At 67.7% G+C, this 56,856-nt stretch carries 54 protein-coding genes and 1 riboswitch (2 of these 55 only partly in view); of the genes, 33 read left to right on the top strand and 21 right to left on the bottom strand.

The features are described 5' to 3' along the window. Positions 1–36 carry the 5' end (the start) of a hypothetical protein gene (locus ACSU1G_RS05070; RefSeq protein WP_439278832.1) on the bottom strand. 423 nt of this gene lie to the left of the window's left edge, so 36 of the gene's 459 nt are visible here — the first part of the coding sequence; its start codon is at positions 34–36; its stop codon lies off the left edge, out of view. A 131-nt stretch (positions 37–167) separates the two neighbouring features. Further along, a complete protein-coding gene (locus ACSU1G_RS05065; protein WP_439278831.1) occupies positions 168–1,232 on the bottom strand; it encodes a 4-oxalomesaconate tautomerase in 1,065 nt (354 codons plus the stop codon). 96 nt (positions 1,233–1,328) lie between these two features. Between ACSU1G_RS05065 and ACSU1G_RS05060 the strand changes: the two genes are divergently transcribed. Beyond that, a complete protein-coding gene (locus ACSU1G_RS05060) occupies positions 1,329–1,994 on the top strand; it encodes a GntR family transcriptional regulator (RefSeq protein ID WP_439278830.1) in 666 nt (221 codons plus the stop codon). A 7-nt stretch (positions 1,995–2,001) separates the two neighbouring features. Here ACSU1G_RS05060 and ACSU1G_RS05055 read toward each other — a convergent pair whose 3' ends face one another. Next, positions 2,002–3,351, bottom strand: a complete 1,350-nt coding sequence (locus tag ACSU1G_RS05055; protein WP_439278829.1) for an MFS transporter — start codon at positions 3,349–3,351, stop codon at positions 2,002–2,004. A 219-nt stretch (positions 3,352–3,570) separates the two neighbouring features. Between ACSU1G_RS05055 and ACSU1G_RS05050 the strand changes: the two genes are divergently transcribed. The 3 genes from ACSU1G_RS05050 to ACSU1G_RS05040 all read left to right on the top strand — a co-directional run bounded on the left by ACSU1G_RS05050 (position 3,571) and on the right by ACSU1G_RS05040 (position 4,572). Next, positions 3,571–3,888: a hypothetical protein gene (locus ACSU1G_RS05050; RefSeq protein WP_439278828.1), complete on the top strand. Its 318-nt coding sequence runs from the start codon at positions 3,571–3,573 to the stop codon at positions 3,886–3,888. A gap of 36 nt (positions 3,889–3,924) precedes the next feature. Beyond that, complete coding sequence (locus tag ACSU1G_RS05045; RefSeq protein WP_439278827.1) at positions 3,925–4,068, top strand: hypothetical protein; 144 nt, start codon at positions 3,925–3,927, stop codon at positions 4,066–4,068. A gap of 234 nt (positions 4,069–4,302) precedes the next feature. Next, positions 4,303–4,572 (top strand): hypothetical protein, encoded by a 270-nt coding sequence (locus ACSU1G_RS05040; RefSeq protein ID WP_439278826.1) that lies wholly within the window; start codon positions 4,303–4,305, stop codon positions 4,570–4,572. Positions 4,573–4,654: 82 nt separating this feature from the next. Here ACSU1G_RS05040 and ACSU1G_RS05035 read toward each other — a convergent pair whose 3' ends face one another. The 5 genes from ACSU1G_RS05035 to ACSU1G_RS05015 form a co-directional block, all read right to left on the bottom strand. After that, on the bottom strand, positions 4,655–5,497 hold the full coding sequence (locus ACSU1G_RS05035) for an IclR family transcriptional regulator (RefSeq protein WP_439278825.1): 843 nt from the start codon (positions 5,495–5,497) through the stop codon (positions 4,655–4,657). 104 nt (positions 5,498–5,601) lie between these two features. Next, positions 5,602–6,846: an aminopeptidase P family protein gene (locus ACSU1G_RS05030; protein ID WP_439278824.1), complete on the bottom strand. Its 1,245-nt coding sequence runs from the start codon at positions 6,844–6,846 to the stop codon at positions 5,602–5,604. Between the two features lie 115 nt (positions 6,847–6,961). Beyond that, the gene (locus ACSU1G_RS05025; protein ID WP_439278823.1) at positions 6,962–7,768 is read right to left on the bottom strand and encodes a creatininase; all 807 of its coding nucleotides are present in this window, start codon (positions 7,766–7,768) and stop codon (positions 6,962–6,964) included. Continuing rightward, entirely contained in the window at positions 7,765–9,534 is a 1,770-nt protein-coding gene (locus ACSU1G_RS05020; RefSeq protein WP_439278822.1) for a BCCT family transporter, read from the bottom strand. The genes ACSU1G_RS05025 and ACSU1G_RS05020 overlap by 4 nt, the downstream gene beginning before the upstream one ends. 214 nt (positions 9,535–9,748) lie before the next feature. Further along, positions 9,749–10,432 (bottom strand): GntR family transcriptional regulator, encoded by a 684-nt coding sequence (locus ACSU1G_RS05015; protein WP_439278821.1) that lies wholly within the window; start codon positions 10,430–10,432, stop codon positions 9,749–9,751. A gap of 125 nt (positions 10,433–10,557) precedes the next feature. Here ACSU1G_RS05015 and glyA point away from each other — a divergent pair, with 125 nt between their 5' ends. From glyA to ligM, 8 genes are all read left to right on the top strand, one after another. Further along, the gene (gene glyA, locus ACSU1G_RS05010) at positions 10,558–11,967 is read left to right on the top strand and encodes a serine hydroxymethyltransferase (RefSeq protein WP_439278820.1); all 1,410 of its coding nucleotides are present in this window, start codon (positions 10,558–10,560) and stop codon (positions 11,965–11,967) included. Between the two features lies 1 nt (position 11,968). Then, positions 11,969–13,186, top strand: coding sequence for a sarcosine oxidase subunit beta family protein (locus ACSU1G_RS05005; RefSeq protein WP_439278819.1), 1,218 nt, complete (start codon positions 11,969–11,971; stop codon positions 13,184–13,186). Between the two features lie 23 nt (positions 13,187–13,209). After that, complete coding sequence (locus tag ACSU1G_RS05000) at positions 13,210–13,575, top strand: sarcosine oxidase subunit delta (protein WP_439278818.1); 366 nt, start codon at positions 13,210–13,212, stop codon at positions 13,573–13,575. Further along, a complete protein-coding gene (locus tag ACSU1G_RS04995; protein WP_439278817.1) occupies positions 13,572–16,526 on the top strand; it encodes a 2Fe-2S iron-sulfur cluster-binding protein in 2,955 nt (984 codons plus the stop codon). Before ACSU1G_RS05000 ends, ACSU1G_RS04995 begins: the two co-directional genes overlap by 4 nt. Next, a complete protein-coding gene (locus tag ACSU1G_RS04990) occupies positions 16,519–17,139 on the top strand; it encodes a sarcosine oxidase subunit gamma (protein WP_439278816.1) in 621 nt (206 codons plus the stop codon). Before ACSU1G_RS04995 ends, ACSU1G_RS04990 begins: the two co-directional genes overlap by 8 nt. Then, on the top strand, positions 17,136–18,578 hold the full coding sequence (locus ACSU1G_RS04985; protein ID WP_439278815.1) for an L-serine ammonia-lyase: 1,443 nt from the start codon (positions 17,136–17,138) through the stop codon (positions 18,576–18,578). The genes ACSU1G_RS04990 and ACSU1G_RS04985 overlap by 4 nt, the downstream gene beginning before the upstream one ends. A 96-nt stretch (positions 18,579–18,674) precedes the next feature. Next, positions 18,675–19,511, top strand: a complete 837-nt coding sequence (locus tag ACSU1G_RS04980) for an SDR family NAD(P)-dependent oxidoreductase (protein ID WP_439278814.1) — start codon at positions 18,675–18,677, stop codon at positions 19,509–19,511. 96 nt (positions 19,512–19,607) lie between these two features. Next, positions 19,608–21,020 (top strand): vanillate/3-O-methylgallate O-demethylase, encoded by a 1,413-nt coding sequence (gene ligM, locus ACSU1G_RS04975; protein WP_439278813.1) that lies wholly within the window; start codon positions 19,608–19,610, stop codon positions 21,018–21,020. Positions 21,021–21,130: 110 nt separating this feature from the next. On the opposite strand, the gene ACSU1G_RS04970 is transcribed toward ligM, so the two are convergent. The 5 genes from ACSU1G_RS04970 to ACSU1G_RS04950 form a co-directional block, all read right to left on the bottom strand. Next, complete coding sequence (locus ACSU1G_RS04970) at positions 21,131–21,658, bottom strand: flavin reductase family protein (RefSeq protein WP_439278812.1); 528 nt, start codon at positions 21,656–21,658, stop codon at positions 21,131–21,133. Positions 21,659–21,864: 206 nt separating this feature from the next. Continuing rightward, positions 21,865–22,368, bottom strand: a complete 504-nt coding sequence (locus tag ACSU1G_RS04965) for a MarR family winged helix-turn-helix transcriptional regulator (protein WP_439278811.1) — start codon at positions 22,366–22,368, stop codon at positions 21,865–21,867. A gap of 98 nt (positions 22,369–22,466) precedes the next feature. After that, the gene (locus ACSU1G_RS04960) at positions 22,467–23,255 is read right to left on the bottom strand and encodes an IclR family transcriptional regulator (RefSeq protein ID WP_439278810.1); all 789 of its coding nucleotides are present in this window, start codon (positions 23,253–23,255) and stop codon (positions 22,467–22,469) included. A 117-nt stretch (positions 23,256–23,372) separates the two neighbouring features. Beyond that, a complete protein-coding gene (gene mftG / locus ACSU1G_RS04955) occupies positions 23,373–24,947 on the bottom strand; it encodes a mycofactocin dehydrogenase MftG (RefSeq protein ID WP_439278809.1) in 1,575 nt (524 codons plus the stop codon). Next, positions 24,944–25,810: an IclR family transcriptional regulator gene (locus tag ACSU1G_RS04950; protein WP_439278808.1), complete on the bottom strand. Its 867-nt coding sequence runs from the start codon at positions 25,808–25,810 to the stop codon at positions 24,944–24,946. Before ACSU1G_RS04950 ends, mftG begins: the two co-directional genes overlap by 4 nt. A 212-nt stretch (positions 25,811–26,022) precedes the next feature. Here ACSU1G_RS04950 and ACSU1G_RS04945 point away from each other — a divergent pair, with 212 nt between their 5' ends. Next, positions 26,023–26,907 (top strand): SDR family NAD(P)-dependent oxidoreductase, encoded by an 885-nt coding sequence (locus ACSU1G_RS04945; protein ID WP_439278807.1) that lies wholly within the window; start codon positions 26,023–26,025, stop codon positions 26,905–26,907. 72 nt (positions 26,908–26,979) lie between these two features. On the opposite strand, the gene ACSU1G_RS04940 is transcribed toward ACSU1G_RS04945, so the two are convergent. Genes ACSU1G_RS04940 through ACSU1G_RS04925 form a run of 4 tightly spaced genes read right to left on the bottom strand, consistent with a single transcriptional unit; the run spans position 26,980 to position 30,286 of the window. Further along, on the bottom strand, positions 26,980–27,891 hold the full coding sequence (locus ACSU1G_RS04940) for an SDR family oxidoreductase (protein WP_439278806.1): 912 nt from the start codon (positions 27,889–27,891) through the stop codon (positions 26,980–26,982). 2 nt (positions 27,892–27,893) lie between these two features. Further along, a complete protein-coding gene (locus tag ACSU1G_RS04935; protein WP_439278805.1) occupies positions 27,894–28,862 on the bottom strand; it encodes an amidohydrolase family protein in 969 nt (322 codons plus the stop codon). Then, positions 28,859–29,530, bottom strand: a complete 672-nt coding sequence (locus tag ACSU1G_RS04930) for a 3-oxoacid CoA-transferase subunit B (RefSeq protein WP_439278804.1) — start codon at positions 29,528–29,530, stop codon at positions 28,859–28,861. Before ACSU1G_RS04930 ends, ACSU1G_RS04935 begins: the two co-directional genes overlap by 4 nt. A 3-nt stretch (positions 29,531–29,533) precedes the next feature. Beyond that, positions 29,534–30,286 (bottom strand): CoA transferase subunit A, encoded by a 753-nt coding sequence (locus tag ACSU1G_RS04925; protein ID WP_439279398.1) that lies wholly within the window; start codon positions 30,284–30,286, stop codon positions 29,534–29,536. A 292-nt stretch (positions 30,287–30,578) separates the two neighbouring features. Between ACSU1G_RS04925 and ACSU1G_RS04920 the strand changes: the two genes are divergently transcribed. The 13 genes from ACSU1G_RS04920 (at position 30,579) to ACSU1G_RS04860 (ending at position 47,105) form a co-directional block, all read left to right on the top strand. After that, on the top strand, positions 30,579–31,688 hold the full coding sequence (locus ACSU1G_RS04920; RefSeq protein ID WP_439278803.1) for an NDMA-dependent alcohol dehydrogenase: 1,110 nt from the start codon (positions 30,579–30,581) through the stop codon (positions 31,686–31,688). Positions 31,689–31,724: 36 nt separating this feature from the next. Next, a complete protein-coding gene (locus ACSU1G_RS04915) occupies positions 31,725–33,215 on the top strand; it encodes an aldehyde dehydrogenase family protein (RefSeq protein WP_439278802.1) in 1,491 nt (496 codons plus the stop codon). A 21-nt stretch (positions 33,216–33,236) separates the two neighbouring features. Next, the gene (locus tag ACSU1G_RS04910; RefSeq protein WP_439278801.1) at positions 33,237–34,415 is read left to right on the top strand and encodes an NDMA-dependent alcohol dehydrogenase; all 1,179 of its coding nucleotides are present in this window, start codon (positions 33,237–33,239) and stop codon (positions 34,413–34,415) included. A gap of 27 nt (positions 34,416–34,442) precedes the next feature. Next, positions 34,443–34,985 carry a UGSC family (seleno)protein gene (locus tag ACSU1G_RS04905; protein ID WP_439278800.1) on the top strand — a complete coding sequence of 181 codons (543 nt, stop codon included), beginning with the start codon at positions 34,443–34,445 and terminating at the stop codon, positions 34,983–34,985. After that, positions 34,982–36,043 (top strand): hypothetical protein, encoded by a 1,062-nt coding sequence (locus ACSU1G_RS04900; protein ID WP_439278799.1) that lies wholly within the window; start codon positions 34,982–34,984, stop codon positions 36,041–36,043. The genes ACSU1G_RS04905 and ACSU1G_RS04900 overlap by 4 nt, the downstream gene beginning before the upstream one ends. Beyond that, entirely contained in the window at positions 36,044–37,234 is a 1,191-nt protein-coding gene (locus ACSU1G_RS04895; RefSeq protein WP_439278798.1) for a zinc-dependent alcohol dehydrogenase, read from the top strand. A gap of 45 nt (positions 37,235–37,279) precedes the next feature. Then, positions 37,280–38,275, top strand: coding sequence for an amidohydrolase family protein (locus tag ACSU1G_RS04890; RefSeq protein WP_439278797.1), 996 nt, complete (start codon positions 37,280–37,282; stop codon positions 38,273–38,275). 255 nt (positions 38,276–38,530) lie between these two features. Then, on the top strand, positions 38,531–39,544 hold the full coding sequence (locus ACSU1G_RS04885; protein ID WP_439279397.1) for an ABC transporter permease: 1,014 nt from the start codon (positions 38,531–38,533) through the stop codon (positions 39,542–39,544). Then, a complete protein-coding gene (locus ACSU1G_RS04880) occupies positions 39,541–40,440 on the top strand; it encodes an ABC transporter permease (RefSeq protein ID WP_439278796.1) in 900 nt (299 codons plus the stop codon). Before ACSU1G_RS04885 ends, ACSU1G_RS04880 begins: the two co-directional genes overlap by 4 nt. Before the next feature lie 29 nt (positions 40,441–40,469). After that, on the top strand, positions 40,470–42,470 hold the full coding sequence (locus tag ACSU1G_RS04875; RefSeq protein ID WP_439278795.1) for a dipeptide ABC transporter ATP-binding protein: 2,001 nt from the start codon (positions 40,470–40,472) through the stop codon (positions 42,468–42,470). A gap of 154 nt (positions 42,471–42,624) precedes the next feature. Continuing rightward, positions 42,625–43,941, top strand: coding sequence for an NtaA/DmoA family FMN-dependent monooxygenase (locus ACSU1G_RS04870; protein ID WP_439278794.1), 1,317 nt, complete (start codon positions 42,625–42,627; stop codon positions 43,939–43,941). A 21-nt stretch (positions 43,942–43,962) separates the two neighbouring features. After that, complete coding sequence (locus ACSU1G_RS04865; RefSeq protein WP_439278793.1) at positions 43,963–45,312, top strand: NtaA/DmoA family FMN-dependent monooxygenase; 1,350 nt, start codon at positions 43,963–43,965, stop codon at positions 45,310–45,312. A 179-nt stretch (positions 45,313–45,491) separates the two neighbouring features. Then, positions 45,492–47,105, top strand: coding sequence for an ABC transporter substrate-binding protein (locus tag ACSU1G_RS04860; protein WP_439278792.1), 1,614 nt, complete (start codon positions 45,492–45,494; stop codon positions 47,103–47,105). Positions 47,106–47,421: 316 nt separating this feature from the next. Here ACSU1G_RS04860 and ACSU1G_RS04855 read toward each other — a convergent pair whose 3' ends face one another. After that, positions 47,422–47,664 carry a hypothetical protein gene (locus ACSU1G_RS04855; RefSeq protein WP_439278791.1) on the bottom strand — a complete coding sequence of 81 codons (243 nt, stop codon included), beginning with the start codon at positions 47,662–47,664 and terminating at the stop codon, positions 47,422–47,424. Positions 47,665–47,771: 107 nt separating this feature from the next. Further along, positions 47,772–49,124, bottom strand: a complete 1,353-nt coding sequence (locus ACSU1G_RS04850; protein WP_439278790.1) for an MFS transporter — start codon at positions 49,122–49,124, stop codon at positions 47,772–47,774. Positions 49,125–49,265: 141 nt separating this feature from the next. Here ACSU1G_RS04850 and ACSU1G_RS04845 point away from each other — a divergent pair, with 141 nt between their 5' ends. The 3 genes from ACSU1G_RS04845 to ACSU1G_RS04835 are packed head-to-tail and all read left to right on the top strand — an operon-like array spanning position 49,266 to position 51,613. Beyond that, positions 49,266–50,225: a DUF6282 family protein gene (locus ACSU1G_RS04845; RefSeq protein WP_439278789.1), complete on the top strand. Its 960-nt coding sequence runs from the start codon at positions 49,266–49,268 to the stop codon at positions 50,223–50,225. Between the two features lie 39 nt (positions 50,226–50,264). After that, positions 50,265–51,005 carry a PIG-L deacetylase family protein gene (locus tag ACSU1G_RS04840; protein ID WP_439278788.1) on the top strand — a complete coding sequence of 247 codons (741 nt, stop codon included), beginning with the start codon at positions 50,265–50,267 and terminating at the stop codon, positions 51,003–51,005. Further along, positions 51,002–51,613 (top strand): RraA family protein, encoded by a 612-nt coding sequence (locus tag ACSU1G_RS04835; protein WP_439278787.1) that lies wholly within the window; start codon positions 51,002–51,004, stop codon positions 51,611–51,613. Before ACSU1G_RS04840 ends, ACSU1G_RS04835 begins: the two co-directional genes overlap by 4 nt. Before the next feature lie 98 nt (positions 51,614–51,711). On the opposite strand, the gene ACSU1G_RS04830 is transcribed toward ACSU1G_RS04835, so the two are convergent. Together ACSU1G_RS04830 and ACSU1G_RS04825 are read right to left on the bottom strand one after the other, a co-directional pair. Next, positions 51,712–52,632: a hypothetical protein gene (locus ACSU1G_RS04830; RefSeq protein ID WP_439278786.1), complete on the bottom strand. Its 921-nt coding sequence runs from the start codon at positions 52,630–52,632 to the stop codon at positions 51,712–51,714. A 109-nt stretch (positions 52,633–52,741) separates the two neighbouring features. After that, positions 52,742–53,734 carry a VOC family protein gene (locus ACSU1G_RS04825; RefSeq protein WP_439278785.1) on the bottom strand — a complete coding sequence of 331 codons (993 nt, stop codon included), beginning with the start codon at positions 53,732–53,734 and terminating at the stop codon, positions 52,742–52,744. Positions 53,735–53,916: 182 nt separating this feature from the next. Between ACSU1G_RS04825 and ACSU1G_RS04820 the strand changes: the two genes are divergently transcribed. The 4 genes from ACSU1G_RS04820 to ACSU1G_RS04805 all read left to right on the top strand — a co-directional run. After that, complete coding sequence (locus ACSU1G_RS04820) at positions 53,917–54,915, top strand: ABC transporter substrate-binding protein (protein WP_439278784.1); 999 nt, start codon at positions 53,917–53,919, stop codon at positions 54,913–54,915. A gap of 96 nt (positions 54,916–55,011) precedes the next feature. Next, positions 55,012–55,692: a queuosine precursor transporter gene (locus ACSU1G_RS04815; protein ID WP_439278783.1), complete on the top strand. Its 681-nt coding sequence runs from the start codon at positions 55,012–55,014 to the stop codon at positions 55,690–55,692. 33 nt (positions 55,693–55,725) lie between these two features. Then, positions 55,726–56,244: an MmcQ/YjbR family DNA-binding protein gene (locus ACSU1G_RS04810; RefSeq protein WP_439278782.1), complete on the top strand. Its 519-nt coding sequence runs from the start codon at positions 55,726–55,728 to the stop codon at positions 56,242–56,244. A gap of 160 nt (positions 56,245–56,404) precedes the next feature. After that, positions 56,405–56,519: riboswitch (SAM riboswitch) on the top strand. Positions 56,520–56,611: 92 nt separating this feature from the next. Continuing rightward, positions 56,612–56,856: the 5' end (the start) of an acyl-CoA dehydrogenase family protein gene (locus ACSU1G_RS04805; protein WP_439278781.1), read on the top strand. 1,165 nt of this gene lie beyond the right edge of the window; 245 of the gene's 1,410 nt are visible here — the first part of the coding sequence; it begins with the start codon at positions 56,612–56,614; its stop codon lies beyond the right edge, outside the window.

The following is a 56,856-nucleotide window of genomic DNA, read 5'->3' as shown; positions in this document are numbered from 1 at the left end:
GCGGCGGCTGGGCTTGACCGGGATGGGCGTGGTCATGGGTGGGCTCCAGAAGTGGCGGTGGCTCGAGGGCCGTGCCAGTCTACCGGTGGTGGCTCGCCCGCCGGGTCTTCGGCCGCCGCAGGGACCGGCTGATGAGCAGCGAGGACCGCTACTTCTCCGCCTAGACGCTATGAGGTGAAGGCCGTGCCGTCCATCAGCTTGCGGGCGGTGCGGACGCTTCCGGTGAGGAGCACGGTGCCGTCCTCGACCTCGAGGACCAGGTCGGTGTGCCCCGTGGGGTGCTCCACCCGGACCTCGCGGGAGGCGTGATCGCCGTCGAGGTCCGCCACGACCGTGCCCGGGACCTGCCAGGCCACTGCGGCCGACGCCGCTGCGAAGACCCCGATCGCCTCATGCACGCGCTTCGGGATGAAACAGCGGGTGTTGAACATGCCGCCGTGCCGGGCCGGGGAGACCAGGCACACCTTGGGGACGGTGGCATCCGTGACATCCCCGAGCCCCATGGCGGCACCGGCCTCGAGGCGGAGGGACTCCACCGCGGCACACAGCTGGGCATCGGCCTCCAGCGCGGCCGGGTCCTCGGTTCCGTCCACCCCCAGGTCAACGGCGCGGACCACGACGACGGGCATCCCGTTGTCCACACAGGTCACCTCGACGCCGGCGAGGGTATCGCTGCGATTCCCCGTGGGGAAGAGGGCGCCGCAGCTGGAGCCGGCCGTGCCGCGGTAGTCCAGCACCACCGGCGCCGCGGTTCCGGGGACGCCGGCGATCTCCGTGTCACCGGCGTACGAGACGCGGCCGGCCGGCGTCGTGACGATGGCCCGGGCCACCGAACCGGTGTTGACCATGTGGATGACCACCTCGGTGGTGCCGTCCCGGGCGGGGACGAGTCCGCGTTCGATGGCGAACGGGCCCACCCCGACCAGGATATTGCCGCAGTTCTGCTGGTCGGAGACCACGGCTCGGTCCACGGACACCTGGAGGAAGAGGTAGTCGACCCCGCCGTCGGGGCGGACTGAGACCACCGCGACCTTGCTGGTGAGCGGGTGGGCGCCGCCGAGCCCGTCGATCTGCCGCGGATCAGGGGAGCCCATGAGTCGCAGCAGCAGGGCGTCCCGCGCGGCGGGATCGGCCGGCAGGTCCTCGGCGAGGAAGTACAGACCCTTCGAGGTGCCACCGCGCATCAGCATGCACCGGATCTCCGTGGTGGGTACGGCGGCTGCAGCGCACATGGGGCCTCTCTTCTCCGGGACTCCCGGCTGGGCTACTTCTGTGACAATATTGTTCACAATCACATCCATCATGGCGGACGAGCGGGGGAGATTCCAGTGCCTACAGCAACACGTGCCGGTGCCGCGGTGAAGGCGACCGCGGTGGCGGACCAGATCCGGTCCGCCATCTTCGCCGGCGAGCTGGTGCCGAACCAGCGGCTCGTGGAGGCGGACCTGGCCGAGATGTACGGGGCTAGCCGTGGACATGTGCGCACGGCCCTGTCCGAGCTGACCGTCGAGGGCGTGGTGGAGCGGATCCAGAACCGTGGCGCCCGCGTGCGATCCGTACCCCTCGAGGAGGCCCTCGAGATCGTGGAGGTCCGTGCCGCCCTCGAGGCCTTGTGCGCCGCCCGCGCGGCCCGCCGCCTCACGGACGAGGAAGCCCTGGTGCTCCGGCGGATCGGCAGTGACATGGAGGCCGCCGTGGAGGCCGGTGACCAGGCCGCCTATGCCCAGGGCAACACGGAGCTGCACTCCACGCTCATCCGGCTGTCCGGGCAGAAGACGGCGGCCGCCACCATCGACCGGCTCCGGGCCCAGGCCGTCCGGTTCCAGTACCGGCTGTTCGCGAAGCCGGGGCGCTCGCAGGAGTCCCTGCCCGAGCACCTGGCCATCATCGAGGCCGTCTGCGCCCGAGAGCCGCAGGCCGCCGCCCGGGCCATGCGCGAACACCTGATGTCTGTGGGCCAGGCGATCGAGGAGTCGGCCGGCTCCGCCGGCTGACACCCGCTCACTCGGTCTGCAAGGGGTCCTTGCTGGTCTCTCGGGACAGGGCCACTGCCACGAGGGACACCGCCGCGGCGGCCATCAGGTACCAGCCCGGGGCCACGTCATTGCCGCTCGTGGCGATCAGCCAGGTGGCCACCAGCGGCGCCGTGCCACCGAACAGGGCGTTGGAGAGGTTGAAGCTGACGGCGAAGCCCGTGTACCGCACCTTGGTGGGGAACATCTCGGCCAGGAAGCTCGGCAGGGTCCCGTCATTGAGGGCGAGCATGCCGCCGAGCAGGATCTGCAGCAGCAGGACGACCACGAAGCTGTCCGTGCCCAGCAGGTAGAACGCCGGCACGGTGAACAGGATGAATGCCACCGAGGCACTCATCAGCAGCCGTTTGCGCCCGAAGCGATCGGACAGGGACCCGGTGACGAAGATGAAGCCGATATAGGTGAGCAGGGCGACCGTGGTAGCGAGATAGGACGAGGTGCTGTCGAGACCGAGCTCCTCGGAGAGGTAGGTCGGCATGTAGGACAGGATGACGTAGAAGCCCACGGCGTTCAGCAGTACGGCCCCGGAGGCCTGCAGGAGCCGGCCCCAGTGCTGGCGGAACAGCTCGCTGACCGGTGCCTTGACGGCTTCGTCCTTGGTGGCCATCTCCCGGAAGGCCGGGGTGTCCTCCAGCTTGGAGCGGATGTACCGGCCGATCAGGCCCATGGGCGCGGCCAGCAGGAAGGGCAGGCGCCAACCCCAGTCGATCATCTGCTGGTCGTCGAGGGTGGCCGTCAGCACGGTGGCGATGAGCGAGCCGAGCAGCAGCCCGGTGGCGGTGCTGGCCGGGACCACGGCGGCGTAGATCCCCCGCTTGCGCGGCGGGGCGTACTCCACCAGGAAGGCGGAGGCCCCGGCGTACTCGCCGGAGGCCGAGAAACCTTGGACGAGGCGCATGGCCAGCAGCGCGAGGGGGGCCCAGATGCCGATCGTGGCGTAGCCCGGGATCAGGGCGATCAGGAAGGTGGCCAGGGACATGATGAGGATGGACCAGGACAGGGCGATGCGTCGGCCGAAGCGGTCCCCGATATGGCCCCAGAAGAAGCCGCCCAGGGGGCGTACGAGGAAGGAGACCGCGAAGAGCGAAAACGTCAACATGAGCCCGGTGGCCGGGTCGGAGTCCGGGAAGAACACCGCGGAGATGGTCACCGCCAGGTATCCGTACATGGCGTAGTCGAACCACTCCACGAAGTTGCCGATGAAGCTGGCCCCGATGACGCGGCGACGCGTCGCGGCATCCACGGGGGTGTGGGTCTGTCCGCTCAGGGTGGGTCGGGTGGCGGGCGGCGCCGTGGCGCGAGTGTGGTCGGGGATCATGGGGACCTCATCTTGTGAGTTGCAGTGAGTGCAATCGAGTTGCATGAAAAGATGTCCAGATCAGTCTGGACTGTGGCACACGTCACGTCAAGGGGGCGACGAGACTCAGATGCTGACAGGGACGTGTTGATGACGACCCGCATCGAAGTGGCCCAGTAGTACGCCAAGGCCTATCTGACGGCGACGAAGAAGCAGAAAACCGCGATCCTCGACACGGTCGTGCCGATCACCGGCTGGAACCGAGACCACGCCCTCCAGAAGCTGCGCCGCCGCGCCGCCCAGCCGCCGGGGCGGGCCACTGCGACGGTCGCGGTGCTGGATCGGCGCAAGACCAAGCCCCGCAAGTACTCTTACGGCGCCATGGTGGTGCTACGGCGGATCTGGGCCGCCTCCGGCGGGTTCTGCGGGAAGTACCTGGCCGCCTCGATGTCAGAGTGGATCGAAGCGATGGAGAGCCACGGCGCACTGGTCGAGGAGGGGAAGACCGGTACTGCCGACAGGTGCGGGCCGAGTTGCTGGCGACGAGTCCGGCCATGATCGACCGGTACATGGCGCCGACCCGGGCCAAGGACCGTGCACAACGGCTCGGTGTTCACCCGCGCGATCCGCAACACCGCCAGCGTGCACGTGCTCGCTGCCCTGCAGTCCGGTGTCGAGGCGACCCCGTACCTCGTCAGCGGCCTGGACTTCGACAACGGATCCGAGTTCATCGACTAGGACGTGATCGGCTGGGCCGCTGACAGGGACATCTCCTTCACCCGGGGAGGCCCTACAAGAAGAACAACCAGGCCACCATCGAGTCCAAGAACGGGCACCTGGTGCGCCGCTACGGGTTCTACTACCGGTACGACACCCCGGAAGAGCTGGTGTTGCTGAACTGGCTCTGGCCCCTGGTCAACGACCGGCTGAACGACCTCACCCCGACGAAGAAGCCCACCGGCTGGATCACCGATGCAGTGGGGCGGCGCAAGCACCGCCCCGAAGCCCCCGTACCGTCGGTTGCGGGCCGCCGGAATCCTCAGCGACGCCCAGCGGGCCGAGCTGAAAGCCCGCCACGACAGTCTGGACCCGGTGGCCATCGCCACCGAGATCGACCGGAGTCAACAGAAACTGATCCGCTTGGCCGCCGCGACGGCCCGCGAGCTCGAAAGGGAGGCCCATGCCGCCACCGCCCCACCCGACCCCTCGGGCATCAAAATCCACCACCGACAGGCCAGCTAGATTTCCCGGGGACGTTGACTTGAGGCACCACGGAGGTGAGGGGTCTCGCGCTCGGGCCCATCTGGCGCGGGTGGCTGCAGGCCTATGGAAGGATGGCCCCGAGGCGCAGGGAGATGCGCTGGGCGGCGCCACCGCAGGCGGCGGACAGCTGCTCGACCGCCTCCTGCGGGACGCGGTAGAAGGGGGCCGCCACCAACACGCTGGCTACCACCTGTCCCCGATGGTCGTAGACCGGTGCGGCGATGCCGACCTCGTCCTGCGAGGTCTCGGTGTAGTTGACCGCGTAGCCGAGGCGGCGGACCTCGGCCACCCGCCGGAGGTAGTCCTCGGGCCCCGGGGGGTCCGTGAACTGGAGCGTCCCGTCCTGCAGGAGCTGCCGGACGGCATCAGGGTGTTCGTGGGCGAGATAGACCTGCACACTCGCGCTGTATCCGGTGGCATAGCGGCTGCCCAGCACGGAGGTGTGCTTGACCTGCTGGCGGCTGGGGACCTGCTCGACCGTGACGGCGGCGGCGCCGTCCCAGATGTTCAGCGCGGCGGTCTCCCCGGTGGACTCGGAGAGCTCCCGCAGGTCGTCCATGGCCACGCGGCGCACGTCCAGGTTGGCCAGCAGCGGACCGGCCACGACAATCAGTCCCAGACCCAGCCGGTACTTACGGGAGGTCTCGTCCCGTTCCACGACCTGCTCCTGTTCGAGGGTGGCGAGGATCCGAGACACGCTGGACTTGTGCAGGCCCACCTGGGCGGCGATCTCGGTGACGCCCACGAGGGGCTCCTCCACCGTGAAGCAGCGGATGACCTGCAGGACGTTGACGATCACGGAGGCGCCGCGCGCCCCGCCGGTGCCCCTCCCGGCCACGGCGGGACCGGAGGCCGCGCCGGAACCGGTGCGGCCGGCGTCGTGCTCGGTGCTGGTGGTGCTCATGGTGGTCCTCCCGGAACTCGGCGCTGATGCGCAACCTGGCTTCAGAATGCCATGGCCTGAGGCCCCGGCAGGGGACCTCAGGCCATGGCTGGAAGCGGCGCCCGTCAGGCGTCGATGATGTTGTTCTCCGGGCCGAAGCCGAACTTGGTGATGTTCTCGACCCCGCCGTCCTCGCCGATCACGAGGATGTCGTGCTCGCGGTAGCCGCCGGCGCCCGGCTCCCCGTCCATGATGGTGATCATCGGTTCCATGGAGACCACCATGCCCGGCTCGAGCACGGTGTCGATGTCCTCACGCAGCTCCAGGCCGGCTTCACGCCCGTAGTAGTGGGAGAGCACGCCGAAGGAGTGGCCGTAGCCGAAGGTGCGGTTGGGCAGCAGGCCGTGGCCGATGAAGATCTCGTTCAGCTCGTGGGCGATGTCCTTGCAGACCGCGCCGGGCTTGATCAGCTCGAGGCCGGCACGGTGCACCTCCACGTTGGCGTTCCACACCTGAAGGCTGCGCTCGTCCGGCTGGCCGAGGAACAGGGTGCGCTCCAGGGCGGTGTAGTAGCCCGAGGTCATGGGGAAGCAGTTCAGGGACAGGATGTCCCCGCGCTGCAGTCGGCGGGTGGTGGCCCAGTTGTGGGCGCCGTCCGTGTTGATGCCGGACTGGAACCAGACCCAGGTGTCCCGGACCTCGCGGTGCGGGAAGGTCTTGGCGATCTCGTGGACCATGGCCTCGGTGCCAATCAGGGCGACCTCGTACTCGGTGATGCCCTCACGGATGGCGGCCTTGATGGCCTCACCGCCGATATCGCCGATGCGGGCGCCGTGCTTGATGACCTCGATCTCCTCGGGGGACTTGATCATGCGCTGGCGCATGGCGTCCTGGGAGACGTCCAGCAGCTCGGCACCTTCGAAGGTGTCCTGGATGCGCTGGCGGGTCAGCCCCGGCAGGAAGTCGTCCTCGACGCCCAGGCGGGAGGCCTTCACGCCGTCCCGCTTCAGGGCCTCCTGCAGGCCGTAGAAGAAGTTGTCCCGCCTCCAGTCCGTGTACACGATGTTCTCGCCGTAACTGGTGCGCCAGGGCATGCCGGCGTCGATGTTCGCCGTCACCGTGGTCGAGTTGGTGGCGGTGACCACCAGCGCGTAGTTGCGCCCGAAGGTGGTGTAGAGGAAGTCCGAGTAGTACTTGATGCCGTGGTAGCTGGTCAGGATGACCGCGTCCAGGGACTTCTGGGCCATGATCTGGCGCAGTCCGGACAGGCGGCGCTCGAACTCGGCGTCCGAGAAGGTCAGCTGCTGCTTGGAGCCGTTGTGCAGGGTCTTCAGGCGCTCGAGGTCCGAGATGGCGTTCGCAGTGGACATGGGGTTCTCCTTGATAGGCCGTGGGTGAGTTGCATTAGGTGCAACGGCGTTGCATTGATTGTGCACCTGTGGTCCGCGTCACGTCAAGAGCTCGGGCGAATCCACGGGGCGGATGTCAGGCGGGGCCGGCCGCTAGGCCAAGTTCCGCCACGAGGTCTGCCGAGAGGTCGGCCACGACCTGCTCGAACATGAGCCGGCCCTTGCCGGCATCCGAGCCGGTCGGAGCTGACAGGCAGCCGGTCTCGGGGGTGCGGCCCGCCACCACGGGGAGCCGGTCGAAGCGCGGCAGCTGGGCCGGCGGGTGGTCCACGGCGCGCTCCAGCTGCACCAGCCCGGGTTCCAGGTGGAGCATCAGCGAGGTCTCCAGGACGCCGCCGTGCTCGATGTCCCAGCCGGGGAAGCCGTCCGGGTACACGGCCCCGAGGGTCTGCTCGGAGACGTAGTCCCAATAGGAGAGCAGCACCACGGACGGCCCGTCCTCGGCGGACAGCCCGAGGTCTCCGAGCGCCAGGTCCACCCCCTCATAGAGGAACTGGTAGTTCTCGTAATGCCCGTTGAGCAGCACCACATGCCGGACGCCCTGCGCCAGCAGGCTGGACACCAGGCACCGGGTGACCCCGATGAGGGTGACGGCGTCCAGGCTGACCGTGCCGGGCAGGTGGTTGCCGCCGCCCGACTTCTGCTGGGACTTGTAACCGTAGGTGAGGGGTTGGGCCACCCGGGCTCCGGTCTGCCGTGCCACGGCCTCGGCGATGGCGGTGGACAGCAGGCCATCCGTGCCCAGGGGTAGATGGGGGCCGTGCTGCTCGAAGGCGCCCACCGGGACCAGCGCCGTGGCCTGGCCGGTGGCCAGCCAGTCCCGGAAGGTGAAGGCGTCCGTGTGGGAGAGCCGGACCTCGGGGTGGATGCCTGGCCCGGTCATGAGATGTCCTGCGGATCGACGTAGGTGCCGGCGCCCACCCCGCGGCGGGGGTCGTGCCGCGGGATGCCGTCCTCGTCACACAGCTCGTCCTCCGCACGGTGGCCCGGATCGTTGATGTCCTTCTCGAGCTGACGGGTGGCGGCGGTGCGGGACCGCAGCCGCCGGATGAGGTTGATGATCATCAGCACGATCACGAAGGAGAACGGGAAGCCGCCGATGATGGTGCCGGTCTGGACCGTGTCCACAGCGTCCACCCCGCCGATGGACAGCAGCACCAGGGCCACGGTGGCGATGGAGGCCACCAGGATCACCCGGAACCAGGGGCCGGACTTCTTCGGGGCGGAGACGAACTCCGCCAGGGCGTAGGTGCCGGAGTCCAGCGAGGTGACGTAGTAGGTGGCCACCAGGATGGTCGCCACCATGATCAGCGCCGTGCCGATCCACGGCACCATCTCCAGCATGGAGAACAGGGCGGAGGAGGTGTCTTCGGCCGCGTCGGCCGAGATCTGACCCGTCTCGTTGTCGTAGTGGATGCCGGCGGAGCCGATGACGCCCACCCAGACCATGACGATCAACGACGGGATGATCGTCACGCCCAACACGAACTGGCGGATGGTGCGGCCGCGGGAGATGCGGGCGATGAAGCCGGCCACGAAGGGGGAGAAGGCGATGACCCAGCACCAGATGAACACGGTCCACCAGCCGTTCCAGCTGTCGGTCCAGTCCGCCAGCGGTGCCCCGCTGGTCTCGGCCCCGGCGAAGAAGCTCATGGGGATGAAGTGCTGGAAGAAGGAGCCGAACGTCTGGGACAGGTTGGAGAGCAGGTAGACGGTGGGGCCGAAGACGAACACGGCCACGACCAGCACGATGGACAGGATCGAGTTCGTCTCGCTGATGCGCTTCATCCCCTTGTTGACGCCCAGGAAGGCCGAGATGGCGGTCAGGATGCCGAAGGCCAGGATGACGATGATCCACACCAGGGTGCTGCTCTCGATCGGCAGCACCTTGGTGGCGCCGGAGGTGAACTGCATGGCGGCGAAGCCGAAGGAGGTGGCGAGGCCGAGCACGGTGGCGATGATGGCCAGCAGTTCGATCACGACGCCGGCCGGCCGCTGGGCGCGCTCCGGCAGGATGTCCACGGTCGCCTCGCGGAACGTGAGCGTCTTGCCCAGGTTGTGGTGCGAGTACGCCAGGCAGATGGCGACGACGCAGTACATGGCCCAGGCGGTCAGTCCCCAGTGGAAGTAGGTCCACACGATGCCGCCCTCGCCCGGGTTCGCACCGGTGGGGATGACGGGGGTCTCCTCCCGCAGCATGATGGGCTCCGCCACGGACCAGAAGATCAGGCCGATGCCCTGCCCGCAGGCGAAGAGCATGGAGTACCAGGAGAAGTTGCTGTGCTCGGGACGTGCTGTGGGCCCGCCGAGGCGGACCCTGCCGATCCGGCTGATGCACAACCAGGCGCAGACGCCGACGGCGAGGAGCGAGTAGAGCACGAACCACCAGGTGAAGCCGCCGGTGACGAAGGTCCGCAGCCGGCCGATCAGGGCGGCGGCGCCTTCGGGGTTGACCGTCACGGCCACCACGGCGGCGATGATCAGCAGCGGGGGCAGGACCATGATGATGGCCCGGTCCAGGGTCGGGATGATGCGGCCGCGGAATCGCGGCAGGGTGACGGTCCGGGTGTCGGCGGCCGCGGGGCTGTCCTCGGTGGCCGTGGCGGACACGCCTCCGGGATCCGGATCGTGGTTCTCAGGGGTGGACATGTCGACTTCCTCCAAGGGGTGCAGTCGCGGGGCGGCCCTTCGGGGCAGGGCCGGAACCGGGGGGTGATGACGGTTCGCGGATCGGAAGGGTCTGGATGTTGCAGTAAAGGCAACACTGTTGCGCTAAATAGTGACAGTGGCTCAGGTCACGGTCAACCCCTGGTCGGACATGCCGGGTCCGGAAGGTCCGAAAGCTCCAGGGTGCCTGGCGGGTTCAGATGGCGCTGCGGACCGCCGCGTCGAAGTGGCGCACATGCTCGGCGGCAATCGACTCCGCCCGGTCCTGGTCGCCGCCCAGGATCGCGTCCAGCAGGCCGAGGTGCTCCCGGATGTGGCCGGCCACCTCCGGGAGGCGGTCCACCACGACGCACCAGATCCGGGTGGCCAGGTTGTCCAGGCGGATCAAGGACTCCTCGAGGTGCTGGTTCCCGGCCGTGCGGTAGACCAGCCGGTGGACGGCCAGGTCCACAGCCATGACGTCCCGCCAGGGGGAGTCCTGCGAGAGTCGGGCGATGTCCTCCCGGGCCCGGATCAGTGCGGCACGGGTGTCCGGGTCCACGTTGCCGGCCGCCTTGCGTGCGGCGAGGGGTTCGAGGAGCTGGCGCACCTCGGAGACGGTGGCCAGTTCGGTGATGTCCACGCGGGTGGCGAAGGTCCCCCGGCGCGGGTAGGAGACCACCAGGTGATCCGTCTCCAGGCGTTTCATGGCCTCGCGCAGGGGGGTGCGTCCGTAGCCGAGCTCGGTCACCAGTTGCCCCTCGTGCAGGGGTTCTCCCGGGGCGATGTCCAGCATGATCAGTCGGTCACGGAGGGCGCGGTAGGCCTGCTCGGCGAGGGAGAGTCCCTGAGGGGCCTGCTGATCGAGGTCCTGGTGGCCGAGGTCCGTTGCGGTGGTCATGGGGTTCCTTCGGGTGTGCTGCCGATGCGGCGTGGGCCGGGGTCTTGACGAGCTGTGATCCCCATCATACTCTTGGTCGCAGCTTGATATATCAATTGTCTTTCAGCGTCGCCACAGGAGGCACCGTGACCCAGACCCAAGAGTCAGCCCAGACCGTACCCGCCGAACTGACCGCGACCCTGGCGGACCTGGATCCGGAGATCGCCGGTCACATCGACGCCGAGTTGCACCGCCAGCGCGAAGGCCTCGAGATGATCGCCTCAGAGAACCACACCGCCGCCGCCGTCATGCAGGCCCAGGGCTCAGTGCTGACCAACAAGTACGCGGAAGGCTATCCCGGGCGCCGCTACTACGGTGGCTGCGAGCACGTGGACGCCGTGGAGACACTGGCCATCGAGCGGGTCAAGAAGCTGTTCGGCTCGGCCTACGCCAATGTCCAGCCCCACTCCGGTGCCCAGGCCAACGCCTCCGTCATGCATGCGCTGATCCGCCCCGGGGACACCGTGCTCGGCCTGAACCTGGCGCACGGCGGCCACCTCACCCACGGGATGAAGATCAACTTCTCCGGCCGGCTGTACAACATCGTGGCCTACGGCGTGGACGAATCCACCCACCAGGTGGACATGGACGAGGTCGCCCGCCTGGCCCGTGAGAGCAACCCGAAGCTCATCATCGCCGGCTGGTCCGCCTACCCCCGCCAGCTCGACTTCGCCCGCTTCCGCGAGATCGCGGACGAGGTGGGTGCCTACCTGATGGTGGACATGGCCCACTTCGCCGGGCTCGTGGCCACCGGGCTGCATCCCTCCCCGGTGCCGCACGCCCACGTGGTCACCTCCACCACCCACAAGACCCTGGCCGGCCCGCGCGGCGGCATCATCCTGACCAATGACGCTGACATCGCCAAGAAGGTCAACTCCGCCGTCTTCCCGGGCCAGCAGGGCGGACCGCTCGAGCACGTGATCGCCGGCAAGGCCGTGGCCTTCAAGATCGCCGCCTCTGACGGCTTCAAGGACCGTCAGGAGCGGACCCTGACCGGCGCGCGCCTGCTCGCCGAGCGGCTCACCCGCCCGGACGTGGCCGAGCACGGGATCACCGTGCTGACCGGTGGCACGGACGTGCACTTGGTCCTCGTGGACCTGCGGGACTCCCCGCTGGACGGCCAGCAGGGCGAGGACCTGCTCGCCGCCGTGGACATCACCATCAACCGCAACGCCGTGCCGTTCGACCCGCGTCCGCCGATGACCACCTCCGGCCTGCGCATCGGCACCCCGGCGCTGGCCACCCGCGGCTTCGGAGAGGACGCCTTCCGCGAGGTCGCGGACATCATCGCGGAGACCCTCAAGGCCGGCGCCGCCGGTGCCGCTGCCCGCACCGAGGCAGGAGGCGACGCCGGCCCGGAAGGTGCCGCGGCCGGCGTCGTCCCCGGGGTGCCCGCCGAGGTACCCGCCGAGGTGCTCTCCGGCCTGCGCGAGCGCGCCCGCGCGCTGGCCGCCGCCCACCCGCTCTACCCCAACCTGACACCGATGGGAGCCTGACATGGCCGATCTGCTACCCGAGCACCCAGATTTCCTGTGGCGCAACCCGGACCCCAAGCCGAGCTATGACGCCGTGATCGTCGGCGGCGGCGGCCACGGCCTGGCCACCGCCTACTACCTGGCCTCACAGCACGGGATGACCAACATCGCCATCCTCGAGCGAGGCTGGCTGGCCGGCGGCAACATGGCCCGCAACACCACGATCATCCGCTCGAACTACCTGTGGGACGAGTCGGCCGCGATCTACGAGCACTCCCTCAAACTGTGGGAGGGCCTGCCGGAGGAGCTGGAGTACGACTTCCTGTTCTCCCAGCGTGGCGTGATGAACCTGGCCCACACCCTGCAGGACGTGCGCGAGTCCAAGCGCCGCGTGAACGCCAACGTGCTCAACGGCGTGGACGCCGAGTGGCTGGACCCGCAGCAGGTCAAGGAACTCTGCCCGATCATCAACACCGGTGACGACATCCGCTACCCGGTCATGGGGGCCACGTACCAGCCGCGCGCCGGGATCGCCAAGCACGACCACGTGGCCTGGGCCTTCGCCCGCAAGTGCGACGAGATGGGCGTGGACATCATCCAGAACTGCGAGGTCACCGGCTTCGTCAAGGACGGCAACCGGGTGGTGGGCGTGGAGACGTCCCGCGGCCGGATCAACGCCGGCAAGGTGGCACTGGCGGCCGCCGGACACTCCTCGGTGCTGGCCGACCTGGCCGGGTTCCGGCTGCCGATCCAGTCCCATCCCCTGCAGGCCCTGGTCTCGGAACTGTTCGAGCCGGTACACCCCACCGTGGTGATGTCCAACCACATCCACGTCTATGTCTCCCAGGCGCACAAGGGCGAGCTGGTCATGGGGGCGGGGCTCGACGCCTACAACGGCTACGGCCAGCGCGGCGCCTTCCACGTGGTGGAGGAGCAGCTGGCCGCGGCGTGCGAGCTGTTCCCCATCTTCTCCCGGGCGCATCTGCTGCGGACGTGGGGAGGGATCGTGGACACCACCTTCGACGCCTCACCCATCATCTCCACCACGCCGATCGACGAGCTCTACGTCAACTGCGGCTGGGGCACGGGCGGCTTCAAGGGCACCCCGGCCTCGGGCTACACCTTCGCGCACACCATCGCCACCGGCGAGGCCCACCCGCTGAACGCCCCGTTCGCGCTGGACCGCTTCGAGACCGGACACCTCATCGACGAGCACGGCGCCGCCGCCGTGGCCCACTAGGAAGGTACAGGCAGGAGAGAACCATGCTACTGATCGACTGCCCGCACTGCGGGCCGCGCAACGAGACCGAATTCCACTACGGGGGCCAGGCCCACATCGCCTATCCCGAAGACCCGCACTCCGTGGACGACCGCGGCTGGGCCGAGTACCTGTTCTACCGGGACAACCCCAAGGGGATGTTCGCCGAACGCTGGCAACACGGTGCCGGTTGCCGCAAGTGGTTCAACGCCCTGCGGGACACCCGGACCTATGAGTTCACGGCCACCTATCCGGCCGGGACGCCCCGCCCCGACACCGATGAGCTGAAGGACCCGGGTCATAGCAACTCCACCCGGACCACCCCCTCCAGCCCCGTCAACCCTTCCACCGATCACGGAGGCCACCAGTGAGCACCGCCAACACCTCCCGTCTTGAGGCCGGACGCGCCCCCGGACACGGGATCGACCGCAGCCGTGAGATCGCCTTCACGGTGGACGGCACCGACTACGCCGGCCACCCCGGTGACACGCTGGCCAGCGCCCTCGTGGCCGCCGGGCGTGTGGACTGTGGGCCCTCCCTGTACCTGCGCCGTCCCCGCGGCATCCTGTCCGCCGGGGTGGAGGAGGCCAACGCCCTGGTGACCGTGGCCGCCCGCTTCACCGGCCACGTGGACGAGTCCATGCTGCCGGCCACCACGGTCGGCCTGACCGAGGGGATGCGCGCCGGGTACCTCTCCGGACTCGGCGTGATGGACCCGACGAAGGACGAGGCGGTCTACGACCACAAGTTCGTCCATGCCGACGTGCTCGTGGTCGGGGCGGGACCGGCCGGACTGGCCGCGGCCCGCGAGGCCGCGAAATCCGGTGCCCGCACCATCCTGATGGACGACCAGCCCGCCCCGGGTGGTTCACTGCTCTCCGGCCGTGCCGGTGACGGCGAGGACACCATCGACGAGATGGACGCCCGGGACTGGGCCGCCGCGACCCTCGACCGCCTCGCCGCCGCCGAGGACTTCACCTACCTGCCCCGCACCACCGCCTTCGGCAGCTACGACGAGAACTTCGTGGTGGCCGTACAGCACCGTACCGACCATCTGCCGCCGCGCGAGCGGCCCGGGGTGTCCCGCCAGCGGATCTGGCACGTGCGCGCCAGCCAGGTGGTACTGGCCACCGGCAGCCACGAGCGCCCGATCGTGTTCGCCAACAACGACCGCCCCGGCATCATGCTGGCCGGGGCCGTGCGTACCTACCTGAACCGGTACGCCGCGCTCGCCGGCGAGCGGATCGCGGTGGCCACCACCAACGACTCCGCCTACTCACTCGTGGCGGACCTGCACGCCGCCGGCGCCACCGTGGTGGCCGTCGTCGACTCCCGGCCGGAGGCCTCCGCCACCGCGCGTCAGGTGCTCGAGTCCACGGACGTGCGCGGCATCTTCGGTGCCGCCGTGGCGGACACCGCCGGTGACGGACCCGCCGGGCGGATCAGCGGCATCACCGTCTCCGCGGTGGATGAGACCGGCGCTCTGACGGGGGATCCGGAGCGGTTGGACGTGGACCTGCTCGCCGTCTCCGGCGGGCACTCCCCGGTGGTCCACCTGCACAGCCAGCGCCAGGGCGCCCTGCGCTGGGATGAGGCGATCGCCGCGTTCGTGCCGTCCGCCGCCGTGAAGAACCAGCAGACGGTGGGTGCCATGACCGGCGCCGGAACCCTGCGCGAAGCCTTGGCGCAGGGCGCCGAGGCGGGCCATTGGGCGGCGCAGTCCACCGGCTCCGCCGCACCGCTGCTGATCCCGGACGCGCCGGCCCCCGCCGCCGCACCGGGTGCCATCCGCCCGCTGTGGCTGGTGCCGGCCCTGGCCGGCGAGCCGGTGGACTGGGACACCCATTTCGTGGACTTCCAGCGGGACCAGACCGTGGCCGATGTCCTGCGGGCCACCGGGGCCGGGATGCGCTCGGTGGAGCACGTCAAGCGCTACACCTCGATCTCCACCGCCAACGACCAGGGCAAGACCTCCGGGGTCAACGCGATCGGCGTGATCGCCGCGGCGCTGAATGAGGGCGACCTCGGCGAGATCGGCACCACCACCTTCCGCGCGCCGTTCACCCCGGTGGCCTTCGCCGCCGTGGCCGGCCGCCGCCGCGGGACGCTGTTCGATCCGGCGCGCGTCACCTCGATCCACCCCTGGCACGAGGCGGCCGGGGCCGAGTTCGAGGACGTGGGCCAGTGGAAGCGCCCCTGGTACTACCCGCAGGCGGGGGAGGACCTGGACGCCGCCGTCTACCGCGAGTGTGCCGCCGTGCGTGACTCCGTGGGTTTCATGGACGCCTCCACCCTCGGCAAGATCGAGATCCGCGGAGCCGATTCGGCCGAGTTCCTCAACCGCATCTACACCAACGCGTTCCTCAAGCTGAAGGTGGGGATGGGCCGCTACGGGCTGATGTGCTCCGCGGACGGCATGCTCTTCGACGACGGCGTGACCATGCGCCTGGCCGAGGACCGGTTCTTCATGACCACCACCACCGGCGGGGCCGCCAAGGTCCTGGACTGGCTGGAGGAGTGGCATCAGACCGAGTGGCCGGAGCTGGACGTGGTGTTCACCTCGGTGACCGAGCAGTGGAACACGATCGCCGTCGTCGGGCCGAAGTCCCGCGCGGTGGTGGCGAAGCTGGCCCCGGACCTGGATGTCTCCAACGAGGCCTTCCCGTTCATGGCCTTCCGTGAGACCACCCTGGCCAACGGGACCCGCGCCCGGATCTGCCGGATCTCCTTCTCCGGAGAGCTCGCGTTCGAGATCAACGTCGAGGCCTTCTCCGGGCTGTCCACCTGGGAGGCCGCGGCGGAGGCCGGTGCCGAGTTCGGGATCACCCCGTACGGCACCGAGACCATGCACGTGCTGCGCGCCGAGAAGGGCCTCATCATCATCGGCCAGGACACGGATGGCACCGTGACCCCGCAGGACGCCGGGATGGACTGGGCCGTGTCGAAGAAGAAGGACTTCGTGGGCAACCGCTCCTTCTCCCGGGCGCACACCGCCCGGCCGGACCGCCGTCATCTGGTCGGCGTGCTCCCCGTGGACCGCACCACGCGGCTCGCGGAGGGTGCCCAGCTGGTGATGGCCGGGACCCCCCTGACTCCCGACGCCGGCCCGGTCCCGATGATCGGCCACGTCACCTCCTCCTACAACTCGCCCGCCCTGGGCCGGACCTTCGGTCTGGCCCTCGTGGACAACGGCCGGAACCGCATCGGCGAGATCGTGCATTCACCGCTGGGCGCCGGTGGCCCGAACGGCGATGAATACGTCGAGGTGGAGATCACCTCGTCCAACCTCTACGACCCCGAAGGGACCCGCCGTGATGGCTGAGAACCTGACCACCCGACCACTCCGCACCTCCCCGGCGGCCCACCTGGCCGAGCTCATGGAGGCGGCCGAGGTGACCGGCGCCCGCGCCGTGTCCCTGCGTGAGCTGCCCTTCACCGTCCAGGTCGGCTTGCGGGCCACCCCGGGCAGCGCGTCCGCCCGGGCCCTGGAAGCCACACTGGGCGTGCCGTTGCCGACCGGTCACGGCCAGAGCACCGGGAACGCCTCCGGACAGCACGTACTGTGGCTGGCCCCGGACGAGTTCCTGGCCGTGGACGTCTCCCGGGAGCAGTCCACGGGAGACGCAGACGGCCTCGAGGCGGCCCTCGAGGGGCTGCCGGGCCAGGTGCTGGACCTCTCCGCCAACCGCACCATCCTCGAGCTGGCCGGCCCCTCGGCCCGGGAGGTCCTGGAGAAGGGGTGCCAGGCGGACCTGCACCCGCGCTCCTTCCCCGTCGGTCAGGCGATCGTGACGGCAGTGGGAGTGGTCCCGGTGCTGCTGCACCGCTCCGGGGAACAGGAATACCGCGTCTACCCCCGTGCATCCTTCGCCGAGTTCCTCGTACGCTGGTTGGTGGACGCCATGTCGGAGTTCCGTCAGGAGGACGTACTGTGACCTTGAGTGTGCTGGACCTGTTCTCGATCGGCCTGGGACCTTCGTCATCCCACACCGTGGGCCCCATGCGGGCCGCCCGCCTCTTCTCCCGATCCCTGGCCGAATCCGGCCGACTGGGAGAGGTGGTGGGGATCAAGGCCGTGCTGTTCGGCTCCCTCGGCGCCACAGGTCGGGGCCACGGCTCGGACGACGCCGTGATCCTCGGCCTGGCCGGGTTGGACCCGGAGACGATCGGTGCTGATGAGGCCCCCGTGGTGGTGGCGGAGGCCGCGGACTCCGGACGGTTGAGGCTGGACGGCACGCACGAGGTGGCCTTCTCCGCGCAGGATGACGTGGTGCTCAACGGCTGGGAGTCCTTACCCGGCCACCCCAATGGGATGCGCCTGACCGCCTACTCCACCGAGGAGGCTGCTGCAGCAGCTGGGACCGGAGTCGAAGACCGTGCCGAGGGGGCCGGCGTCGTGTCCACCCAGGAGTACTACTCCGTGGGCGGCGGATTCGTGGTCACGGCGGAGGACATGACGAATCCGGCGGATGCCGAGCCCGACGTCCCCGAGCCGTACCCGTTCGTCAGCGGGGACGAGCTGCTGCAACGCTGCCGCGAGTCAGGGCTGTCCATCGCGCAGGTCATGCACGCCAATGAACTCACCCGGCACACGGCCGAGGAGATCCGCAGCTCACTGCTGCAGGTGTGGGCCGTCATGCAGGAGTGCGTGGAGAATGGCTGCACCCGCACCGAGGAGGTGTTGCCGGGCGTCCTGCTGGCCAAGCGGCGCGCACCCGGACTGCGGCGCCGGCTGCGCGAGCAAGAGGCGAAGGGAGATACGAAGGACGCCCTGTGGGCCATGGAGTGGGTCAACCTCTTCGCCCTGGCTGTCAATGAGGAGAACGCCTCTGGCGGCCGCGTGGTCACCGCCCCGACCAACGGGGCCGCGGGGATCATCCCGGCCGTGCTGCACTACTTCGACATGTTCCGCGAGTGCAATGACGACAAGGTGGAGGAGTTCTTGCTGACGGCCGGCGCCATCGGCACCCTGTTCAAGCGCAATGCCTCCATCTCCGGCGCCGAGGTCGGCTGCCAGGGCGAGGTGGGCTCGGCCTGTTCCATGGCCGCCGGTGCGCTGTGCGCCGTGCTGGGCGGGACCCCCGAACAGGTGGAGAACGCCGCCGAGATCGGCCTGGAGCACAACCTCGGACTGACCTGCGACCCGATCGCCGGCCTGGTGCAGATCCCCTGCATCGAGCGCAACGCGATCGGCTCCGTCAAGGCCATCAACGCCGCCCGGCTGTCCCTGGCCGGGGACGGCACCCACCGGGTGTCCCTCGACGAGTGCATCACCACCATGCGGGATACCGGCCGGGACATGATGTCCAAGTACAAGGAGACCTCCCGCGGCGGACTCGCCGTGAACGTGGCGGTGAACATCCCGGAGTGCTGAGGCGGTTTTCCGTCCGGTGAAAGGGGAACGGACGGGTGGGGCCGCACCGGCGACGATGGGTGCTGACCACACCTTTGCTTCCGGATGGAGATCCCCGTGTCAGACACCGAATTCCCCGCGCCCCTCACCGACGCCCTGGCCAGCCCCCCGGACCGGTGGCTCCAGGGCCGGACGGCGGTGGTGGCCGGTGGCGGCCTGTCCGGCCCGCTGGGCAACGTGGGCTTCGCGATGTCCTGGCTCTACCATCTTGCCGGGGCTCGCGTGGCCGTCCTGGACCGAGACGAGCAGGCCGCGGCCCGGACCGTGCAGGCGATCCGGGATGCGGGGGGAGAGGCCGAGGCCTTCGCCGTGGACCTGCTCGATCAGGAGTCGACCAGGACTGCGGTGAACGCCGCGCAGGAGCACTTCGGCCGGCTGGACGTGGTGGCCACCACCATCGGCGGCGGCGGTGCCGTCAGTGTCTTCGAGGTCAGCGAAGAGGAGTGGGACCGCACCTTCGACCTCAACCTCAAGGCCGCCTGGCGGCTGATGGTCGCCGCGAAACCCCACCTGAAACCCGGCGGATCGATCGTCACCGTCTCCTCGGGGGCCGCCGAGGGCCGCGGCCCCGCCATGCCCTACTCCATCGCCAAGACGGGGATCGAGAAACTCTCCGTGGGGGCCGCCGCCTCGCTGGCCCCGCAGGGTGTCCGCGTCAACTGCATCCGTGTCGGCATGATCTGGGGTGCCTTCGCGGCCCGCGGCATGAGCGAGGAGCAACGGGAGACGCGACGGAAGAACGTGGCGCTGCAGACCGAGGGGTCCCCCTGGGACATCGCCTCGGCCGCGGTGTTCCTGTCCACGGACCAGGCCCGGTGGATCTCCGGCCAGGTGTTGGCCGTGGATGGCGGTGGTTTTGCGATGCGCAACGTCGGCGCGGCTGGCTCGAAGTAACCTCCTGCGCCGCAGGTGTTGCCGAGATCACAGGTCTATACCTATGCTCATAGGTAGTAAGCGCCGTCACACCCCCAAACCTCAGGAGAATCAGTCATGCCGGACCAGAAGTCGTTGCAGCAGGCCATGGAAGCCGCGGGGAGCCCCGTGGAGATGATGCGGAACTCGAAGGTGGGCGCCTACGTCTACCCCGTGGTGGCCCCTGAGTTCACCAACTGGCGGGACGAGGTCATCGCCTGGCGCGAGTCCGCCGTGATGTTCGACCAGACCCACCACATGGACAACCTGATCATCAAAGGCCCGGACGCCAAGAAGCTCGTCTCCTACACCGCGATCAACTCGCTGGAGAACTTCCCCGTCAACCGCGCCAAGCAGTATGTCCCGGTCACCCCGGCCGGCCACGTCATCGGCGACGGCATCCTGTTCCACGAGGAGCAGGACCAGTTCACCTACGTGGGCCGCGCACCCGCCACCAACTGGCTGAAGTTCCACGCCGAGACCGGCGGCTATGACGTCGAGCTCATCGAGGACCGGCGCTCGCCGTCCCGCCCCATGGGCAAGTCCGTGTCCCGCGAGTACTGGCGGCTGCAGATCCAGGGCCCTAAGGCCTGGGACGTCATCGAGAAGGTCAACGGCGGCCCCGTGGAGCAGCTGAAGTTCTTCCACATGGACACCATGAACGTGGCCGGTACCCGCGTGCGCACCCTGCGCCACGGCATGGCCGGCGCCCCCGGGCTCGAGCTGTGGGGCGACTACAAGGACTACGACAAGGTCCGCGAGGCCATCATGGAGGCCGGCGCCGAGTTCGGCCTGGCCGCCGTGGGCGCCCGTGCGTACTCCTCGAACACCCTGGAATCCGGGTGGATCCCCTCACCGCTGCCCGCCATCTACTCGGGCGACGGCATGCTCGCCGACTACCGGGCCTGGCTCGGGGCGGACTCCTATGAGGCGAACAACGCGATCGCCGGCTCCTTCGTCTCGAACAACATCGAGGACTACTACACGACCCCGTGGGAGCTGGGCTACGGCAACTTCATCAAGTTCGACCACGACTTCATCGGCCGCGAGGCCCTGGAGCAGGTCGACGCCTCCGCACAGCGCCACAAGGTGACGCTGGCCTGGGACGACGCGGACATGGCCACCATCCACGCCTCCATGTACGGCAAGGGCGAGATCGGCTACAAGTTCTTCGACCTGCCGAACGCCAACTACGGCTCCTCTAACTTCGATTCCGTGGTGGACGAGTCCGGCAAGGTCGTGGGGTTGTCCATGTTCACCGGCTATTCGGCCAATGAGCGCACGGCGCTCTCCCTGGCCGTGGTGGACCCGTCCGTGAAGGTCGGAGACCGCCTCAAGGTCATCTGGGGCGAGCCTGACGGCGGCTCCGGCAAGACCACCGTGGAGCGTCACCGCCAGATCGAGGTCAACGTGACGGTCTCCCCGGTGCCTTACTCCTCCGAGGTGCGGGACAACTACGAGGGCTCCTGGCGCCGGGCCGGCCAGGTCTGAGCCATCCTCTCGGGCGGTTGTACCTGACCCTGTAGCACCAAGGGGTGCCCGCATAGTGGCGGGCGCCCCTTGGTGTTGAGGGAGGTTTCTCGACGTCCTATAACCCAAGGTCACCCCTCGTCAAGGTGGCAATATAGGCGGTTCTTGTACAGCAGTGGGGTTCTGGATTCCGAGGATGAGCTTTTGTCTACTCTCAAGGTGATGAGGAGGGATCCGCTCGCCTCAAAACGATGGGCGATGGTCCCCCAGGCCCAGGATTGTACATCCGTGATGAGGGGCGCACCATCGGGCATCGGCGTCCATGCGAGGTCGGCGAATCGATCGATGCCTGAAGTAGCGAAGTGTTGGGCAAGGTCTTGATGGTTCGTATCGAGAAGGTGGACGGTGGCATGTTCCATGACCTTCATGGCTTCTAGGCTGGAGGACGTGGAGGATACCGAGAAGACCAAGAGTGGCGGCTCGGCAGACAGCGAAATGACGGACGTGGCGGTGAAGCCCACTGGCTTGGTGGTGCCTTTTGCTGTCACGACTGCTACTGGCCCCGGGTGAGACCTGAAAAGGGACTTGAAAGCGTCAGGGGAAACGTGCCCGGTCACGCTCGTGAGATTCGTGTCGGTGTCACGTGTCAGTGTCTTCATCGTCTGTGCGCTCCTCGAATCTGGAAATTCCGGGCCAGGGCAAGCATCGGAAAAATAGTAACAACTGATAGTATTCACGACCGCGACTTGGTCGTCAATGGTGAACAGTCGTTATTTTCGCGGAGTAGTAGGTGATAATTTTGTCACAAGCGGGATGGAATCAGTGGGACTGTACGACGCAACTTAGGGTTTTACGTCGTGCCGCGTCAGGACAAGAACTCGTCGCTTCGGTTGTTGAGTCGCTCAATCAACGCAAGGAAGAAGGTCTTCTCGTCGGCGTTGAGGACGTCCATGACGTGGACGATGTCTTCCAGTGCTTGTGGCGCGATGTGGTTATACAGCATCTGGCCTGCGTCTGTCGGGAATAGTCGCCTTCGCCGTGAGTCGTTCGGGTCGATCTGAGATGTCACGCGCTCGGCAGAGCGCAGTGTCTGTACGGAGCGGCTAACGCTCATGGCGGGCAACGCTGTAGTGGCCGCGATTTCGGAGCCGGTTACTCCCGGTCTTTGAACGATTTGAACGAGGACCCTCCAGTCAGAGAGGGTGATCTCGAACTGGGCGGATACTTGCTGCTGGAATGGCCTTTCTAGAATCTGAGCCAGCCTATTGATTCGGCCGGCCAAGCGGAGTTCCGTACTCATGAACACCGGAGGCCTGCTCGTGCTGTCGTCTTCTGAGGAGGGTGCCAGCGGGCCGGATTCTTCGGACATATCGTCTGGCTCAAACTCCCTGCGGTGATCATTCTGTGGACTGGCCTGACGTTGGGTATCCCAGACTCTAAATTGCCATGGTCACTCTATCTCGCACTTTAGGCGATGCGAAGATCTTGGAGGGTGTTGCTTTCGTCGTCCGGTCCGTTGAGGGCGGCGGAGATTCGGCGCGCAGTGGTCAGCAGGGGCGGGATCAGCTGCTGTGCGGTGAAGCGGTCCTTCGGGGCGGTGACGCCCACCGCGGCCACGGCACGACCATGAGGTCCGGTGATCGGGGCGGCCAAGGCGACGACGCCGGTGGCGATCTGGTCATAGGCCACGGCCACGCCATGCTGGCGGACCTCGGCCAGCAACAGACGCAACTCCTCCGGATCGGTGACCGTGTGCGGCGAATAGGCCATCAGCGGCTGGCGCAGGGAGGCCTCCAGCTCCGCCGGGGTGGCGGCGGCGAGCAGGACGCGGCCGGTGGCGGTGGCGTGCATGGGCCATCGCCCGCCGAAGCGGCTCGTCACCGGGGCGCCGCCGGGGGTCAGCATGGACTCCAGGTACAGGACGTCCTGCTGGATCGACACTGAGAGGTGGATGTTCGTGTTCGTGGCGTGGTGGAGGCCGTGGAGGTAGGGGTGTGCCAACTGCTTGAGCCTCAGGCGATGGCCGGCCAGAGAGCCCAATTCGAGGACCTTCAGGCCGATGGTGTATTCGCCGTCCGGCTGGCGGTGCAGGGCGCCCCATTCAGTGAGCTCGCCGACGAGGCGGTGGGCGGTGGGCAGGGTGAGCCCGGCGCGGCGGGCGATCGAACTGAGGGTCAGGCTGTCGTGGCGGTCGGTGAACGTGTCCAGGATGGCCAAAACGCGACCGGCGGCGGTGGGCTTCGACGGTGATGTCACAAGGGACTCCTTCTGAGTGACGGGGGTCACACCAGATTAGCGCAGTTTCGCACTATGTCCATAGGTAGGACTGCCGGCTGACTTCGCCGTTCTCGCCCTCGCCCCCACAATTCGGCTTCACTCCTCCGCTTCGTTGTTCTCCCGCCAGAGGGCGGCCAGGTGCTCTCCCAACAGGACAGCGGTGGCGGCCGGGCCTCGGCTGGGCACGTCCGGCAGGATCGAGGTGTCGACGACCCGCAGTCCCCGCGCCCCGTGGACCCGGCCGTATTGGTCCGTCACCGTTCCCGGGACGGACGACGGTCCCATCGGAGCGGTGCCGGACAGGTGCACCGCGGTTCCCAGATGCCGGAGCATCCACGCGTCCAGGCGGTGATCCTCCTCGAGCACCGAACGCTCCCAGCCCGCCGTGTCCACCCACTCGCCGAGCTGGTCCGAGGCCAGCAGGTCCACAGCGGTGCGGAGCCCTTCGCGCATCCGGCGCCGGTCCACGGCGTGGTCCAGATGTCGATAGTGGACCTGCGGTGTGGCCTGAGGGTCGGAGGGATCCAGGGAGAGCCGTCCCCGACCGATGGGTCGTTGCAGGGCCACCATGACCGGCAGCTCCGAGCCCTCCTGGCCGCCGGCCAGGACGGAGAAGGGCCGCAGCATCGGCAAGACCTCGAGCGCGCCGGCTCCCTCCTCGGAGGTGGTGGGCTCCTCACGCCCGCGGGCCGTCCAGTTCAAGGCCCAGGAGAACAGCGGATCCCGGACTCCCGGACGCAGGGGGTGGCGCAGCGGGGCCATCACGGTGAGGTCCGGGTGGTCGGAGAAGTTGGTCCCCACACCGGGGGAATCCACCGTGGGGCGGACCCCGGCCGCAGAGAGGTCCTCGGCCGGCCCGATGCCGGAGAGCATCAGCAGGTGCGGGGAGCGGACTGCTCCGGCGGCCAGGACCACCTCCCCGGCATGGATCCGGTGGAGGCGGCCCTCGGTCTCGACCTCGACCCCGGTGGCCCGACCGGCACTGATGAGGACCCGCCGGACCAGGGACTGCCCCCGGACCGTGAGGTTGGGCCGGCTCAGGGCCGGGAGCAGGTAGGTCAGGCCGGTGTTCATGCGCACGCCCTCCTGCACGTTCAGCGGCAGCTCCCCATGTCCGGACAGGGCGTGCACATCGTTCAGATCGGGCAGGGCCTGGTGGCCCTGGGCGGTGGCGGCGGCTGCGAAGGCCGCGGCCAGGGAGGAGGGGGCGAAGGCCCTCCGATCGACCGGGACGGGGCCGCTGCCCCCGTGGCCGTGGGTTCCCGCGAACTGCACGTCCCGCTCCAGTCGCGCCAGCACCGGCAGCACCCGCTCCGGTGACCACTCGGGGTTCCCGGCGGCAGCCCAGCGCCGCAGGTCCGTGATCCGGGGGCGGACGAAGTAGGCGCCGTTCACGGCGGTGGAGCCGCCGGCACCCTGGCCCCGGCCGACGTCGTAATCCTGTCCTGGGGCCACCTGGGAGCGGTACCACCAGGAATGCGGGCCGGGCCCGCTGACCGTGGGCAGGGCGGTGGCGTCCAGGACCTCGGCCGGGAAACCGTCCGGGGCGGTGGGGACGGGGCCCGCCTCCAGCACCAGGACCGAGCAGTCCGGATCCTCACTGATCCGCGCGGCAAACGGGGCGCCGGCGCCGCCGGCACCCACCACGATCACGTCCGGGTGGGGGCTCATCTGAGGTACGTCCGGACGGCGGCCTGGGATGAGTCCGATCGCGGACCGGGTGGTGGGCCCGCGGCGGAGGTGGAGCCCAGCGCGCGGGAGAGGGCCTGGGCGGTCGCGTGCAGGGCGGGGAGCGCCTGGTGCGCGGTGACCGGCCCATCCTCTTTGAGGGTCAGGCTCAGGGCGGCGATCGTCCGGTCCAGGGGGCCGCGCACGGGGACACCGACGGCGAAGGCGCCCCGGGTGATGGCTTCGTGCAGTTCGGACCGCCCCGTCCGGCGTACCTCCGCCAGGAGCCGGCGCAGGACCTCGGGGTCGGTGATGGTCCGCGTGGTGAAGCGCTTCAGCGGAGACGCCAGGACCTCGTCCACCAGCTCGGGGGGAGCGAAGGCCAGCAACACCAGGCCGGTGGCGGTGGCGTGCAGGGGCCAGCGCCCCCCCAGCCGGCTCAGGACCGGCGCCCCGGAGGGACGCTGCAGGGACTCCAGATAGACCACGTCATGGCCGGCCCGGATGGAGAGGTGCACGTTGGCGTTCACCGCGGACTGGAGATCGGCGAGGTACGCCGGGGCGACGTCCCGCAGCTGCAGCATCTGCGGCTCCAGGGTTCCCAGTTCCAGGACCCGCAGGCCCACCGTGTACCGCCCGTCCGGAAGACGCTCGAGGGCGCCCCAGTCGTGGAGTTCCCCCACCAGTCGGTGCGCGGTACTCAGGGTGAGGCCGGAACGGCGGCCGATCTCGCTGAGGGTCAGTTCGAGGTGCTCCGCGTCGAAGGCGTCCAGGACGGACAGGACCCGGCCGGCGGCGGTGCGTTGCCCTCTATCGGGCCGTGGTTGAACCGGGAGCAGGACGGAAGGGACCGTGTCCTCGGTCATCGGGACTCCTCTGTCGGTTCTGTTGGACCTCCATCGTGGAAGCGTACTCCGGGCGGAGCGGGGGATTTCCGTCCCGTGGAAGGCTGCTTGGCCGAACCCGCGGGGGGTGCACCAGCCTTCCATCCGGGGGAATCCGGCTGCGCCGCCTCCACCCGGCTGCCTAGATTCCTCTCTGATGACATCGACCGCATACTGCAGGAGGAAGACCCGCCATGACAGAGAACCGCACTCATGGGGCACCAGCGCCGTTGGCCGGACAGGTGGCCGTGGTCACCGGCTGCGGCAAGCCGGATGGCATGGGACAGGGGATCGCGCGGGCGCTGGCTGCGCGGGGCGCCACCCTGGTGGTCGCCGACCGGGAGCCGCGCGGAGTGGCCAATGACCGCCAGCGCGCCCTCGGCCAGGTGCCGACCAGCGGGTTGGAGGAGTTCGCCGAGGAGCTGCGCCGGGAGGGGGCCGAGGCGATCGCCGTCCTGTGCGACATCTCGCGCCGCGAGGACGTGGCCGCCGTCATGGACACCGTCCGGGAACGCTTCGGCCGGCTGGACATCCTGGTCAACAACGCCGCCGCGCCCCAGGGTGCTGACCGGCGAGACGTGGAGGACGTCCCGGATGAGGCCTTCGACCTGCTGATCGACGTCAACGTGCGCGGCACCTACGCCATGTGCCGTGCGGCCGTGCCCCTGATGCGGGACTCACGGTACGGACGGATCGTCAACATCTCCTCCATGGCCGGACTGACGGCCGCGCCGTTCTCGGTGGCCTACTCGGCCTCCAAGGCCGCGGTGATCGGACTGACCCGGGCGCTGTCCATGGACGTGGGCCCGTGGGGCATCACGGTCAACGCCGTGTGCCCGGGGCTGGTGGCCACCAGTCGGGCCATCCTGGACCCGTCCGCGGATCTGGACGTGGACGAGACGTTGGCGCAGCGTGGCCGTAACATCCCGGTGGGACGCGTCGGCCGGCCCGCGGACATCGCCTCCCTGGTGTCCTACCTGACCTCCCCGGACGCCGGCTATGTGACCGGACAGGCGGTCCCCATCGACGGTGGTGGGCTGAGCGCCTTCCCGCTGCGTCAGCCCCCCGCCCGGGACTGATCGCACTGAAGGGTCCGGATGGGTACTGAGAGGGAGGCCGGCCCGGGGCCGGCCTCCCTGTTCGTCAGTTCGTCAGCTCGTCGGCGAGAAGACCGGCGACGGCGGCCGGTTGGCCTGTTCGTAGACGCCGGATGAGAGCAGGAAGGGGATGGCGTCCCGCCGCTCCTCGTTGAGGGGCTCCTCGGGGAAGGACTCCTCGATGGCCCGGTGCCGCTGCACCAGGCCGTCCTTGAACTCCGGATGGGTCAGGATGAACATGTCCCCGCGCCGCACCCCCTCCAGGACGCGCTCGCCGGCCTCCTCGGCACTCATGTAGGGCTGTGTGCGCTGGAAGGCGGTGGCCTCGGGGCCGGGTGCCGTGTAACCGGAAGGACCGTATTCCTGGGGGCGCTTGGCCACCGAGGAGGCGATATTCGAGTGGGTGGGGCCGGGGCAGTACGCCGAGACCCCGATGTTCTCTGGGAGCAACTCGATGTGCAACGCCTCGGAGAGGGCGATCACGGCGGCCTTGGACATGGAGTACAGCCCTGCCACCACGGGCATCAGCCCGGCCATGGACGAGGTGTTGACGATGTGGGCTCCCGCCCCGTGCCGCCGCAGGGCGGGCAGGAACGCCTGGATCCCGTGGGCGACGCCCTTGATGTTGACGTCGATCACCCAGTTCCAGTCGGCGTCACTGGCCGCGGCCACGGGGCCGGTCAGACCGATCCCGGCGTTGTTCACGAGCAGGTCCACGCGCCCCTGCTCCGCCTCGATCCGCGCTGCTGCCTCCCGCATGGCCGTCAGGTCCGTCACGTCCACCGGCAGGGTGGCGACCTCCAGGCCGTGGGCGGCGAACTCCTCCTGGGTCTCGGCCAGATGGTCCGCACTGCGGCCCGTGACATAGACGATCATCCCTGCTCGGGCACAGGCCAGGGCGATGCCCCGGCCGATCCCACTGCTGCCTCCGGTGATGACGGCGACGCGTCCGGCCAGATCCCTCATGGTCAGTTCTCCTCGGTGTCGGTGTCGGTGTCGGTATCAGTGTCGGTGTCAGTGGGCAGCCCGAGCAGCCGGGCCGCGTTCTCGCGCAGGATGAGCGGGCGCACGGCATCCCGGAGGGGCAACTTGGCGAACTCCTCCATCCACTTCTCCGGCGAGATGACGGGGAAGTCGGAGCCGAAGAGCATCTTGTGCTTGAGCAGGGTGTCCGCGTACTGCACCAGCTGCGCCGGGAAGTACTTCGGTGACCACCCGGAGAGGTCGATGTAGACCCGGGGCTTGTGCAGGGCGATGGACAGCGCCTCGTCCTGCCACGGGAAGGAGGGGTGGGCCATGATGATGTCCAGGTCCGGGAAGTCCGCGGCCACGTCGTCGATCGGCAGCGGATTGGAGTATTTCAGACGTACCCCGCCGCCGCCCCGGGAGCCGGCTCCCACCCCGGTCTGGCCGGTGTGGAACAACGCGATCAACCCGAACTCCTGGATCACCTCGTAGAGCGGGTAGGCGCGGCGGTCATCCGGATGGAAGCCCTGCACCCCGGGGTGGAACTTGAACCCGCGCACCCCGTAGTCCCGCGCCAGGACCCGCGCCTCGCGGACCCCCGCGGCGCCGCGGGCCGGGTCGATGCTGGCGAACGGCACCAGGACGTCCGGGTGTTCTGCGGCCTGTTCGGCGATCTCGCGATTACCGGGGACCGGTTCCTCTCCCGTGGCCGAGACCGAGTCCACCGTGAAGACCACGGCGGCCATCTGGCGTTGACGGTAGTGCGCAGCCAGCTCCGGGACCGTGTAGCCGTGCATGGTGCCGATGCCGAAGTACTCGCCCATCTGTTCGCCGGACTCCACGGGTCCGGCCGTGTCATGCACCGAGCGGTGCACGTGCACGTGGACGTCGATCGCCGCCAGGTCCTGCCAACGACGCAGGGAAGGCGAGCCGGACGCGGGGGAGGTGGCCGGCGTCGTTCTGGGGCTCATGCCGGCACTGCGTCGAGGTAGTCCGCCGCTGTGCGCGCCCGGACGTCCTCCGGCGTGATCCCGGGCGCGCACTCGACCAGCGTGAGCCGGCCGTCCAGGACGTGGAAGACCGCCAGATCGGTGTAGACCCGGGTCACCACCCCACGGCCGGTCAGGGGGAAGGTGCACTCGGGCACCAGCTTGGGCTGTCCGCGGCGGTCCACGTGCTCCATGCAGATCCACACCTGGGGGGTCCCGGCCACGAGATCCATGGCACCGCCCACGGCCGGGTTGCGCCCGGGGACATACCAATTGGCCAGATCCCCGGTCTCGGAGACCTGGAGTGCTCCGAGGATGGTCACGTCCAGATGCCCGCCGCGGATGATGGCGAAGGACAGGGCGGAATCCACGATCGCCCCGCCGGGAAGGATGCTGGCGGGGACCTTTCCGGCATTCGTCAGATCGGGGTCCTCGGTCCCGGGTTCGGGGGCCGGCCCCAAACCGAGGATGCCGTTCTCCGAGTGGAGGAAGACCTCCAGGCCTTCGGGGATGTGCTGCGGGACGGCCAGGGGGATACCCACCCCGAGGTTGACGGTGTAGCCGTCCACGAGGTCGGCGGCGAGCCTCTGGGCGATCTCGTCCCGGGTGCGCCCGGCCAGCCGGGGAAGTTCGGTTTCGGTGGTGGACATGGGTCAGCCCTTCGTCAGAGCGGCGGCCCGCCGGGGCAGGTCGGCCGGGATGGGTTCAGCGGTCATCACCACGTGGTCCACGAAGACCGCGGGCAGGTGGATGTCATCCGGATCCAGGTCCCCGGCCTCGACCAGCCGCTCGACCTCCACGAAGGTGGTGCGGCCGGACATGGCGGCTGCGGGATTGAAGTTCCGGGCCGAGAGGTGGAAGCGGAGGTTGCCCTTCGGATCGGCCTGCTGGGCCTTGACGAGACCGAAGTCCGCCGTGATGCCGTACTCGAGGACGTGGGTGCGGCCACCGAAGTCACGCTCCTCCTTGGCGGGCAGCAGCTGGTCCGGGGCCCCGTCGGAGTACGACGCCGGAAAGGTCCCGTCCGCGAGCATCGTCCCGCCTCCCGAGGGGGTGAAGAAGGCGGCGATGCCGGCGCCGCCGGCCCGCATGCGTTCCGCCAGGGTGCCCTGCGGGATCAGTTCGAGTTCCACCCGGCCGGCGAAGTACTCGTCGTAGAACTCGGGCAGCACCGGGAAGGACGCGGTCAGGCGCCGGACCCGGCCCTCCATGACGAGGCGGCCGATGCCGGTGAAGTCATCCCCCACGTTGTTCACGTAGAGGTGCAGGTCCGACTTGCCCAGCTCGCAGAGCCCGTTGAGCAGCGCGTCGGGGCGGCCGGAGCTGCCGAAGCCGCCCACGGCGATCGAAGCGCCGTCCCAGACTGCGTCCAACTCCTCCAGGAGGTCGGTGCGGAACTTGTTCATCACGGTGCGTCCTTGATCTCGGGTGCTGCGGTCACCCAGTAGTCAATCCCGGGGCGCAGGCCGGGGCGCCCCGGTTTCCGCACCGTAGAAGACCTGATCGTGATGACCGTCACGCCGGCTGGAAAGTGAGCCCGATCACGTCGAATGCTTCCGTGCCATGGAAAGCCCATGGCCACGGCGGAGCGGACGGAGCACGGTGGAGTCAGCTGCACCACCGGGTCCTGAACCGGTGATGCGCCCAACCCGCCACCGGTGCCTGATCCATGGCACCACCTGCCAGAAAGGGGTCCCCATGAGCATGAAGACTCAAGCGGTCGTCTGCCGTGAGCCCGGACAGCCTTGGGAAGTCACCGAGCTCGACTTGGACGAGCCGAAGGCCAACGAGGTCCGCATCAAGATGATGGCCGCCGGCATGTGCCATTCCGATGACCACATCCAGAAGGGTGACGCACCCATGCGGATGCCCGTGGTCGGCGGACACGAGGGCGCCGGCATCATCGACGCCGTGGGAGACGGCGTGACCCGGGTGCAGGTGGGTGACCACGTGGTCTGCTCCTTCATCCCCGCCTGCGGCTCCTGCCGCTACTGCTCCACCGGGCAGCAGAACCTGTGCGATTCCGGGAAGAACGCCGCCACCGGCGAGTTCCCGGACGGGACCTTCCGGTTCCACCAGGACGGCGTGGACTTCGGCGGACTCTGCGTGCTGGGGACCTTCTCCCAGTACACGGTGGTCTCCGAGTACTCCGTGATCCCGATCCCGAAGGACCTGCCCTTCGACGTGGCCTGCCTGGTCGGCTGCGGGGTGCCCACCGGCTGGGGCTCGGCCGTGCACGCCGCCGGCGTCGAGGTGGGCCAGACCGCGGTCATCTTCGGGGCCGGCGGCGTCGGCATGAACGCCGTGCAGGGCGCCGCCCTCGCTGGCGCCACCCGCGTGGTGGTGGTGGACCCGGTGCAGTTCAAGCGGGACAAGGCCTTGGAGTTCGGCGCCACCCACGTCTTCGCCACCGCCCAGGAGGCCACGGAGTTCGTCACCGAGGCCACCTGGGGCGAACTGGCCAACCACGCCATCATCACGGTCGGCACCCTGCATGACGAGGTCATCCACGACGCCATCAGCATCGTCGGCAAATCCGGTCAGGTCACCATCACGGCCGTGGGCAACGGCACCATCCGGGAACACCCCGGCATGCTGATCGGCTACCAGCGCCGCATCCAGGGTGCCATCTTCGGCGGCTGCAACCCGCTGCATGACGTCCCCCGGCTGATCGGCATGTACCAGGCCGGCAAGCTCAAGCTCGATGAGCTGATCACCAACCGCTACACCATGGAGACGGTCAACCAGGGCTACCAGGACATGCTCGACGGCAAGAACATCCGCGGCATCATCACCATCGAACACTGAGCCAGGCCGCGCCACCAACTGACGGAAGAGAACACCATGACTGCAGTGATCGACCCCCAGGCCACCCTGGACACGCCCCTACTGACGGAGAACGTCCAGCTGATCGGTGGCGAGTGGGTCCCCGCCGCCTCCGGCGAGACCCTCGAGGTCATCAACCCCGCCAACCGCCAACTCCTCAGCCGCATCCCCCGAGGCGGTGCCGCGGACGTGGACGCCGCCGTGCAGGCCGCCGAGAAGGCCCTGCCGGGGTGGCGGGACACCAATGCCACGGCCCGTGCCGGACTGCTGTTCCGCTGGGCCGCCCTCGTGGAGGAGCACGCCCAGGTCCTGGACCAGCTGGAATCCCGGGACGTCGGGCGCCCCCACTGGGGCCCTTCGCCGCTGGCCGGGATGATCCGGTTCATCGCCGGCCAGGCCGACAAGGTCCACGGCCTGTCCCTGCCGACGTACTCGCCGGACGTCCTCGGCTTCACCCTGCGTGAGCCCTACGGCGTGGTCGGCGCCATCATCCCCTGGAACGCCCCCGGGCCGATGTTCACCAACGAGGTGGCCGCCGCCATCGCCGCCGGGAACACGATCGTCATCAAGCCGGCCGAGGACGCCCCGCTGGCGCCCCTGGCGATCGCCCGGCTGGCCATGGACGCCGGGATCCCGGCCGGCGTGATCAACGTGGTCACCGGCCTCGGTGCCGAGGCCGGCGCCGCCATCCCGAGCCACCCCGGCATCCGCCGCATCGGTTTCACCGGCTCACCGGCCACCGGATCCACCGTGATGGAGGCCTGCGCCAAGAACCTCATCCCGCTCCACCTGGAACTCGGCGGCAAATCGCCGCAGGTGATCTTCCCGGATGCGGACCTCGCCACGGCCGCGCAGGCCATCGCCACCGGCATCACCCTGAACACCGGGCAGATCTGTGCGGCCGGCTCCCGCGTGGTGGTCCACCGCAGTGTGCATCAGGAGGTGGTGGAACGCCTGGCCGCCGCCATGCAGAAGGTCACGGTGGGTCCCTGGCACCAGCAGGTGAACATGGGCCCGCTGATCAACGGCAAGCAGCACGAACGGGTGATGGGCTATATCGAGGCCGGCCGTGCCGGCGGGGCAGACCTCGTCATCGGCGGGGACGCCCCCTCCGGCAGCGACTATGAGGACGGGTTCTTCGTGAACCCGACCCTCTTCGACAACGTGTCTCCGGACATGACGATCGCCCAGGAGGAGATCTTCGGCCCCGTCCTCTCCGTCATCCCCGTGGATGACGAGCAGGAGGCCATCGCGGTGGCCAACGGCGTGGACTACGGCCTGGTCGCCTCCGTGTGGACTGAGGATGTGGGCACCGCGGTGCGGATGTCCCGGGCCCTGCAGGCCGGACAGGTCGGTGTGAACAACGCCCTGGGCGCCGGCGTCATCGGCGGACCCTTCGGCGGCTACAAGTCCAGCGGCTTCGGCCGGACCATGGGCGCTGACTCCGTCCTGAACTGGACACAGACCAAGACCGTCTCGATGCGGGGCGCCACGCGCCCGGGCAACTGAACCGAAAGGCAGACCATCACCATGGCCATCACCACCCCCAGCGCAGCAGCCCGACCCACCGATCCAGCCGCGCTCCAGACCCTCACCACGCGGGCCGCCGTCGCCCGGGGCCCCCACGAGGGCTGGCAGCTCACCGACCTGACGGTGGACCCGCCCAAAGACCACGAGGTCCGCGTCAAGCTCTACGCCTCCGGCCTGTGCCACTCGGACCACCACATCACCGCCGGGGACGCCCCGGTCCGGTTCCCCATCGTCGGCGGCCATGAGGGCGCCGGCGTGGTGGAGTCGGTGGGACCGAGCGTCACCCGCGTCAAGGCCGGAGACCGCGTGATCTGTGCCTACATCCCGGCCTGCGGCTATTGCCGACCCTGCTCCACCGGGCATCAGAACATGTGCGTCAAGGGCCTGAACGCCGGCACCGGCATGTTCCTGGATGACACCTTCCGGTTCCACGATGAGACGGGCGAGGACGTGGGTGGCTTCTGCACCCTCGGCACCTTCTCCCAATACACCGTGATCTCCGAGTACGCGGCCATTCCGCTGCCGGACGACATCCCGTTCGAGCTCGGCTCCCTCGTGGGCTGCGGGGTCCCCACCGGGTGGGGCTCCGCCGTCTACGCCGCCGAGGTCCGGGCCGGGGACACCGTGGTGATCTTCGGCGCCGGGGGAGTGGGCTCCAACGCCGTGCAGGGTGCCCGCTACGCCGGGGCCAAGAACGTGGTGGTCGTGGACCCCGTGGCCTTCAAGCGGGACTCGGCGCTCGAGCTGTTCGGGGCGACCCACGCCTTCGCCACCGCCCAGGAGGCCCACGACTTCGTGGTGGAGACCACCTGGGGCCAGCTGGCGGACAAGGTGATCATCACCGCCGACGTGGTGACCCAGGAGATGGCCAACGCCGGTATCGCGATGGTCGGCAAGGGCGGCAAGCTCACGATCACCTCGGTGGGTCACCTCAACGAGCAGGCCGTGACCATCCACGCCGGGATGCTCATCAGCTACCAGCGCCAGATCCGTGGTGCGCTCTTCGGCGACTGCAACCCGCTGTACGACATCCCGAAGCTGCTCGGGCTGTACCGCTCCGGGGATCTCAAGCTGGAGGAGCTCATCACCCGCAAGTACACCCTGGACGAGGTGAACACGGCCTACGAGGACCTGCTCGCCGGCCGCAACATCCGCGGCATCATCGTCCACGAGCACTGAGTCCGGGACGAGAAGAGGAGAGACATCATGACGCAGATGATCCTGGACCCGACCGGCCGGGGACCACAGGCCGAGGCGGCCACCGCGCTCGCTGGCCGGCCGACGTCGTTGTCCGGGGCCCGGATCGGGTTGCTGGACAACACCAAGCACAATGCCCTGCTGTTCCTGCGGGCCGTGGGTGAGCTGCTCGTGGCCGAGCACGGAGCGGCCTCCGTGGGGATCGTGGAGACGAAGAAGAACTTCTCCATCCCCGTGGACGAGGAGATCATCTCCCGGTACCGGCAGGCCAGTGACGTGGTGGTCACCGGGGTGGGGGACTGCGGCTCGTGCAGCGCGGCCGCCGTGGCGGACGGGATCAACTTCGAACGCGCCGGGCTGCCGGCCGCCGTGGTGCTGACGGATGCCTTCGACGTCACCGGGCGGACCATGGCCGGGGTGCAGGGTGCTCCGGACTACGAGTGGATCCGCACGGAGCACCCCATGGCCGTGCTGACCGAGGACGAGGTCCAGGCCCGGGCCCGGAAGCTGCTGCCGCAGATCGTAGCCACGCTGACGGGATCCGGCGCATGACCGCGGCCCGGACAGAGGCAGACGCCCGCGTACTGGATCCCGTGGCGGCCCAGCAGGCCATCGAATACGCCTATGAGCAAGGCTGGTCGGACGGGCTGCCGCTGGTGCCCGCCACCCAGGACCTGCTGGACCGGTTCCTGGCGGCTGGCGGCCGCCCGGCAGATGAGGCCCTCAGCCACCTCAAACAGGTGGACCGCACGGTCACCGTGGAGCTGCTGGCCATCAACGCGGCCATGGCCGGCTGCCGGCCGGAGTACTTCCCGGTGGTCCTGGCCGCCTGGGCGGCACTCGCCGCCGAGCGGACCACGGCCGGCGGTGGCTGGCAGTCCACCTCGGGCCCTGCACCCCTGATCATCGTCAACGGGCCGATCCGTGAGGAACTGGGATTCAACAGTACGGGCGGGGTGTTCGGCCCGGGATTCCGGGCCAACGCCACCGTGGCCCGGGCCATCGGCCTCACCGTCCGCAACGCCTACGGGATCCGCCCGCACGAACTGGAGCAGGCCACCCAGGGCCTGCCCGGACGCTGGTCCATCTGCCTGGCCGAGAACGAGGAGGAGAGCCCTTGGGCGCCGCTCGCCGAAGACCTGGGGGTGGCCGGCAACGCCGTGACCTCCACCCTGCTGCGCACCAGTGAGTTCGTGGACAACCGGCACACCGCGGACCCGGAGCAGCTGCTCGCCGACTTCGCCGACACGATCGGCCGCTCCGGCCCGTGGATCTTCAAGAACGCCATGGCCGGGGTGGTGCTCTGCCCCGAGCACGCCAACCTGCTGGCCCGGGCGGGATTCTCCCGGGCGGATGTGGCGGCCTGGCTGGCCGAACACTCCGGGCGCACCACCGGCCAGCTGGCCGCGGTGGGCAAGGACCACTCCGCCGAGGGCGTGCGGTTCCCCGGGGACAACGCCGAGCCCGAACACTTCCAACGCACCATCGCCGACCCCGCCTCCATGATCGTGGCGGTGGCCGGGTCCCGCAATGCGGGGATCTCCATGGTGGTGCGGTACTTCGCCGACTGGTCCGGACAGCCCGTGGCCATCACCACCAAAGGACGATGAATGACGACCACGACGACAGCCACTGAGACCGCGACCACCACCACTGCGGGGACCCGGCGTCTGCACGAGAACCTCCCGGACACCGTCCGGGCGGCCGTCCAGACCGGCCCCCGCACCATGGAGGTCCGCGAGTTCCCGCGGCCCGTCATCGGTCCGGACGACGGCCTGCTGCGGGTGGAGGCCAACGGCATCTGCGGCTCGGACGTGGAGATCTACCGTGGTCACCTCCACGGCAAGGCGGCCGCCCCCTTCATCCCGGGGCACGAGCCCCTGGGCATCATCGTGGAGATCGGTGAACGCGCCGCCGAGCGCTGGGGGGTGACGGTGGGGGACCGCGTGGCCCTGGAGGTGATCGTGCCCTGCCGTTCCTGCGCCGACTGCCTCGTGGGCCGTTATCAGGCCTGCCGCAACAAGCAGAACGGCCACGGCGTGACGCCCGTGGACACGGAGCCGTCCCTCTACGGCGGCTTTGCCGAGTACCTGTATCTGGCACCCAATGCGGTGATGCACAAGATCGACCCGTCCCTGCCGATCGACATCGCGGCCATGTACAACCCTCTGGGGGCCGGCGTCCGGTGGGCCGTGGACCTCGGGGAGGTCGGGCTGGGGGACACCATCGTGATCCTCGGCGCGGGCCAGCGCGGCCTGGCCGCCGTGATGGCGGCGAAGGCCGCCGGCGCCCGGACCATCATCATCACCGGCCTGGAGGCGGACCGGCACAAGCTGGCCATCGCGGCGGAACTCGGCGCCGACCACACGGTGGTGGTGGACGGGCCGGAGGGCCGGGACATCGTCGAGGCGGTCACCGAGATCACCGGTGGCCGGATGGCCGATGTCTCCCTGGACCTGACGCCCATGGCCGCCGGCCCCGTCACCGAGGCCCTCACCGTGGTCCGCCACGGGGGCCGGGTCGTGCTGGCCGGACTCAAGGGCGGCCGCGAGATCCCCCTGAAGACCGACCTGCTGATCAACCGCGGACTCACCGTCCGCGGGGCCTTCGGCGTGGACGCGGCGGCCAACGAGAAGGCCATCGCGCTGCTGGAGTCCGGGCGCTTCCCGCTTCAGAGGCTCCACACGCACACTTTCGGACTGGATCAGGTCGCCGAGGCGATCGAGACGCTGGCCGGCGAACGGGAAGACCGCAGCGCCATCCACATCACCGTCCAGCCCCACCTCGGCCGCACCGCCTGAACCGGCCTCACCCGCTGGAACCACCGCCCTCAGACAAGGACACCCATGCTCATCGATGCCCACGCCCACCTGCTGCCGGGCCACTACCCGGACCACGCCCCCGACTGCTTCCCCTCCATGGAGGCGGTGACCGGTTCCACCGACCGCACGCTGGTCTTCGGCGAGATGCGGTTCCGGGCCAAGGACGTGTTCTTCACCGCGGAACGGCGGATCGAGGCGCAGGATGCCTCCGGCGTGGACCTCGAGGTGATCAGCCCCATGCCGCCGCTGCTGAAGTACGACCTCCCGCCCGCGGACGGCCTCGCCCTGGCGCAGCACGTCAACGACGTCACGGCCGAACTCTGTGAGCACGCCCCCGACCGGTTCGCCGGCCTGGGTATGGTGCCGCTGCAGGACCCGGACGCGGCCACCGCGGAACTGGCGGCCATCCAGAAACGCGGCCTGGCCGGCGTCGAGATCGCCTCCAACATCCTGGGCGACTCGATCGGCCACGAGAGGTTCCTCGGATTCTTCCAGGAGGCCGAGCGTCTGGGCCTGTCCGTGTTCGTCCACGCCATGCCCTCACCCATGTCCCGGCTGCCCGCCGCCGCCATGGGCACCTACGTGGTGGGGGTCGAGGGCATGTTCGCGGCCGCCTCCATGGTGCTGGGCGGAACGGCCGCCGCCTGCCCGGACCTGCGCCTGTCCTTCTCGCACGCCGCCGGCGGGTTCGCCATGATGCTGCCCCGCGCCAACTACTTCTGGGGCGGGGCCTGGAACGAGGGTCCGGTGGACCTGGAACGGGCGGTGATGCCCGACGACGGCCCCTCACCCCTGGAGATCGCGCGGCGGTTCTACTACGACTCCATGGTCTTCGACCATCGGACCATCCGTTACCTCATCGATCTGCTGGGGGCCGACCGGCTGCTGGTGGGCTCTGATTTCCCCGCCATGCTGCGGGAGGACCCGGTGGCGAAGACCCTGAAGGACATGGATCTGCCCGCAGACCAGTGGGCTGATATCAGCTCGCGCAACGCCTTGCGGTGGTTGGGCCGGGACTAACGGTTCCATCTCGTGGAAGTCAGCCTAGGCGCCAGAATCCCCTGCCTAGCATGTGACTCAGACCACCATTGGTCGAGTCATGGTTGGACGTCCACCGTCGTCTATTTGTCCTAAAAATCCCCTCGCAGGACTCTTCATGGATGTCTCAAGCAGGCCATACCGAGATCGGGTGGCCACCGGGGAGACCAGCTGGAAGTTGTCTCTTGAGGAGGCTGAGATACCTTGGCAGAAATCTTGAATCTAGCGCCGTCTCAGGTGGCGCCGCCCGCAGGTGATTCCGCGGCGAATAAGACATCGCCAAAGAGTGCCCGTTCCGCGTGGAGGTGGCGGCTTGGGGCGGTGTCGAGGAAGGTCGGGCACTTGTTGCTGGTGCTCATGATCGTGACCTTCAGTGTGACAGTACTGCTCTCCCGGAGCAGCAATGCGGCCTCCCAGGTCCTCGGGCCGAACGCCACGGCCGAGCAGATCGCCACCATGGAGGCACAACTCGGCCTGGACCAACCGGCGATCATCCAGTACGCCACCTGGGTCGGAAACGCACTGCAGGGCGACCTTGGTCAGTCGCTACTGAACCGGGCACCCGTGACACAGACCATCTCCAACGGCATGGAAGTGACGTTCACGCTCATCTTCTTGTCGCTCTTCATGGCGATGATCGTCGCAGTCCCGTTGGCGGCCTACGCAGCACGTCATCCGGGCAAACTGTTGGATACCATCTGCAACGCTGCGTCGTCGTTCTTCATCGCGATACCGTCGTTCGTCTTGGCCCTGTTGTTGCTGCTCGTCTTCTCTGTGGGTCTCGGATGGTTCCCCGTCAGCGGGTGGGTTCCACTCACGGAAGACGTCCTAGCCTCCGTACGGTCGTTCTTCCTGCCGGCCCTCGCCATTGCTTTGACGCCTATGGCAACCTTCTACCGCCTGCTGCGCAGTGACATGATCACCACGCTGCAGCAGGACTTTATCCTTACCGCAAAATCCAAAGGGTTGAGCACTCGGTACATCCTGGTCCGACATGCCCTTCGTCCGTCTCTTACGACCGTCGTGACCATGCTCGGGCTGTCCGTGGGCATGCTCATCACCGGCGCTGTGCTCGCGGAATCAATCTTCCGGCTCCCCGGTCTGGGGTCCTCCATGGTCAACGCCGTCACCAAGGGGGACCTTCCGGTCGTGCAGGGGCTGGTGCTGGTCATCGCCCTGATCTACATCCTGACGAACGCCGCCGTGGACTTCATTCAGACTCTTATTGATCCGAGGATTCAGGCATCATGACAGACATCGAAGTGAAAGCGGGAATCGCCCCGCGGCTGGTGAAAGCCGGTCGGAAAGCAGAAACCCGGCGCCGTGGCAAGAAGATCCCGATCCTCACAGCCTTGTGCGCCGTCTGGGCCGTTCTGATCGTTGGGGGGGCCCTCCTTGCGCCACTGCTTCCCATGCCCGGCTATGAGCAGGCTATTGCCGGATCGGCGCAGGCCCCCTTCGTCGACGGAGGCGCTGCCATCCTCGGTACTGACACCATTGGCCGGTCAATCCTGTCGCGAATGATCTACGGCGCCCAGCTCTCGCTGCTGGTGGCCTTTATGGGAACCACTATCGGCTTGGTGATTGGCGCCCTGCTCGGCATGGCCGCGGCCTACTACAAGGGGTGGAGCGCCAGAGTCATCAACTTGGTCAGCGACTCGATTCTGGCCTTCCCCGGTCTGGTCCTGCTTCTGGCCACGGCCACCATCATTCCCCCATCCGTGATGAGTCTGTCCATCATCCTCGGTGTGCTCACTCTCCCCGCCAGCATGAGGATCGCCTACTCGAACACCAACTCCCATCTGGCTCGCGACTATGTGTCCGCGGCCCGAGCTCTGGGCATGTCGGGCGGTCGTATCATCTTGCGCGAGATCCTGCCGAACATCCTGTTCTCCCTGGCGGCGTTCGGGTTCATCATGGTCGGTACTTTCATGGTGGCCCTGGCTGCCCTTGATTTTCTTGGGGTAGGCATGCCCCCGCCCCGTCCGAGCTGGGGGGGAGACATCGCCACGGGGTTCGCCAGTATCCGCACGCGTGCCTATCTGGTGTTGGTTCCATCCATTTTCCTCGTTGTGACGGTGTTCTCCCTGAACCAAATCGGTGACCACTTAAGAAACAAAGCAGAAGGACGGAGTGGACAGCTGTGACCGTTACAAGCACCGCACCAGGAGCGACCATGGAGGCACCGAAACGTCCCGGGAGTCTGTCTATCAGAGGCCTCTCAGTCCAGATCGATACGCCTCGGGGGACCATCTGGCCCTTGGACGGTATCGACCTCGATTTGGAGGGCGGGCAGACCCTGGGTCTGGTGGGAGAGTCCGGATCGGGCAAGTCCATGCTGGTGCGGACCATTATGGGCATCTCGCCCGATAGCGCCCGTCTGGCTGGCAGCATCGATTTCGACGGGGTACAGCTGGCCGAAGGGCGCCACGTGGATGTGTGGGGCAAGCGGATTGCCATGGTCTTTCAAGACTCGTTGACATCACTGAACCCGGTAGTGAAGATCGGGCGTCAGGTCGGCGAGCATGCGCGAAAGCACCTGGGGCTGAGCCACAAGGAGACTAGAGAGCGGGTCCTGGACCTGTTGGATCTGGTCGGAATCCCGGAGCCGGCCAGCCGTATCGAGGCCTTCCCCCACCAACTCTCGGGCGGGATGAGGCAGCGTGTGGCCATCGCTATGGCGCTGGCCTGTGAGCCGGACATCCTCATTGCCGATGAAGCCACCACGGCACTGGATGTGACGATCCAGCAGCAGATCCTGGACCTTCTTCAGGAGATCCAGCGCAAGCGAGGCATGTCCCTGATCATCGTCAGCCACGACTTGGGAGTCGTGGCCGGCCGCACGGATCGTATTGCCGTGATGTACGCCGGCCGGCTGGTCGAATTGGCCTCTACCAAAGACCTCTTCGAGCAACCGAAGCACCAATACTCCAAGGCCTTGTTGGAATCCCTCCCGCGGGCCGACCAGCCGCGGCACTCGCAGCTTCCAACCTTGGTCGGTACACCCCCGGACCCACTGGGCAGTCCAAACGCCTGCCGGTTTGCCGGCCGCTGTCCGGCTGAGATCGACCTGTGCACGCAGGAAAGGCCACAGATGACCGAGGGGCCCGGTCAGGGCCACAAGTTTTCCTGCTTTGTCCCGGTGGAAGGATTCAATGCCCAAGAGCCGCCGACGAACCCGGTGTTCGAGGCTTCGGAGTTCGGCCAGGACGACTTGGTTTCCGTTGAGGACCTGGTGTGTTCCTTCAAGGTCAGGGGCGGCACAGTGCATGCCGTCAGCGGTATCTCCTTCGGGATCAAGGAAGGGGAGACGCTTGGCCTTGTCGGCGAGTCTGGATGCGGTAAATCCACCACTGCTAAGGCAGTGACGCGGTTGATTGACAGCCGGAGCGGAACCGTCACCATCGACGGCACAGACGTCACCAGCCTTCGCCCGAGACAGATGGGCTCGATTCGTCAGAGGGTACAGATCATCCTGCAGGACCCGATCGCGTCGCTCAACCCGCGGCGCACGGTGTGGGAATCCGTAGCGGCTGGTCTGGAGGTCCACCGATACCCCAAGAATGAGATCTCTGATCGTGTGGACCGTGCCCTGCGGGATGTCGGCGTGGACCCCGCCGTTCACGGGAACAAGCAGGCATTCCAGCTGTCCGGCGGCCAGGCGCAACGTGTGGCCATCGCCCGGGCTATGGTCCTGGAACCCAAGATCTTGGTATGTGACGAGCCAGTCTCGGCCCTCGACGTCTCCGTCCAGGCACAGGTCATCAACCTGTTGGAACGCCTGAAGATTGAACGCCAGCTGACGGTGCTGTTCGTCTCCCATGACCTGACCGTCGTCCGAAGCATCAGCGATCGGATCGCCGTGATGTATCTGGGCAAGATCGTGGAGATTGGGGACGCTGACCTCATCTACGACTCGCCCCGGCACCATTACACCAAGGCGCTGATCGACGCTGTCCCGGTGGCCGATCCGCAGGTGGATGTGACAGCGAAGCCTCGCCTAAGTGGTCAGCTCCCCTCACCTTTGGATCCGCCTTCGGGTTGTCGATTCAGAACCAGGTGTCCGATGGCTCAGGAGTTGTGCGCCCAAGTGGAGCCTCCCCTCCAAGACCACGGAGATGGGCGACAGGTGGCGTGTCATTTCCCAAGGGACGTCGAGCCAGTTAGTCACGGCTGATATGGATCGAATCAAGGATAATTCAGTGCAGACCCGAAATCACGCGATTTAACGCCCCCAAGGCTTGATAAATCATCACATGTGGTACTAGTCTGATGAGACGGTCCGACACTTGAATGCAACACTGCACCGTCGGCAAGAACGTGGAGGAAAGATGTCAGAACGGCCAGAGAAGATGATTCTGACAATGTTCATGTTGGCGTCAGGGTTTCAGATTGACAGCTGGCGCGCGCCGGGAAGCCGCTCGGAGGAACTGGCTCGTCTGCCACTCATGCGAGATATGGCCCAAGCTGCTGAGGCTGCAAAGCTCCATGCTGTCTTCTTCGGAGACAGCGTGGACGTGGTGACGATCCGGGACAATAACATCCGGAACACAGGGCTCTACGAACCGATTTCCTCTATGGGGGCACTCATCGGCCATACCCAACGGATCGGTCTGGTCGGTTCCCTCTCGACCAGTTTCACTGAGCCGTATAACGCAGCCCGTCAGTTTGCCGGCCTTGACCTGCTCAGCGATGGTCGGGTCGGGTGGAATATCGTCACGTCACTCTTCGGAGGGTTCCAGAACTATGGGTTGGAGGCCATGCCCGACCCCCGGGATCGGTATCGGAAGGCTACCGAATTCGTAGAAGTAGTTCGTGCTTTGTGGGATAGCTGGACGGACGACACGATCCTCAACGACCGAGAGTCAGGGCAATGGGCCAAGGTCGAGAGCATCCATGACATCAACCACTCCGGGGAGTTCTTCAAAGTCGCCGGAGCCCTCAATATGCCACGCCCGCCCCAGGGGCATCCGGTGCTGTTCCAAGCAGGGCAGTCAGATCCGGGTGTGAAACTCGGTGGCGAGACGGCCGATGTCATCTATACGGCCCAGTCGAACCGGCAGGAGGCGGAGTCGTTCACTCGCCGCGTGCGGGACGCGGCCCAGCGGGCAGGTCGGCGCAGAGAAGCCGTCAAGGTTTTGCCTGGTGTGGTCCCCATCGTGGCTTCTACCCGCGCGGAAGCCGAGGAGATGTCTCGCGAACTCGCTTCATACATTGATATGGAAGCCGGCCGTCGCCGCTACGAGAGTGCCAGCGGAGTCGACACCAGTGGATTGGACTTGGACGACGTGATCCCGGCCGAGCGCTTTGACAACAGCCGAGGCAACAGCTCCCGCGCGGCCATCATGCGCAGAATGGCCGTCGAGGAGAAGATGACGCTTCGCGAGCTCATCATTGGCTTTGCCCGCTCCGGAGGTCATCGAATCCTCGTGGGATCTGTCGAAGAAGTCGCTGAGGAGATGATCTCCTGGTTCGACGCCGGAATCTCGGATGGATTCAATTTGGATCCCCCGTCCGTGCCTGAGGGAATGCACGCCATGCTCAATCTGCTGGTTCCATACCTCCAAGAACGTGGCTATTTCCGCACCGAGTATTCCGGAGACACCCTGCGGGAAAGCATGGGCTTGGAGCGTCCTGCATCCCGTTAGTCAACGTTTGAGCTCATTCATTTGCTGCGGGCGCGCACGCGGTCCGCCGGCATCCTGACCAGGAGAAGATACTGCATGGAATCACGCGGACAGATGGTCCTGACAATGTTCATGCTGGCGTTTGGCTATCAGAACGATGCCTGGCGCTCACCGGACAGCCGCGCTGACGAGGTCGGTGGCCTGGATATGATCACAGATATGACGCTGGCCGCCGAGCGTTCCAAGCTCCACGCGGTGTTCTTTGCCGACAGTGCTGATGGTGGGCCACTGCTGGGCGGGGACAACCGAGGGGTCACCGTTTATGAACCAGTGGCCACTCTCGGTGCCTTGGCTGCGAGGACAAGTCATATTGGATTGATTGGTACGGCATCTACGACCTTCAGCGAGCCTTACACCGTGGCCCGCCAGTTCGCCACCCTGGACAACCTGTCGAAGGGGCGGATCGGTTGGAACATCGTCACCTCCTTCACTGGTGCGCGGAATTATGGTCTTGAGGAGATGCCGGACCCGGAAGCGCGCTATCGCCGGGCCGGCGAATTCGTGGAAGTCGCCACCAAACTGTGGGACAGCTGGGATCGGGACGCCATCATCTCGGATCGCGAGCGTGGACTCTGGGCGGATCCGGAGCGGATCCATCGGATCAACCACCGTGGTGAGCACTTCCAGGTCGAAGGGCCGCTTAATATCCCCCGTCCTGCTCAGGGGCGCCCCCTGCTAGTCCAGGCCGGCCAGTCTGAGGCAGGTATCGACCTGGGGTCCTCGGTGGCGGATGTCATCTACACCATGCAGTCGGATCAGGAGCGCTCGAAGGTCTTCTATCGGGACTACAAGCGACGGGTGGAGGCCAAGGGGCGAAGTGCCGAGCACGTGAAGCTCCTGCCCGGCATCATGCCGATCGTTGGACGCACTGACAAGGAAGCACAGGAGCTCTCTGATGAGCTGGCGTCCTACATCCGTATCGACTCCGGGCGGCGGACGGTCGAGAAGATGATGGATGTACAGATCGACGACCTCGAGCTGACGGATCGTATACCGCCAGAGCGCATGGTGGATGGTCCTCGCCGTATGGACAGGTGGAGGGTGTATCGCGACTACGCGCTGGAGCACACGCTCGGAGAGCTCATCACTGAGTTGAGCAGGGCCATGGGGCACCGCTGGATGGTCGGTACCCCGGGCGCGATCGCCGAGAACCTCATTGAATGGTTCGACGGGCGGGCTTGTGACGGTTTCAACCTGAATCCGCCGAGTGTTCCAGTGGGCATGAACGCCATGCTTGAACTACTAGTCCCCGAACTGCAGGAGCGGGGGTACTTTCAGCACGACTACACCGGTTCGACGTTGCGTGAGCGCATGGGCGTTCAGCAGTTCTAGGCCTGACGCGGAGCGGGTTTCATTGCTCTCGACCCGAAGGGCTTCCGCGACTCGGAAGTCGCGGTGATCTGGGTCACACATACTCATACATTCGAATGGCCCACCCTCGGGCACCTGCCAATCCCTTGAAAGGGGCAATGATCATGCGTTCCACACAGAGAGGTCGTTGGGTTGGCCTCATGGCCGCGCTGACGGCGGGAGCCTTGACGCTCTCGGCCTGCGGTGGCTCAGGAGGCGGCGTCGACGATGGCGCGGCAAACGGTGAACCCGATGCGGAGCTGGCCACCGCTGGTATGAGCGAAGAGGGGATCATTGACGGCGGGGAGGTTAAGGTCCTCATCACGCAGGGCATCTTCTCATTGGATCCGGCCCGTATGCAGACTCCGAACTTCGGTTCACAGGGAGGATTTCTCCAGGCCATTTACGACACCCTGTTCTACGTCGACTCGGACACCAACACCGTGATGGGGTCCATCGGCGAGGCTCTAGAGCCGAAGGACGACACTTGCGGGGTCTGGGACATGACGCTCAAGGACGGTGTCGATTTCGCGGACGGAACACCGCTGGACGCAGCGGCGGTCGAGGCGCACTGGTTGCGAGTACAGGATCCTGACACTGCGTCTCCGCAGGCAACGAAACTCGAAGGAGTTACCTTCGAGGTGGTCGACGATCAGACGATGACCATCACGCTGGATCAAAACAACTGTGACTTCGATCGAACTGTGGCGACTGGTCTTGGCTTCGTGCCCTCGCCGACCGCGGTGGAAGAAGCGGGGGAGGAATACGGCGACGATCCAGTCGGGGCCGGCCCGTTCACGGTCGACTCCTGGAACCGCTCGGCCAACGAGCTTCATCTGGTCAAAAATGAGACCTTCCACACCGAGGGGCAGCCTCACTTGGACAAGATCTCATTTATTACCGCCTCCAACACGGCAACCGTGGTCGACTCCTTGATTGCCGGCGAATACCAGCTGACTGACAACGGTTGGACCTCAACCGCCGTGGATGATGCCCTGGCCGGTGGACTTGGCGTGCAGTTGCGGCGCCCTAGCGGAGGGTTCTCGCTCCAGTTCAATCAGCAGAAGGCACCCTTCGACAAGGTCTGTGCTCGCAGGGCGTTCTCCCATGCCCTTGACCCGGTGGCCATTTCCGAGGCTCTTAGCCAGTCTGAACTCATGTCAGTGCCGCTCGAGACCATCTTCACCGAGGACTCGGAGTTCTACGATGAGACCATCGCTTTCCCTGGTTATGACCTTGAGGCGGCGGCTGAGGAAGTCAAGGAGTGTGAGGATCAGGACAACCCGTTGACCTTCTCGATCACGGCCAGCCCCGGTAACGACCAGACCACTGCGGAGTACCTGGCCTCCCGGCTGAATGAGGTGGAAGGGTTCGACGTCACGGTTGACGTGATCACCTACGAAGAGGCTTACACGACGATCTTCCAGAACCGGGACTTCAACATCAATGCCTACCCGGGCGGTCAGCGGTTCTACGATCCCGCACCGTTGTTCGTGGATTGGTTCCATTCGGAGGGTGCCACCAACATCACCGGCTACGCCAGTGAGGAGATGGATTCGCTCATCGAGACGGCTCAGACCACTCCAGTTGAGACCGAACGGGTTGCGGCCTGGCAGGAGGTGGCGCGGCTCTGGGCTGAAGACGTCCCCACCTGGGGGTACATGGAGAACCGTCAGTACTTCCTCTTCGACGAAGACCTGGCAGGCGTCTACCCGGTCAATGACGCCCAGAACCTGCTGTTGACTCAGGGCCTCGGGTACACCGAACTGGACTGATCAGGCATTCTGCGCCACCCTACGCGTGGTGTGGGCGGTGCGTCTCGGAGCCAAGGTCTCCGAGACGCACCCTTGCACCGTGCGCCCGATCCCGGCCCTCGTGGTCAACTCGGGAGTGCTGTACGACCGGGTCTGGATGGAGCAGTGAGCGCTGTGAGAACGACGCCGTGAAGATCTCCTCCGGCCCGCGGGTGCTCCCGGGCCGGAGGGTGCGAGACGGACAGGGCCCCGGAACCATCATGGTTCCGGGGCCCTGTCTGTTGCCCTGTTGCTCTGGGGCTGTGCTGGTGACGTACGCGGTCGGTGTCGTACGCGCTCAGAGGAGCTGGCCGTCGTCGCCGATCTCCGTGGGGTAGGTGAGGTCGATGGAGTCGGCGGTGGCGCCGGTGGCGTTGGAGATCATCAGCGCCATGAGGTTCTTCGGCACGAGGCAGTCGCCGCAGACTCCGTCCTCGGCGCTGATCCGGGCGTCCATCCTGTCACCGGACTCATCGATGGTCAGGATGTAGCCGTCCGCGGCGAGGGTCTGGCGTAGATCGTCGAGGGGTTGGGTGCTCATGGTTTCTCCGGTCGGGTGGGGATCGCTGGTACTGCTCCGGTCAATTGTCGCCCCCAACCGGAGGGCTGCCGCGGTGCCTTTCCGCTGCATGGAACGCGGGTCCTCCACTACCGCGAGCTCTCCCAGGAGGCATCGAAGCGGCCGGTCCGCAACGGCAGGATGGTCACCAGGGCCAGTACGCCCAGGGCCAGCACGTACAGCGAGATCGGCCAGGACGCGCCGAAGCTCGCGTACAGGCTGGTGGCGATGAGCGGGGCGAAGCCGCCGCCCACGATCGAACCGATCTGGTAGGCCGTGGAGGCACCCGAGTACCGGATGTTGGCCGGGAAGAGCTCCGCCACGAGGGCAGCCTGCGGGCCGGCCATCAGGGACTGAGCCAGCAGCACCACGGCGAACCCGAGCAGGATGAGCACCGGCTGGGCCGTGTCCACCAGCCAGAAGAAGGGGAACGCGCCCACCACCACCAGGGCCGCACCGGCCACGAAGACGGACTTCTGTTGGAATCGATCTGCCAGGAGCGCCCCCAGCAGCACGGTGACCAGGTGGATCACGGCTCCGCCGACGATCAGCCACAGCATGGTCGGCTGGGGCAACCCGAGCGCCTCCGTGCCGTAGGCCAGCATGTACACCGAGTACAGGTAGCCGATGGCCGGCGAGGCGGCAGAGGCCAGGCCGGCCAGCACCGTGGTCCCGCCGTGGTGGCGCAGCAGCTCACCGAGCGGGAAGCGGTGCACCTCGTCCTGCTCCTGGGTCTGCTGGAAGACCGGGGAGTCCTCGACCTTGAACCGCAGGTAGAGGGCCACGACGATCAGCAGCGCCGAGAGCAGGAACGGCACCCGCCATCCCCAGGCCTGGAACGCCTCGGGGGCCAGGGTGGCCGTCACCACGATGAACACCAGGTTGGAGACGATGATGCCGACCGGCAGGCCCATCTGCGGGAACGCGCCGAACAGCGCCCGGCGGTTGCGCGGCGCGTATTCGACGGCCATCAGGACGGCACCGCCCCATTCGCCACCCACGCCCAGGCCCTGGACGAAGCGCAGGACCACCAGCAGGATCGGCGCCCAGACGCCGATGGTGGCGAAGTTCGGCAGCAGGCCGATGCCCACCGTGGCACCGCCCATCACGACCATGGTGATCAGCAGCATCTTCTTCCGGCCGATCTGGTCACCGAAGTGGCCGGCCGCCAGACCACCGATGGGACGGGCGATGAAGCCCACGGCGAAGGTGGCGAAGGCCGCCAGGGTGCCGGAGATCGGATCCTCGCTGGGGAAGAACTGGGGCCCGAAGATCAGGGCGGCGGCGGAGCCGTAGATGAAGAAGTCGTACCACTCGATGGCGGTACCCATGAAGCTGGCACCGAGGACCTTGCGCTGCTCCGCGGGGGTCGGGGCCACGGGGCCGCTCGGTGGTGCGGCGCTGGCGGGGGTGGAGGGGGTGGAGGAAAGGGTCGAGGACAAGGAACACAGCCTCTCTCAGGATCTGGTCACGGGGGTGCACAGGGGTGTGAACTGGTTCACGGGTGACCACTCTGTCGATAGGGAGTTAGATTGTCAACAATTTTGGTGGCAATCGTGCGCGCCATTGTCTACGCTGGAGGTATGACTGAGCAGCAGGTCCACCCGGTGCCCTCCGCCCGCGCCCGGGACCTCGTGAAAGGCGCCTACGACCTCCACGTGCACGTGGCCCCGGACGTGATGAAACGGCGGATCAGCGACCTCGATCTGGCGGTCCGCTTCCGGGACCTGGGCCTGGCCGGGTTCGTCATCAAATCCCACTATGTCCCGACGGCGGAGCGCGCCGAACACGTCCGCGCGGTGGTTCCCGAGGTGGCGGCCCTGGGGGCCATCACCCTGAACGCCTCCGTGGGAGGCATGAACCCCGTGGCCGTGGAGATCGCCGGCCGCGGCGGGGCGAAGATCGTCTGGTTCCCCACCGTGGACTCGGAGAACCAGCGCTCCTGCCTGGCCGAGGAACCCGAGGGGGCCACCCCGCCGATGTGGGCCCGGCTGCAGCAGGACCTGGAGGATGCCGGCATGAAGGCCGAGTCGGTGCAGGTCCTGCAGCCCGACGGCACGCCCACCCGGGCCACCGCCCAGGTGCTGCAGGTGATGGCGAAGCACTCGATGATCCTGGCCACCGGCCACCTGCACACGGACGAGTCCTCGGCGCTCATCCCGGCGGCGCGGGCGGCCGGGGTGGAGAAGATCATCGTCACCCACCCCGAGTTCACCTCCCAGCGGATGGGGCTCGACTCCCAGCGCGCGCTCGCCGAGCAGGGGGTCTTCCTGGAACGCTGCCTGACCACGCCCCTGACCGGAAAGGTCTCCTGGGAGACCTGGCATGCGAACATCCGCGGGGCCGGCGTGGAACACTCCGTGATCTCCACCGACTTGGGCCAGCCCTTCAACCCGCCCGTGGAGGACGGCCTCGGCATCGTGGCCGACCTGATGCTGGCCGCGGGGTACACCGAGGCCGAGATCCGGCTGATGACCGTGCACAACTCGCGGCACCTGGCCGGGGCGGAACCCCTGCCGGATGCCCCGGCGCACCTGCGCTGAGAGATTTTCCCCCACCCCTGTCCCGAAAGGACCCCACCGATGAGCTCCATCCCCGCCCTTGACCGTTCCTCCGGCCGCCTGCTGGTGGTCGGCGCCCACTCCGCCGACTTCGTCTGGCGTGCGGCCGGCATCATCGCCACCTTCGTGAAGGCTGGGGGCGAGGCTAAGGTCGTCGCGCTAACCTACGGTGAGCGCGGCGAGTCCGGCGTGCTGTGGCAGGAAGAGGGCCAGACCGAGGAGAACGTCAAGAAGATCCGCCACGGTGAGGCCGAGCGCGCCTCGCAGCACCTGGGCGCCTCCTTCGAGGCCTTCGACCTGGGCGACTACCCGCTGGTCAACGACCACTCGGACATCGAGCGTCTGGCCGAGCTGATGCGGGACTTCGCCCCGACGGTGGTGCTGACCCACCCGGATAAGGACCCCTTCAACCCTGACCACCCGGTAGCCTACGAGATGACCCAGAAGGCCCGCCTGATGACCTCCGGCGCCGGCGTGGAGTCCGGGTTCAAGACGGCCCCGCCGAGCGAGTTCTTGGTCTTCGAGCCCCACCAGCCCGAGCTGTGCGGCTTCATCCCCTCCGTCTTCGTGGACATCACCCCGGTCTTCGAGCAGAAGAAGGCCGCCATGGCGGAGATGAAGGCGCAGGCCTACCTGCAGAGTTACTACGCCGAGCGCGCCGAGCACCGCGGCAACCACGCCCGCAAGGTCACCGGCAACAAGGAGATCCGCCAGGCCGAGGCCTTCATGCGCATCGTCCCGAACGTGGTCGGCACCCTGTGAGTGAGCCGAGCGAACCGAAGGAACTGTCCGAGGCGGAGCTGATCGAGCGTTTCGCCGCCCTGCCGGTGGCCAACGTCGGCGACGCCATGGACCGGCTGAACGTGGTGGACACCGCCATCCAGTCCGTCTGGCCCTCCGCCGGGATTCGCATGGCCGGCCGAGCTGTGCCGGTGACCGTGGCCGGTGGGGACAACCTCGGCATCCACGAGGTCATCCCCACCCTGACATCCGGCGACGTGCTGGTGGTCAATGGCCAGGCAGCCACCCACCGCGCGCTGATCGGCGAGCTGATCGCCGGCCGGGCCATGGCCCGCGGCTGCGTCGGCTTCGTGCTGGACGCCAGTGTCCGGGACGCCGGGGACCTCGAGGAGATGCGCTTTCCCGTCTTCGCCCGCGGGACCACGCCGGCCGGACCCTATCGCAACGGACCGTTCCAGGCCGGCCTCGCCGCCGCCGTCGGGACCGTGGTGGTGCACCCCGGTGACCTGGTGCTGGGAGATGACGACGGCGTCGCGGTGGTCCCGTGGGGGCGTGCGGCCGAGGTGCTGGTCAAGGCCGAGGCGAAGCACGCCGACGAGACGAGGCAGCGCGCCGAGATCGGTTTCTGACTCCCTTCCACCCGCATCACGGCCGCGCCAGTCGTCGAGAATCGCCGAGCGAATCGACAGTTGGCCCGGCCGTGATGGGTTTCGCGAGGCTCAGGGCGTCAGGACAGGGGATCGGCCGACTCGGCGACGAACTCGAGCTCTTCAGTCTCCGGCCAGGCGGTGAGGGCGCTGATCGCCGCGACGTGGTCGACCTCGCTGTCCGGCCCGTACATCTCGTCGGCCAGCATGAGGGACAGCGATTCCACCCGGCCCTCATGGATCTGCAGCTCGATCTCGAACAGCGCATTGCCGCGCTGGAATCGGGCTTTGACGGGCCAAACCTGCGTGCGCGGGGTGACGCGCGGGGTATCAGGGTGGACGACCAGGTAGGCGTCCGTCATGAACCCGGCGTCCACATCCTGCTGCTCCACCGTCTCCAGCTGGATCCGCAGGGCCTCGGCCCCGGGGATGCCGGGCTTCAGCAGCGCGTCCAGGATGGCCGCGATGGCGGGGTCAACGGGGCCGTGGCCGCCGTCCTCGCCGGGCGCCCCCGCGTGCTGCAAGACGGTGCGCTGCAGGCCGCGGGCCTCAGCCCGATCGGAGGCCCAGCCCGCCGCCACCATCGCCACCCCGACGCCGGCCAGCCACCACCGCGGTCGGCTCACCCCGCGCTCGGTGAGCCAGTCCGTGAGACGGGCGTCCAGTGCCTCGAGCGGCTCGGCCAGGCCGAGGGCGAGGCCACCGGTAGCCAGCGCGGCGGAGCCGCGCCCGATGGTCGCCAGGGGGATGAACTGCCCACGTGGCCCGTCCGTGTAGCGCGCGGGCATGCCCGCCGTCGTCCCAGGGGGCAGGGTGGCGGCGGTGTACGCGCCGGTGAGCGCCGCCGTCGTGATCCGGTAGGCGGCCTTGGCACCGGAGCCCAGGCCGCGGGGCTCGATGAGGCTCAGCCCGCCGATGGCCGCGGCCGAGGCGGCGGCGAACCACGGGGAGGCCGCGAGGGGCGGGGGAGCGTCGGCGGACCATCCGAAGTTCTGGGGCATGCGCCGAGCCTACGCGGACGTCACCAGTCAACACGGCCGCGCCACCTGTCGATTCGCTCGGCGATTCTCGACGACTGGCGCGGCCGTGATGGGGGAGGGGTGGGAGGGGTCAGCCGTGCGGGTTCGCGGTGGCGTCCGAGTCCTCGACGACCGGGGTGCCGTGGGTATGGAAGGTCGGGATGGTCTTCATGCCCCAGGCCTGGCCCTTGGAGCGTTCGCCCTGGGACCACGGGATCGGCTTCCAGTCCGGTGCCAGGATCAGGCGGGAGCCCTGGTTGGCCAGCTCGATCCGGTTGCCGCCCGGCTCCCAGACATAGAGGAAGAAGCCCTGCTGGATGGCGTGCTTGTAGGGGCCGTACTCGATGAAGACGCCGTTCTCCAGGAAGATGTCCGCGGCCTTGAGGATGTCCTCGCGGGTGTCCGAGGCGAAGGCGAGGTGGTGCAGGCGCCCGGGGGTGCCCGTCCAGTCGTCGGAGTAGACCATGTCATAGGACTTCTGGCCGAAGGTGAACCAGTGGCCGCCCACGTCGCCGTCATCGAGCTGGATGAACTCGGTGGTGTAGCCGCCCATCACGTTCTCGGTGAACTCGCAGACGGCGGCCATGTCCGAGGTCAGGTAGTTGATGTGGTCCAGGCGGCGGGCGTTGGCGCCGAAACCGGGGAACTTCGCGGCCTGGTTCTTCAGGGCCGGGCGGTCCGAGTCGTCCGCCTCGTACCAGGCGGTGTCGAAGTAGACCTCCATCAGGTGCTGGTCCGGGTTGCGGTACCGGAAGGTGCGGCCGCGACCCATCTCCCCGTCCACCCAGCCCTCGCCCAGGCCGGTGGCCTCGATCCGGGCCACCACGCGCTCGAGGGCCTCGGGGCTCTGGGCGCGCCAGGCGACGCGGCCGACGCCGGCATGCTCCTTGGAGGTGAGCTTGATGGAGTACGACTCGTAGTCATCCCAGCAGTGCAGGTAGGCGGACTCCGCCCCGTTCTCCGTGGTGCGGCCCACCTCGCGCATGGCGAGCAGGTCCTTGAAGAACCAGAGGGACTCCTCGAACTTCGGGGTGTACAGCTCCACCGTGGAGAGGTGGGCGATGTCGCGGATGCGCTCGGTCATGGATGTGCTCCTGTCAGACGCGGTGCTGCTCGGATGGTGAGGGAACGGAGGATGGAACGGGATGCGGTGGGACGGATGTTGAACAAGATTGTCAACAAAATTATAGACAGTTTGGCGCGCTATGGCTACGGTCATAGGTATTCATTCGATGAGTGACCCATTTCACAATCGCAGGAGTCGTCATGAGACCTCGTCATCTCACCGCCGTGTCTGTTCTCGCCGCTGCCGGCCTGGCCCTGACCGCCTGCTCCTCGGGAGCGCCCTCCGGCACCGGGGACACCTCGGTATCAGGCGGCCCTGCCGCAGCGGAGGGTGGGCTGACGCAGGTGACTGTCGGCCTGGTTCCCCTGGCGGCGTCGATCGCCGTGGAATACGGGATCCAGGAGGGCATCTTCGAGAAGCACGGCCTCGAGGTGGAGATCGCCCTGGCCAATGCTGGCGCCGCCATGCTGCCGGCCGTGTCCAACGGGCAGATGGACTTCGGGGTAGGCAATCCCCTGTCCGTCCTCACCGCCGTGGACCAAGGCCTGGACATGAAGATCGTGGCCGGGTACTGCAACTCCGCGGACGAGGGGGAGGACACCTCCGGGGTGGTCACCCGCGTGGACGCCGGGATCAAGGACTACGGTGACCTGGCCGGCAAGACCACCTCCATCAACGCGCTGCGGACCCTCGGAGACCTCACGCTGATGGATCTGGCGGAACAGGGTGGCTCGGACCCGGCAGACGTGAAGTTCGCCGAGATGCCCTTCCAGGACATGCCCGCCCAGCTGGAGCAGGGCAACACGGACGCGATCTGGATCCCGGAGCCCTTCCTGACCAAGGCGCTGGAGGACTCAGACAACGAACTGCTCGGCTACTCGTTCCGCGACTCCATCGAGGGCATGCCCACCATGGTCACCTTCACCTCCGGCGCCTTCGCCGAGGAGAACCCCGAGACGGTCGAACAGTTCCAGGAGGCCATCACGGAGGCGCTGGCGGCCGCGGAGGAGAACAACGACGAGGCCAAGAAGCTGCTGCCGGAGTTCCTGAACCTGCCCGAGGAGGCCGCCATGGCCCTCAAGCTGGACCAGCTCGGTGGTGAGATCCGCGAAGACCAGCTCCACGCGATCGGCCAGCTCGCCGTCAGGTACGACTTCATCGATGCCGAGCCCGACCTCAAGGACATGATCGTCCAGTAGTTCCGCCGGGGGTATGGAAGAATAGGGGGTTGTTCGGACGCCACCTGGGGCAGCAGGCGCGCGTGAACCCCGCGAACCACCACCCGAGGACTTGACGTGAACCACGCTGCCCCTGCCCCGTCCGCCCCCCGTTTCGCCCCCACCGGCACCGGCCTGTACGCGATCTTCACGGCCGTCATGGCCGCGGTGCTCATCCTGTCCAACCTCGGTGCTTCCAAGGGCGTCATGTTCGGACCGATCGTCACGGACGGCGGCTTCTTCCTCTTCCCGCTGGCCTACATCGTGGGGGATGTGGTCTCCGAGGTCTACGGGTTCAAGGCCTCCCGCCGGGCGATCGTGACCACCTTCGCGCTCTCGATCTTCGCGGCGGCCTGCTTCTGGATCATCATCGCCCTGCCCGGTGCCGTGTGGTACGACGGCCAGGACGCACTCGTGCGCACCCTGACCCCCGTGCCGTTGATCGTGCTGGCCTCCCTGCTGGGCTTTTTGATCGGCCAGCTCGCCAACTCCTGGCTGATGGTCCGGATGAAGCGGCGCTCCGGGGAGAAGCTGCTCTTCGGCCGGCTCGCCGCCTCCACCCTGGTGGGCGAGTTCCTGGACACGCTGGTCTTCTGCTCCATCGCCGCCGGCGTCATCGGCATCACGGACCTGCCGACCTTCCTCAACTACGTGCTCGTGGGCTTCGTCTTCAAGTCCGTCGTGGAGATCGTCCTCTCCCCGGTGACCATGTGGGTCATCGGCCGGGTCAAGAAGGCAGAACCCGCCTACAACTCCTGACATCTGGTCCCGCGGCCGGTGAGACTGGTGGACATGGTCCACCCCCAGATGTACGACGACGGCGACCTCCACTTCCAGCGCGTCCGCGCCTTGGCGCTGGCCCTCCCCGAGGCCCGGATGAAGGTCTCCCACGGCCGGCCGGCGTTCTTCACCACCAAGGTCTTCGCGTACTACGGGGCCTCGGTTCAGGCGGAGCGGGCCGTACGGGACGGTGTGGAACTTCCGCCCGGCGGGGAGGCCGGTGACGACTGGGCGGGCTACCTCCAGTACCCCCGGGCCGTGATCGTGAAACCGGAGCCGGCTGACGTCGACTTCCTGGAGCAGGACCCCCGTGCCTTCCGCCCCGCCTATCTCGGCGTGAAGGGGTGGTTCGCGCTCGACCTCTCGCTCCTGGACCCGGAATCGGACCCGGAAGCGGACGCGGGCGGGGCGGGCGAGACGGGGGAGGAGGGCGAGACCGGGGAGGAGGGGTGGGCCGAGGTGGCCGAATGGCTCGAGGCCAGCTACCGGCTCACGGCCCCTGCCCGTTGCGTTCGGGCACTCGACGCCTGACGCCCCGGACCTGATCGGGCGCGTCATCCCCCGTCATACAGGGACAATGGGTGCCGTGCCGGGGCCGAACCGGCACCTCGAGCCGGGTAGATGACGGCGGACCACGGTTCATGACGTCATGATTGGCCGGCCCCGCCCACCTCCATAGTGTTGACCGTGGAATCACGAGATCCGGTGCGAAGCCCTGGCTGGCCGGACGGCAACCCTCTCCCGTAGTGGGGTGCTCCAGGTGATGATTCGGCCTCCCGGCGACCGCCGCGGGGCAAGTACGGCACCACCGCGACAGCGTTCCCGGACCTGAGGGTCTTGGCGACGCCATGCTCCGGACCGCTCGTCTCCGGTGTGCCATGGATGACAGGGATCCCCCATGCCGGACACCACCAGCACCGGAACCACCACCCACCCCACCACCAATCCCACCTCCAACCCCAGCTCCGACGCCGGCCCGGCCGGGCAGCTGCCCACGTTCGAGGAGCTGCGCGCGGCCACCGCACCCTCCGGACCCACCGATGCCCAGCTCGCCGCACACTTCGCCCCGGTCTTCGCGGCCGTCGCGGCGGGGGCCGCCCAGCGCGAGTTGGACCACGAGCTGGCGTTCGCGGCCATCGAGTA

The sequence above is a fragment of the Microbacterium sp. A93 genome, from assembly GCF_051842835.1.
The sequence above is the reverse complement of the archived record's forward strand: the minus strand, read 5'-3'. Positions and strand labels throughout refer to the sequence as shown.

Coding starts and splice junctions, on each gene's coding strand:
- ACSU1G_RS05065 (WP_439278831.1), bottom strand. CDS start 1,232: ATGTGCGCTGCAGCCGCCGTACCCACCACGGAGATCCGGTGCATGCTG.
- ACSU1G_RS05055 (WP_439278829.1), bottom strand. CDS start 3,351: ATGATCCCCGACCACACTCGCGCCACGGCGCCGCCCGCCACCCGACCC.
- ACSU1G_RS05040 (WP_439278826.1), top strand. CDS start 4,303: ATGCAGTGGGGCGGCGCAAGCACCGCCCCGAAGCCCCCGTACCGTCGG.
- ACSU1G_RS05035 (WP_439278825.1), bottom strand. CDS start 5,497: ATGAGCACCACCAGCACCGAGCACGACGCCGGCCGCACCGGTTCCGGC.
- ACSU1G_RS05030 (WP_439278824.1), bottom strand. CDS start 6,846: ATGTCCACTGCGAACGCCATCTCGGACCTCGAGCGCCTGAAGACCCTG.
- ACSU1G_RS05025 (WP_439278823.1), bottom strand. CDS start 7,768: ATGACCGGGCCAGGCATCCACCCCGAGGTCCGGCTCTCCCACACGGAC.
- ACSU1G_RS05020 (WP_439278822.1), bottom strand. CDS start 9,534: ATGTCCACCCCTGAGAACCACGATCCGGATCCCGGAGGCGTGTCCGCC.
- ACSU1G_RS05015 (WP_439278821.1), bottom strand. CDS start 10,432: ATGACCACCGCAACGGACCTCGGCCACCAGGACCTCGATCAGCAGGCC.
- ACSU1G_RS05005 (WP_439278819.1), top strand. CDS start 11,969: ATGGCCGATCTGCTACCCGAGCACCCAGATTTCCTGTGGCGCAACCCG.
- ACSU1G_RS05000 (WP_439278818.1), top strand. CDS start 13,210: ATGCTACTGATCGACTGCCCGCACTGCGGGCCGCGCAACGAGACCGAA.
- ACSU1G_RS04990 (WP_439278816.1), top strand. CDS start 16,519: ATGGCTGAGAACCTGACCACCCGACCACTCCGCACCTCCCCGGCGGCC.
- ligM (WP_439278813.1), top strand. CDS start 19,608: ATGCCGGACCAGAAGTCGTTGCAGCAGGCCATGGAAGCCGCGGGGAGC.
- ACSU1G_RS04970 (WP_439278812.1), bottom strand. CDS start 21,658: ATGAAGACACTGACACGTGACACCGACACGAATCTCACGAGCGTGACC.
- ACSU1G_RS04965 (WP_439278811.1), bottom strand. CDS start 22,368: ATGTCCGAAGAATCCGGCCCGCTGGCACCCTCCTCAGAAGACGACAGC.
- mftG (WP_439278809.1), bottom strand. CDS start 24,947: ATGAGCCCCCACCCGGACGTGATCGTGGTGGGTGCCGGCGGCGCCGGC.
- ACSU1G_RS04950 (WP_439278808.1), bottom strand. CDS start 25,810: ATGACCGAGGACACGGTCCCTTCCGTCCTGCTCCCGGTTCAACCACGG.
- ACSU1G_RS04945 (WP_439278807.1), top strand. CDS start 26,023: ATGACAGAGAACCGCACTCATGGGGCACCAGCGCCGTTGGCCGGACAG.
- ACSU1G_RS04940 (WP_439278806.1), bottom strand. CDS start 27,891: ATGAGGGATCTGGCCGGACGCGTCGCCGTCATCACCGGAGGCAGCAGT.
- ACSU1G_RS04935 (WP_439278805.1), bottom strand. CDS start 28,862: ATGAGCCCCAGAACGACGCCGGCCACCTCCCCCGCGTCCGGCTCGCCT.
- ACSU1G_RS04930 (WP_439278804.1), bottom strand. CDS start 29,530: ATGTCCACCACCGAAACCGAACTTCCCCGGCTGGCCGGGCGCACCCGG.
- ACSU1G_RS04925 (WP_439279398.1), bottom strand. CDS start 30,286: ATGAACAAGTTCCGCACCGACCTCCTGGAGGAGTTGGACGCAGTCTGG.
- ACSU1G_RS04920 (WP_439278803.1), top strand. CDS start 30,579: ATGAGCATGAAGACTCAAGCGGTCGTCTGCCGTGAGCCCGGACAGCCT.
- ACSU1G_RS04915 (WP_439278802.1), top strand. CDS start 31,725: ATGACTGCAGTGATCGACCCCCAGGCCACCCTGGACACGCCCCTACTG.
- ACSU1G_RS04910 (WP_439278801.1), top strand. CDS start 33,237: ATGGCCATCACCACCCCCAGCGCAGCAGCCCGACCCACCGATCCAGCC.
- ACSU1G_RS04905 (WP_439278800.1), top strand. CDS start 34,443: ATGACGCAGATGATCCTGGACCCGACCGGCCGGGGACCACAGGCCGAG.
- ACSU1G_RS04900 (WP_439278799.1), top strand. CDS start 34,982: ATGACCGCGGCCCGGACAGAGGCAGACGCCCGCGTACTGGATCCCGTG.
- ACSU1G_RS04895 (WP_439278798.1), top strand. CDS start 36,044: ATGACGACCACGACGACAGCCACTGAGACCGCGACCACCACCACTGCG.
- ACSU1G_RS04890 (WP_439278797.1), top strand. CDS start 37,280: ATGCTCATCGATGCCCACGCCCACCTGCTGCCGGGCCACTACCCGGAC.
- ACSU1G_RS04880 (WP_439278796.1), top strand. CDS start 39,541: ATGACAGACATCGAAGTGAAAGCGGGAATCGCCCCGCGGCTGGTGAAA.
- ACSU1G_RS04875 (WP_439278795.1), top strand. CDS start 40,470: ATGGAGGCACCGAAACGTCCCGGGAGTCTGTCTATCAGAGGCCTCTCA.
- ACSU1G_RS04870 (WP_439278794.1), top strand. CDS start 42,625: ATGTCAGAACGGCCAGAGAAGATGATTCTGACAATGTTCATGTTGGCG.
- ACSU1G_RS04860 (WP_439278792.1), top strand. CDS start 45,492: ATGGCCGCGCTGACGGCGGGAGCCTTGACGCTCTCGGCCTGCGGTGGC.
- ACSU1G_RS04855 (WP_439278791.1), bottom strand. CDS start 47,664: ATGAGCACCCAACCCCTCGACGATCTACGCCAGACCCTCGCCGCGGAC.
- ACSU1G_RS04845 (WP_439278789.1), top strand. CDS start 49,266: ATGACTGAGCAGCAGGTCCACCCGGTGCCCTCCGCCCGCGCCCGGGAC.
- ACSU1G_RS04840 (WP_439278788.1), top strand. CDS start 50,265: ATGAGCTCCATCCCCGCCCTTGACCGTTCCTCCGGCCGCCTGCTGGTG.
- ACSU1G_RS04830 (WP_439278786.1), bottom strand. CDS start 52,632: ATGCCCCAGAACTTCGGATGGTCCGCCGACGCTCCCCCGCCCCTCGCG.
- ACSU1G_RS04825 (WP_439278785.1), bottom strand. CDS start 53,734: ATGACCGAGCGCATCCGCGACATCGCCCACCTCTCCACGGTGGAGCTG.
- ACSU1G_RS04820 (WP_439278784.1), top strand. CDS start 53,917: ATGAGACCTCGTCATCTCACCGCCGTGTCTGTTCTCGCCGCTGCCGGC.
- ACSU1G_RS04810 (WP_439278782.1), top strand. CDS start 55,726: ATGGTCCACCCCCAGATGTACGACGACGGCGACCTCCACTTCCAGCGC.